Source organism: Achromobacter sp., from assembly GCF_057314935.1.
The window spans coordinates 1-57,671 of the sequence record NZ_DBHKZA010000025.1; the positions used below are offsets into that span (position 1 = coordinate 1).

47 protein-coding genes and 1 other RNA gene are annotated in these 57,671 nt (G+C 66.0%); 23 read left to right on the forward strand and 25 right to left on the reverse strand.

Features of this window, described 5'->3' with window-relative positions; all coding sequences use genetic code 11:
* The first annotated feature begins 212 nt into the window (after positions 1-212).
* The 6 genes from ACO6D5_RS11555 (at position 213) to ACO6D5_RS11580 (ending at position 7,255) form a co-directional block, all read left to right on the forward strand.
* Positions 213-2,669 (forward strand): TonB-dependent siderophore receptor, encoded by a 2,457-nt coding sequence (locus tag ACO6D5_RS11555; RefSeq protein ID WP_485825494.1) that lies wholly within the window; start codon positions 213-215, stop codon positions 2,667-2,669.
* Between the two features lie 190 nt (positions 2,670-2,859).
* The gene (locus tag ACO6D5_RS11560; protein WP_035212797.1) at positions 2,860-3,492 is read left to right on the forward strand and encodes a DUF4198 domain-containing protein; all 633 of its coding nucleotides are present in this window, start codon (positions 2,860-2,862) and stop codon (positions 3,490-3,492) included.
* A 23-nt stretch (positions 3,493-3,515) separates the two neighbouring features.
* Positions 3,516-3,797, forward strand: a complete 282-nt coding sequence (locus ACO6D5_RS11565; RefSeq protein WP_315846457.1) for a DUF3649 domain-containing protein — start codon at positions 3,516-3,518, stop codon at positions 3,795-3,797.
* The gene (locus ACO6D5_RS11570; RefSeq protein WP_315846458.1) at positions 3,794-5,485 is read left to right on the forward strand and encodes a PepSY domain-containing protein; all 1,692 of its coding nucleotides are present in this window, start codon (positions 3,794-3,796) and stop codon (positions 5,483-5,485) included. The genes ACO6D5_RS11565 and ACO6D5_RS11570 overlap by 4 nt, the downstream gene beginning before the upstream one ends.
* Complete coding sequence (locus ACO6D5_RS11575; RefSeq protein ID WP_315846459.1) at positions 5,482-5,805, forward strand: DUF3325 family protein; 324 nt, start codon at positions 5,482-5,484, stop codon at positions 5,803-5,805. The genes ACO6D5_RS11570 and ACO6D5_RS11575 overlap by 4 nt, the downstream gene beginning before the upstream one ends.
* A gap of 97 nt (positions 5,806-5,902) precedes the next feature.
* Positions 5,903-7,255, forward strand: a complete 1,353-nt coding sequence (locus ACO6D5_RS11580; protein ID WP_315846460.1) for a tryptophan--tRNA ligase — start codon at positions 5,903-5,905, stop codon at positions 7,253-7,255.
* A gap of 72 nt (positions 7,256-7,327) precedes the next feature.
* Here the strand turns inward: ACO6D5_RS11580 and ACO6D5_RS11585 are convergent, their stop codons facing one another.
* Both ACO6D5_RS11585 and tex read right to left on the reverse strand, forming a co-directional pair.
* Positions 7,328-7,834, reverse strand: a complete 507-nt coding sequence (locus tag ACO6D5_RS11585; protein ID WP_315846461.1) for a hypothetical protein — start codon at positions 7,832-7,834, stop codon at positions 7,328-7,330.
* 288 nt (positions 7,835-8,122) lie between these two features.
* A complete protein-coding gene (gene tex / locus ACO6D5_RS11590) occupies positions 8,123-10,495 on the reverse strand; it encodes an RNA-binding transcriptional accessory protein Tex (protein WP_485825468.1) in 2,373 nt (790 codons plus the stop codon).
* A 213-nt stretch (positions 10,496-10,708) separates the two neighbouring features.
* On the opposite strand from tex, the gene yoaA reads away from it, so the two are divergent.
* Positions 10,709-12,814: a DNA repair helicase YoaA gene (gene yoaA / locus ACO6D5_RS11595; RefSeq protein WP_485825469.1), complete on the forward strand. Its 2,106-nt coding sequence runs from the start codon at positions 10,709-10,711 to the stop codon at positions 12,812-12,814.
* A 102-nt stretch (positions 12,815-12,916) separates the two neighbouring features.
* Here yoaA and ACO6D5_RS11600 read toward each other — a convergent pair whose 3' ends face one another.
* A complete protein-coding gene (locus ACO6D5_RS11600) occupies positions 12,917-13,705 on the reverse strand; it encodes an outer membrane protein assembly factor BamD (RefSeq protein ID WP_315846473.1) in 789 nt (262 codons plus the stop codon).
* 107 nt (positions 13,706-13,812) lie between these two features.
* On the opposite strand from ACO6D5_RS11600, the gene ACO6D5_RS11605 reads away from it, so the two are divergent.
* The 10 genes from ACO6D5_RS11605 (at position 13,813) to ACO6D5_RS11650 (ending at position 23,267) form a co-directional block, all read left to right on the forward strand.
* Positions 13,813-14,844, forward strand: coding sequence for an RluA family pseudouridine synthase (locus tag ACO6D5_RS11605; RefSeq protein ID WP_315846464.1), 1,032 nt, complete (start codon positions 13,813-13,815; stop codon positions 14,842-14,844).
* Positions 14,832-15,596: a peptidoglycan editing factor PgeF gene (gene pgeF, locus ACO6D5_RS11610; RefSeq protein ID WP_485825470.1), complete on the forward strand. Its 765-nt coding sequence runs from the start codon at positions 14,832-14,834 to the stop codon at positions 15,594-15,596. The genes ACO6D5_RS11605 and pgeF overlap by 13 nt, the downstream gene beginning before the upstream one ends.
* A 123-nt stretch (positions 15,597-15,719) precedes the next feature.
* Positions 15,720-17,357 (forward strand): class I poly(R)-hydroxyalkanoic acid synthase, encoded by a 1,638-nt coding sequence (locus ACO6D5_RS11615; RefSeq protein ID WP_315846466.1) that lies wholly within the window; start codon positions 15,720-15,722, stop codon positions 17,355-17,357.
* A gap of 76 nt (positions 17,358-17,433) precedes the next feature.
* A complete protein-coding gene (phbB, locus tag ACO6D5_RS11620) occupies positions 17,434-18,171 on the forward strand; it encodes an acetoacetyl-CoA reductase (protein ID WP_006222901.1) in 738 nt (245 codons plus the stop codon).
* Positions 18,172-18,292: 121 nt separating this feature from the next.
* Positions 18,293-18,862, forward strand: a complete 570-nt coding sequence (gene phaR, locus ACO6D5_RS11625; protein WP_006222902.1) for a polyhydroxyalkanoate synthesis repressor PhaR — start codon at positions 18,293-18,295, stop codon at positions 18,860-18,862.
* A 250-nt stretch (positions 18,863-19,112) separates the two neighbouring features.
* Positions 19,113-19,649, forward strand: a complete 537-nt coding sequence (locus tag ACO6D5_RS11630; RefSeq protein WP_006222903.1) for an iron transporter — start codon at positions 19,113-19,115, stop codon at positions 19,647-19,649.
* Between the two features lie 2 nt (positions 19,650-19,651).
* The gene (locus ACO6D5_RS11635; protein ID WP_315846467.1) at positions 19,652-20,005 is read left to right on the forward strand and encodes a cupredoxin domain-containing protein; all 354 of its coding nucleotides are present in this window, start codon (positions 19,652-19,654) and stop codon (positions 20,003-20,005) included.
* A 13-nt stretch (positions 20,006-20,018) separates the two neighbouring features.
* A complete protein-coding gene (locus ACO6D5_RS11640) occupies positions 20,019-20,870 on the forward strand; it encodes an FTR1 family iron permease (protein ID WP_315846468.1) in 852 nt (283 codons plus the stop codon).
* 39 nt (positions 20,871-20,909) lie between these two features.
* Complete coding sequence (locus ACO6D5_RS11645; RefSeq protein ID WP_315846469.1) at positions 20,910-22,307, forward strand: 4Fe-4S binding protein; 1,398 nt, start codon at positions 20,910-20,912, stop codon at positions 22,305-22,307.
* A gap of 87 nt (positions 22,308-22,394) precedes the next feature.
* Positions 22,395-23,267 (forward strand): PhzF family phenazine biosynthesis protein, encoded by an 873-nt coding sequence (locus ACO6D5_RS11650; protein WP_485825471.1) that lies wholly within the window; start codon positions 22,395-22,397, stop codon positions 23,265-23,267.
* A 160-nt stretch (positions 23,268-23,427) separates the two neighbouring features.
* Here the strand turns inward: ACO6D5_RS11650 and ACO6D5_RS11655 are convergent, their stop codons facing one another.
* From ACO6D5_RS11655 to cphA (ACO6D5_RS11675), 5 genes are all read right to left on the reverse strand, one after another.
* The gene (locus tag ACO6D5_RS11655) at positions 23,428-23,766 is read right to left on the reverse strand and encodes a BON domain-containing protein (protein WP_006222908.1); all 339 of its coding nucleotides are present in this window, start codon (positions 23,764-23,766) and stop codon (positions 23,428-23,430) included.
* Positions 23,767-23,859: 93 nt separating this feature from the next.
* Positions 23,860-24,024, reverse strand: coding sequence for a DUF1328 domain-containing protein (locus tag ACO6D5_RS11660; protein ID WP_006222909.1), 165 nt, complete (start codon positions 24,022-24,024; stop codon positions 23,860-23,862).
* A 45-nt stretch (positions 24,025-24,069) separates the two neighbouring features.
* On the reverse strand, positions 24,070-24,270 hold the full coding sequence (locus ACO6D5_RS11665; protein ID WP_006218180.1) for a CsbD family protein: 201 nt from the start codon (positions 24,268-24,270) through the stop codon (positions 24,070-24,072).
* 577 nt (positions 24,271-24,847) lie between these two features.
* A complete protein-coding gene (gene cphA, locus ACO6D5_RS11670; RefSeq protein WP_485825472.1) occupies positions 24,848-27,418 on the reverse strand; it encodes a cyanophycin synthetase in 2,571 nt (856 codons plus the stop codon).
* 14 nt (positions 27,419-27,432) lie between these two features.
* Positions 27,433-30,048, reverse strand: coding sequence for a cyanophycin synthetase (gene cphA, locus ACO6D5_RS11675; protein ID WP_485825473.1), 2,616 nt, complete (start codon positions 30,046-30,048; stop codon positions 27,433-27,435).
* A gap of 270 nt (positions 30,049-30,318) precedes the next feature.
* Here cphA (ACO6D5_RS11675) and ACO6D5_RS11680 point away from each other — a divergent pair, with 270 nt between their 5' ends.
* Both ACO6D5_RS11680 and ACO6D5_RS11685 read left to right on the forward strand, forming a co-directional pair.
* Positions 30,319-32,604 (forward strand): cyanophycin metabolism-associated ABC transporter, encoded by a 2,286-nt coding sequence (locus tag ACO6D5_RS11680; protein WP_315845707.1) that lies wholly within the window; start codon positions 30,319-30,321, stop codon positions 32,602-32,604.
* 21 nt (positions 32,605-32,625) lie between these two features.
* Positions 32,626-33,096 (forward strand): cyanophycin metabolism-associated DUF1854 family protein, encoded by a 471-nt coding sequence (locus ACO6D5_RS11685; protein WP_315845708.1) that lies wholly within the window; start codon positions 32,626-32,628, stop codon positions 33,094-33,096.
* 9 nt (positions 33,097-33,105) lie between these two features.
* On the opposite strand, the gene ACO6D5_RS11690 is transcribed toward ACO6D5_RS11685, so the two are convergent.
* Positions 33,106-34,236, reverse strand: a complete 1,131-nt coding sequence (locus ACO6D5_RS11690; protein WP_485825474.1) for a GNAT family N-acetyltransferase — start codon at positions 34,234-34,236, stop codon at positions 33,106-33,108.
* 97 nt (positions 34,237-34,333) lie between these two features.
* Between ACO6D5_RS11690 and ACO6D5_RS11695 the strand changes: the two genes are divergently transcribed.
* The 4 genes from ACO6D5_RS11695 (at position 34,334) to ACO6D5_RS11710 (ending at position 37,972) form a co-directional block, all read left to right on the forward strand.
* The gene (locus ACO6D5_RS11695; RefSeq protein ID WP_485825475.1) at positions 34,334-35,158 is read left to right on the forward strand and encodes a ferritin-like domain-containing protein; all 825 of its coding nucleotides are present in this window, start codon (positions 34,334-34,336) and stop codon (positions 35,156-35,158) included.
* Positions 35,159-35,213: 55 nt separating this feature from the next.
* Positions 35,214-36,437 (forward strand): lytic murein transglycosylase, encoded by a 1,224-nt coding sequence (locus ACO6D5_RS11700; RefSeq protein ID WP_485825476.1) that lies wholly within the window; start codon positions 35,214-35,216, stop codon positions 36,435-36,437.
* Positions 36,438-36,548: 111 nt separating this feature from the next.
* On the forward strand, positions 36,549-36,962 hold the full coding sequence (locus tag ACO6D5_RS11705) for a YidB family protein (protein ID WP_315845712.1): 414 nt from the start codon (positions 36,549-36,551) through the stop codon (positions 36,960-36,962).
* 62 nt (positions 36,963-37,024) lie between these two features.
* A complete protein-coding gene (locus ACO6D5_RS11710; protein ID WP_485825495.1) occupies positions 37,025-37,972 on the forward strand; it encodes a DUF4434 domain-containing protein in 948 nt (315 codons plus the stop codon).
* A gap of 7 nt (positions 37,973-37,979) precedes the next feature.
* Here ACO6D5_RS11710 and ACO6D5_RS11715 read toward each other — a convergent pair whose 3' ends face one another.
* From ACO6D5_RS11715 to ompA, 16 genes are all read right to left on the reverse strand, one after another.
* A complete protein-coding gene (locus ACO6D5_RS11715) occupies positions 37,980-39,110 on the reverse strand; it encodes an acyl-CoA dehydrogenase family protein (protein WP_485825477.1) in 1,131 nt (376 codons plus the stop codon).
* Between the two features lie 9 nt (positions 39,111-39,119).
* Positions 39,120-39,794, reverse strand: coding sequence for an alginate O-acetyltransferase AlgF (locus tag ACO6D5_RS11720; protein WP_485825478.1), 675 nt, complete (start codon positions 39,792-39,794; stop codon positions 39,120-39,122).
* Between the two features lie 3 nt (positions 39,795-39,797).
* Positions 39,798-41,267 (reverse strand): AMP-binding protein, encoded by a 1,470-nt coding sequence (locus ACO6D5_RS11725; RefSeq protein ID WP_485825479.1) that lies wholly within the window; start codon positions 41,265-41,267, stop codon positions 39,798-39,800.
* A 31-nt stretch (positions 41,268-41,298) separates the two neighbouring features.
* A complete protein-coding gene (locus ACO6D5_RS11730) occupies positions 41,299-41,538 on the reverse strand; it encodes an acyl carrier protein (protein ID WP_169271048.1) in 240 nt (79 codons plus the stop codon).
* A 25-nt stretch (positions 41,539-41,563) separates the two neighbouring features.
* Positions 41,564-43,144: an MBOAT family O-acyltransferase gene (locus tag ACO6D5_RS11735; protein WP_485825480.1), complete on the reverse strand. Its 1,581-nt coding sequence runs from the start codon at positions 43,142-43,144 to the stop codon at positions 41,564-41,566.
* Positions 43,145-43,153: 9 nt separating this feature from the next.
* The gene (locus tag ACO6D5_RS11740) at positions 43,154-44,248 is read right to left on the reverse strand and encodes an alginate O-acetyltransferase AlgX-related protein (RefSeq protein ID WP_485825481.1); all 1,095 of its coding nucleotides are present in this window, start codon (positions 44,246-44,248) and stop codon (positions 43,154-43,156) included.
* Positions 44,249-44,252: 4 nt separating this feature from the next.
* Positions 44,253-45,233, reverse strand: a complete 981-nt coding sequence (locus ACO6D5_RS11745; protein WP_485825482.1) for an alginate O-acetyltransferase AlgX-related protein — start codon at positions 45,231-45,233, stop codon at positions 44,253-44,255.
* Positions 45,234-45,270: 37 nt separating this feature from the next.
* Positions 45,271-48,006 (reverse strand): NfrA family protein, encoded by a 2,736-nt coding sequence (locus ACO6D5_RS11750; protein ID WP_485825483.1) that lies wholly within the window; start codon positions 48,004-48,006, stop codon positions 45,271-45,273.
* Positions 48,003-49,700: a glycosyl transferase family protein gene (locus ACO6D5_RS11755; protein WP_485825484.1), complete on the reverse strand. Its 1,698-nt coding sequence runs from the start codon at positions 49,698-49,700 to the stop codon at positions 48,003-48,005. Before ACO6D5_RS11755 ends, ACO6D5_RS11750 begins: the two co-directional genes overlap by 4 nt.
* A 12-nt stretch (positions 49,701-49,712) precedes the next feature.
* Complete coding sequence (locus ACO6D5_RS11760) at positions 49,713-51,929, reverse strand: cellulose biosynthesis cyclic di-GMP-binding regulatory protein BcsB (protein ID WP_485825485.1); 2,217 nt, start codon at positions 51,927-51,929, stop codon at positions 49,713-49,715.
* A gap of 34 nt (positions 51,930-51,963) precedes the next feature.
* A complete protein-coding gene (wecB, locus tag ACO6D5_RS11765; protein WP_485825486.1) occupies positions 51,964-53,124 on the reverse strand; it encodes a non-hydrolyzing UDP-N-acetylglucosamine 2-epimerase in 1,161 nt (386 codons plus the stop codon).
* A 365-nt stretch (positions 53,125-53,489) separates the two neighbouring features.
* Positions 53,490-53,879: a transfer-messenger RNA gene (ssrA, locus tag ACO6D5_RS11770) on the reverse strand.
* Between the two features lie 90 nt (positions 53,880-53,969).
* Entirely contained in the window at positions 53,970-55,145 is a 1,176-nt protein-coding gene (locus tag ACO6D5_RS11775) for an MFS transporter (RefSeq protein ID WP_485825487.1), read from the reverse strand.
* A 347-nt stretch (positions 55,146-55,492) separates the two neighbouring features.
* Positions 55,493-56,167, reverse strand: coding sequence for an HAD-IA family hydrolase (locus ACO6D5_RS11780; RefSeq protein ID WP_315845726.1), 675 nt, complete (start codon positions 56,165-56,167; stop codon positions 55,493-55,495).
* Positions 56,164-56,892, reverse strand: coding sequence for a bifunctional 2-polyprenyl-6-hydroxyphenol methylase/3-demethylubiquinol 3-O-methyltransferase UbiG (gene ubiG / locus ACO6D5_RS11785; protein WP_315845727.1), 729 nt, complete (start codon positions 56,890-56,892; stop codon positions 56,164-56,166). The genes ACO6D5_RS11780 and ubiG overlap by 4 nt, the downstream gene beginning before the upstream one ends.
* A gap of 150 nt (positions 56,893-57,042) precedes the next feature.
* Positions 57,043-57,624: an outer membrane protein OmpA gene (gene ompA, locus ACO6D5_RS11790; RefSeq protein ID WP_006225153.1), complete on the reverse strand. Its 582-nt coding sequence runs from the start codon at positions 57,622-57,624 to the stop codon at positions 57,043-57,045.
* Between the last annotated feature and the right edge of the window lie 47 nt (positions 57,625-57,671).

Sequence of the window (57,671 nt, forward strand, 5' to 3'; positions counted from 1 at the left end):
CAGAAAAATAGCCGCCCCGCCGCCGGGCCGCCCCAAGGCGGGGCAGCCCCCTCGGGGGGCAGCAAGCGAGCGAAGCGAGTGCAGCGTGGGGGCCTTCTTTTGCAGGTTTTCGATTCCCGTACGGAAAGGTAGGGATAGACCACCGTACAGGGAGAGTTTTTGTGTCTGCTTCATCTCATGCGCGCCTGCGCACCACGCTGACCGCCGGCCGCATGGCCGTGCTGGCCGCCACTTGCGCGGGGGCGCTTGCCGCCGGCATGCCCGCCGCCTGGGCGCAATCCGCGCCTGCCGCAAGCGCCCAGGTCAGTTACCAGATTCCTGCGGGGCAGTTGGCCGATGCGCTGACGCAGTTCGCCCGCAGTGCCGGCGTGATCCTGTCGTTCGACCCCGCGCTGGTGCGGGGCCAGCGCTCGGACGGGCTGAATGGCGCGTATTCGGTGGGCGCTGGCTTTGCCCGTATCCTGTCGGGCAGCGGCCTGCAGGCGCGCGCGCAATCGGGCAACACCTGGACGCTGGTGCCGGCTCCCGTGTCGTCGTCGGGCGACACGCACGTGCTGGCGCCGGTGACGGTATCCGGCATGTCGGACAGCGCGCTGGCACCCACGGTGGGCTATGTCGCCCGCGCCAGCGTCAGCGCGACCAAGACGGATACGCCGCTGATCGAGACCCCGCAATCGGTGTCCGTCGTGACGCGCGAGCAGATCACGGAGCAGGGCGCGCAGACCTTGAACCAGGTGCTGCGCTATACGGCTGGCGTGGCCACCGAATCGCGCGGCGCCACCGCCACGCGCCTGGACCAGTTCACCGTGCGCGGCTTCTCGGCTTCGACTTACCTGGACGGCCTGCGGGTCTTCGGCGGACGCGACGCCTTGCCGCAAGTGGACGCCTATCGCCTGGAACGCGTGGACGTGCTGAAGGGGCCTGCATCGGTCATGTACGGTCAGGGCGGCCCCGGCGGCGTGGTGAACCAGGTCAGCAAGCGCCCGCTGGAGGAGACGCTGCGCGAAGTGGAAGTGCAAGTCGGCAACTATGACTACCGGCGCGCCAATTTCGATTTCGGCGGCCCCGTGGACGAAGAGGGCAAATACCTCTATCGCCTGGTGGGCTCGGGCTACCTGTCCGACGGCCAGGTGAAGGACACCAAGGAACGCCGCTACTTCGTCGCGCCGGCCTTCACGTGGAAGCCCAACGGCGATACCTCGTTGACCGTGCTGACGAATTTCCAGCGGGATCCCGACATGGGCTCGTACGGCAGCGTGTCGTCGATGCGCACGTTGCTGTCCGCGCCCGACGGTATCCGCCTGCCGTCGGACTACTACGACGGCGACGCGAATTTCGAAAAGAGCGACCGCAAGAGCTACTCGCTGGGCTATGTGCTGGACCATCGGTTCAACGACACCTTCAAGGCGACACAAAGTCTGCGCTGGACGCGTTCCGAGGCCAAGTACCGCAGCATCTACGGCGCGTCCAATCCGAACTTCGGCTATCTGGATCCGAATTACCTCTATCAGCAGCGCGCCTCGATCGCGACCGACGTGGATGTCGGCGCGTTGACCATCGACAACAACCTGCAGGCGCGCTTCAACACCGGCGCCTTCGGCCACACGGTGCTGCTGGGCTTTGATTACCAGCACGTCAAGACCGACACGCTGTCCGGTTTCGGCAGCGCGCCGCCGCTGTACGTGCTGAATCCGGATAACCACCAGAACATCCCGGTGCCGGCCTTCTCGACCGACGCGACGTCGCGGCAGTATCAGACGGGCCTGTATTTCCAGGACCAGATCAAGATCGACCGCCTGTCGGTGTTGCTGGGCGGGCGCTACGACTGGTCGCGCACGGTGGGCGAGACCACCACCATCGCGACCGGCCGCGTCGCGCCGTCCGCGCTGAACGCCGAGGCGTTCACGGGCCGTCTGGGCGTGATCTACAACTTCGACAATGGCGTGGCGCCGTACTTCAGCTATTCGGAGTCGTTCGAGCCGCAATCGGGAACGGGCTGGCAGAACGTGCCCTTCAAGCCCATCGAAGGCAACCAGTACGAGGTGGGCATCAAGTACCAGCCGCCGGGCAGCGCGACGATGCTGTCGTTCGCGGCGTTTGATATCCGCCGCGAGAACATGACGACGACCGATCCGGATCCGACGCACATCTGCGGCACGGCAGGCGGCCGATGCTCGATCCAGGCGGGCGAACTGCGCACGCAAGGGATCGAACTGGAAGCCAAGACCGAGCCGCTGCGCGGTCTGACGCTGGTGGCGGCGTATTCGTTGATGGACAACGAATACTCCAAGGCCAACCCCAGCCTGACCGGATTGAACCTGAAGGGCAAAACGCCGGTGGGCGTGCCGTCGCAACAGGCCTCCGCATGGGCGCGCTACCAGTTGCAGGACGGCCCCCTCGCCGGCATGGGCGTGGGCGGCGGCGTGCGCTACATCGGGTCTTCGTACGTGAACGACACCAACACCATGAAGGTGCCGTCCGTCACGTTGTTCGACCTGATGCTGGACTACGACCTGGGCCGCGTGTCGCCGACGTTAAAGGGCATGCAGGTGGCGCTGAACGTGCAGAACCTGTTCGACAAGGAATACATCGCATCGTGCTCGGGTGATTCCTGGTGCTGGTACGGCTATCAGCGTTCCATCAAGGCCAGCCTGCGGTATCGCTGGTAAGCGGGGCAAGGGAAGCGGTCCGCAAGGGCCGTTTTCCTTCGCGGCCGAGGCGCAAGGCATCGATCCCCAATTATTTGGCGTCTTCGGTAGTGAGAATGGTTATAATTCAAACTCGCCTGACAGGTATTGGCCGCGGGGCTTGCCTGCTTGGGTCATCGGACCAGTCTTCGGACTAAAGGAAAAAACCAAAATGAAATTCGCTAGGACTTTGGCCGCGATCGCCCTGTTGGGCAGCGCGGGCGCCGCGCAGGCGCACTTTGTTTGGCTGGAACGCAGCGCCGAAGGTCCGGCCAAGGCGTACTTTGGTGAATGGGCGGACGATCTGCGTGAAAAGCGCGACGGCCTGCTGGGCAAGGTCCTGGTGGCGCCGGTTGTGACCGGCGCGGATGGCAAGGCGCTGAAAGCGTCGGCCGAAGGCGCCGATTTCGTGGAATTCGGCGCAACGGGCAAGGGCGACGTCCGCCTGGCGGCCCCCATCCAGTTCAAGGAAACGCTCGTCAAGTACAACGCCAAGGCGGGCCGCGCGGACACGCAAGGCAAGCTGGACCTGGAACTGGTGCCGACGGCCGCGGACGCCAACACGTTCGTCCTGCAATTCCAGGGAAAGCCGCTCGCCAAGACCGAAGTCACCGTGTTCGGTCCGCCCAAGTGGGAAAAGCGTTTCCACAGCGACGAGAACGGCCGCATTGAAATCACGACGCCGTGGCCCGGCCAGTATGTGCTGGAAGCCGCGCACGTCGAAGAGAAGGCGGGCGAGGCCGACGGCAAGTCCTACGCCAAGATCCGCTACGTATCCACCCTGACCTTCAACGTGTCCAAGTGAAAGCTCCCGCAGCCGGCGCAGGCATGATGCGCTACCGAATGGCCGTATTTTCCAGGATGGCTGCGGCCATCCTGGGCGGCTATGTCCTTGCCTCGGCGGCTGCGGCGTGCCTGGCCGTCTGGCTGCCCATGGGGCGGGCGGACGCCGTCACCGCGGCGCAGATGTTGTCCTTCGTGTTCTACGCCTGTGGCGTGATCTGGGTCTTTGCCACGCGCAACGCCTGGCGCGCATGGGCCGGGATATTGCTGCCGGCCGCGGTGCTGGGGGGGCTCTTCCTGGCGGGGCGGATGATGGGGGCGGCATGAAGGCGGGGAAAGCAAAGGCGCAGGGTGAAGAAGGCCTGCGCCAGTCGATGTCCTGGCTGCACACCTGGTCCGGGCTGATCTTCGGCTGGGTGCTGTTCGCGATGTTCCTGACGGGGTCGCTGGCGTTTTTCCGGCCCGAGATCACGCGGTGGATGCAGCCCGAGATCGAGGTTCGGCCTGTACCTGCCGTGCAGGCCATTGAAATAGGACAACGTTACCTGAGCGAACATGCGCCGGATGCCAAACGCTGGTTCATCACACCGCCGTCGAATCGCGAGCCGTTGATTCTGCTGCTGTATCAGCTGCCCAAGCCTAAGCCTGGCGAACGCGGATTCGTGCGCGTGAAGCTGGATCCTGCAACAGGGCAGGCCGTGACCGGCCGCGAGACGCGCGGCGGAGATTTCTTCTACCGCTTCCATTTCGAACTGGAGACCGCGTTCCCGTGGGGGCGGTGGCTGGCGAGCATCGCGGGCATGTTCATGCTGGTGGCCATCATCAGCGGCATCATCACGCATAAAAAGATATTCACCGATTTCTTTACCTTCCGCCCCAGGAAAGGCGGGCAACGCGCCTGGATGGACGGGCATAACGTATTGTCCGTGCTGGGGTTGCCGTTTCACCTGATGATCACATTCAGCGGTCTGGTGCTCTTCATGGTTATGCTGATGCCCGCGGGTATCCATGCCGTGTACGAGAACCCGCGCCAGTACTCGGACGACGTCTTCAAATCGTTCAAGGTCACGCCGCCGTTGAATCAGCCCGGGACGCTGATCCCGATCGCGCCGCTGGTGGAGCAAACCCAGCAGCATTGGCATGGCCGGGTCGGCCGTGTCACCGTCAACAATCCGGGCGATGCCGGGGCGACCGTCACGCTCACGCGGGACGCCGCCGATGGTGTCTCGTACGGCCGCTTGGCACCCTACATGCGCTTTAACGGCGTGACGGGTGAATTCCAGGAAGGCGAGGACGACCTGAGCGCCACGGTGAAGACCGCGGGCGTCATCACGGGCCTGCACCTGGGGCTGTTCGCGGAACCGCTGCTGCGCTGGTTTTATTTCCTTGTCAGTTTGGCGGGCACCGCCATGGTCGGCACCGGCCTGGTGCTGTGGATTGCCAAGCGCCGTCAAAAGGCGCGGCCAGGCGATGCCCGCGAAGCGTTTTCCTTGCGTCTGGTCGATGGCCTGAACGCCGGCACCATTGCGGGCGTGGTCTTTGGCGTGGCAGCCTTCTTCCTGGCCAATCGCCTGCTGCCGGCCGACATGCCGGGGCGTCAGGTCTGGGAAGTTCGCGCCTTCTTTTCGGCCTGGGCGCTGTCGCTGATCTACGCCTTCATTTTCCAGCGGCGCAAATGGCAGGATTTGCTGGCGGTGGCCGCAGCGTCGCTGGCCCTGGTGCCGGTGGTCAATGCGTTCACCACGTCGCGCCATCTGGGCGTGTCTCTGCCGCAAGGCGATTGGGTCATGGCCGGGTTCGACCTGACCTGCCTGGCCAGCGCGTTGCTGTTTGCTTGGATGGCGACGAAGGCGGCGAGGGCCCGCAAGGCGCCAGCGAAGGTCCCTGCGAAAGCTGGGGCCAAGCCCCGCGCCAGCCAGCCGGCCGCCAAGACGGTTTCTCCCCAGGTCGCTGACCCCGAGGCGCCGCGCGCCCCGAACCCCGTCGTCTATGAACCGCGAGGTGACACGCCATGACGCTTGCCGCTTTCTGCCTGGCCTATGCGGGGTTTTCCGCCCTGTGCCTGGGCATGGACCGCCACTACGAAGACCTGTTCGATCGCGCCATGCCGCGGCGCCACCGGGTGCCGTTGCGGGCCTTCGGCTGGATCGCGCTGGCGCTGTCCTTGTGCGCCTCGGCGGCGGTCTGGGGATGGAGCTACGGCACGGTCGAATGGATCGGCATCCTCAGCATCGCCGGCCTGCTGCTGATCTGGTTCCTGACGTTCCGTCCGCGCGCCGCGCTGACCGCGGGCGGGCTCTGCGCGCTGGCGGCGCCGGTGCTGGCCGTCCTGTAGCCCGGCGAATTCGCGCGGGTGGGGCGGCAGCCCCGGCGGCGGCGTGCGCCGGCACGTTACACTGCTTGTTTCCCCTAGCAAACGCCTCTTCGCCTCTATGAATACCCGCGTCCTTACCGGCATTACCACCACTGGAACCCCCCACCTCGGCAACTACGCGGGCGCGATCCGTCCCGCGGTCCAGGCCAGTACGCAGCCCGGCGTGGACGCATTCTTCTTCCTGGCGGATTATCACGCGCTGATCAAGTGCGACGATCCGGCCCGTGTCGCCCGTTCCCGCCTGGAAATCGCGGCAACCTGGCTGGCCGTGGGGCTGGACCACGAGCGCGTGACGTTCTACCGCCAGTCCGATATCCCCGAGATCCCCGAACTCAGCTGGTTGCTGACCTGCGTCACGGCCAAGGGCCTGATGAACCGCGCGCACGCCTACAAGGCATCGGTGGACCAGAACGTGGCCAAGGGCGTGGAGCCCGACGACGGCGTCACCATGGGGCTGTTCTCGTACCCGGTCCTGATGGCAGCCGACATCCTGATGTTCAACGCGAACAAGGTGCCGGTGGGCCGCGACCAGATCCAGCATCTGGAGATGGCGCGCGATATCGCCCAGCGTTTCAATCACCTGTATGGCCGCGATTACTTCACGCTGCCCGAAGTGACGATCGAGGAAGACGTGGCGACCTTGCCGGGCCTGGACGGCCGCAAGATGTCCAAGAGCTACAACAACACGATCCCGCTGTTCGAAGGCGGCGCCAATGCGCTGCGCGCGTCGGTGATGCGCATCGTGACCGATTCGCGTGCGCCGGGCGAAGCCAAGGACGCCGAAAGCTCGCACCTGTACACGCTGTACCGCGCATTTGCGACGCAGGCCGAATCGGCCGCGTTCCGCAAGCAGCTGGAAGAGGGAATGGGGTGGGGCGACGCCAAGCAAGCGCTGTATGAACACCTGGAGGCGCTGCTGGCGCCGATGCGCGAGAAATATTTCGACCTGATCGCCAACCCGGGCCGCATCGAAGACATCCTGCAGGCCGGCGCTGCCCGCGCCCGCAAGCTGGCGGTGCCCATGATGCAGGAGCTGCGCGAAGCCGTGGGCTTGCGCAATCTGAACGCCGGCGCCGCGGCCGGCAAGGCGCAAGGCAAGAAGGAAAAGGGCAAGGGCGCACGCTTTGTCAGCTTCCGCGACGAAGACGGCGGCTTCCGTTTCCGCCTGCTGGCGGCCGATGGCGAAGAGTTGCTGCTGTCGCAGCGTTTTGCCGACCCGAAGGAGGCCGGGGCCTTGATGCGCCGCCTGCAATCGGAACCCGCAGACAGCGTGCTGCAGGCTAGTGCCGAGGGCTATGCGGCGATGATCGACGGCGTGGCGGTTGCCACGGCGCCGGCGGGCGCGCAGGCCGAGTCCGACGCGCAGTTGGCGCGTGCGCGCGAAGCCTTGGCGTCGCTGTCGCAGGAATAAAGGGCAAGCCGGCGGCGCGTGGCGCCGCTGGCGGGCATGACGTTGCGGCGGCGCTGCCGCAACCGGCGGGCGTCAGGCCAGCCGCGCGCTTGCCACGATGCGGCCGTCGCGCACCTGGAAGCGCTGCGCGCTGCCCTGGCCGGCGATTTCAAGCATGTCGCCTTCCGAATAGCCCGTGACGTTCGGGCAGTCCAGCCATTCCGGATTGATGAACGGAAAGTACTTCAGCGTGCCGCTGCCTTGGCTGGCGAAGTCGAAGGTGGTGTTGGCGACCACTTCCGGATCCCATTGGCTGGCGTCGAAGACCAGCGCGCAGCCCGTGCCGATCCGGTAGACGATGCTGGCGCCCATGCTGGCGAATCCCAGCGCGCCGACATGCAACTGCGCGCCATTGCGCAGCTCGATGATGCGGGTGCCCAGACGTTCCAGCGTGATGTGCTTGAAGGTCACTTCCGCGCCGTCGACGATCAGATGCGCGTACTGGCCTAGCGTGACTTCGTTGTAAGCGCCGCTGTTGGCGGCTTCTTTTTCGGTAATGGTTGCCGCTTCATTGGCGGCAAGCGTAATGGTATTGCGCATGACGGATGGCTCTCCGGGGGGCTCTCGGGGTAGGGCGCTGTTGTTGTTGTGCTGCGTGCCTGATAGACGGTTCGCGCCGCGGTTCGCCTGATCATGGAATCTGTGCCTGCCGAGTTCCCCTACGCCACCGGCTTTTATTATTTGGACACAATTCGATATTTTCCCTTATTTTTCTGGTTTGAGGATTGAGGCAGCGCAAGGAAACGACCCGTTTAAGGGAAAGTCCTAGGCTAAAGAAAAAAGCCCGGCGCAGTGGGCGCCGGGCTTTTCATGGGTGATCCCGGGGGATCAGCGCTTGAGCTTGGCGAACGCGTCCGCCATGGCGCTGTTCGTCGCGCCGCCGCCCGCGTTGCCACGTCCGCCGTCACCCTGGGGGCGACGGGGCCGGTCGCCGCCCTTGGGCGCATCGCCGCTGCGGCGCGCCGGGGCGGCGGTGTCGTTCAGGCGCATGGTCAGGGCAACGCGCTTGCGCGCCGCGTCCACTTCCAGCACCTTCACGCTGACCGTCTGGCCGACGCGCACCACGTCGCGGGGATCCTTCACGAACTTCTCGGCCAGTGCCGAGATATGGACCAGGCCGTCCTGGTGCACGCCGATGTCGACAAACGCGCCGAAGTTGGCCACGTTGGTCACGACACCTTCCAGCACCATGCCCGGGTACAGGTCGTTCAGCGTCTCCACGCCTTCCTTGAACTGCGCCGTCTTGAATTCCGGGCGCGGGTCGCGGCCGGGCTTTTCCAGTTCGGCGAAGATGTCGCGCACCGTCGGCAGGCCGAAACGCTCGTCGGTGAAGTCGGACGGCGAGACACCCTTCAGGGCTTCGCGCTGGCCGATGATCTGCTTCACCTCGGCCTTGATCTTGGCGACGATGCGTTCGACCACCGGATAGGCTTCCGGGTGGACCGAGGACGCATCCAGCGGATTGTCGCCGTTGGGAATGCGCAGGAAGCCCGCGGCCTGCTCGAAGGCCTTCTCGCCAAAGCGCGGCACTTTGCGCAGGATTTCACGGGTGGGGAACGCACCGTTCTCGTCGCGCCAGGCCACGATGTTCTTGGCCAGCAGCGAGTTCAGGCCCGACACGCGGGCCAGCAGGGCGGCCGAGGCCGTATTCACATCCACGCCGACGGCGTTCACGCAATCCTCGACCACGGCGTCCAGTGAACGCGCCAGCTCGCGCTGGTTGACGTCGTGCTGGTACTGGCCCACGCCGATCGCCTTGGGATCGATCTTGACCAGTTCGGCCAACGGGTCCTGCAGGCGGCGCGCGATGGATACGGCGCCGCGCAGGGTCACGTCCAGATCCGGGAATTCCAGCGCCGCGGTTTCGGATGCGGAATACACGGACGCGCCGGCCTCGGAGACCACCACGCGGGTGACCTTCAGGTCGGGGAAGCGCTCCATCATGTCGCCCACCAGCTTTTCGCTTTCGCGCGAGGCGGTGCCGTTGCCGATGGCGATCAGGTCCACCTTGTGGCGCGCGACCAGCGCGGCCAGCGTGTTGATCGTGCCGTCGCGGTCGCGGCGCGGCTCGAACGGGTAGACGGTCGTGGTGTCGACGACCTTGCCGGTCTGGTCGATCACGGCGATCTTGCAGCCCGTGCGGATGCCCGGATCCAGGCCCAGCACGGCCTTGGGGCCGGCAGGCGCGGCCAGCAGCAAGTCTTTCAGGTTGGCGGCGAACACGCGGATGGCTTCGGCTTCGCCGCTTTCGCGCAGGCGGCCGATCAGCTCGCTTTCAAATGCCGTCAGCAGCTTCACGCGCCAGGTCCAGCGGCACACCTCGCCCAACCAGCGGGCGCGCGGCGTGGCGTCCAGCGCGAACAGGCCGTTGCCCAGCTTCAGGAAGCTGGCGATGCGCGCCACGCAGGGGTGCGGCAATTGCGCTTCCAGTTCGGCTTCCAGCCCCAGGCGCAGTTCCAGCACACCTTGCTGGCGTCCGCGCAGCAGGGCCAGGATGCGGTGCGAGGGCAGCGTGCGCAGCGGCTCGTTGAAATCGAACCAGTCGCGGAAGTTCGCGCCTTCGGTTTCCTTGCCGTCGACCATCTTGGAGTAGATCAGGCCGGTGGACCAAAGGTGCTCGCGCATGTCGGCCAGCAGGTCCGCGTTTTCGGCATAGCGTTCGGCCAGGATGTCGCGCGCGCCATCCAGCGCGGCCTTGGCGTCGTTGATGGACGCCTCGGGGTTCAGGTACTGCGCGGCCAGCGTGGCGGGATCGCAGGCCGGATCGGCCAGGATGGCGTCCGCCAGCGGCTCCAGGCCCGCTTCGCGGGCGATCTGGGCGCGGGTGCGGCGCTTGGGCTTGTACGGCGCGTACAAGTCTTCCAGGCGCTGCTTGGTATCGGCCGTTGCGATTTCCTGCTGCAGCTCGGGCGTGAGCTTGCCCTGCTGCGAGATGGATTCAAGGATCGAGCCGCGGCGTTCTTCGAGTTCGCGCAGATAACCCAGGCGCACTTCCAGGTTGCGCAGCACGGTATCGTCCAGGCCGCCGGTGGCTTCCTTGCGATAGCGCGAGATGAAGGGCACGGTGGCGCCGTCATCCAGCAGTTCCACCGCCGAAGCGATCTGGGAGGCGCGCGCGCCGAGCTCGGTAGCGAGCTGCGCGACGATGCGGGCGTTGTCGACGCCGGCGGCGACGTTCGTGATAGCGGAAGTTTCAGACATCTCTATACGACGACAAAAAGGAAAAACAAGGGGCGGATTGTGCCATAAGCCACTGTTACAGAACGTGCCAGAGTGGACCGATCCGTCCCTGCGCGAGCCGAAGGCCAGCCCGGCACCGGGTATCATTTGATCCTTTCCCACATCAGTGTCTGGCGCCCGAACCGTAACCGGTACCGGTTCACCATAGACTCCGACCGACACTAGGCTGCCGTAATGCTGGACCTGGATATTTCCGAATTTTTTGACGAGGACGGGCCCCTGGCCACGGCCATGCCCGGCTACAAGCCACGCCCTTCGCAGGTGGAGCTGTCGCAGGCCATCGGCGACGCCATCCAGGACCGCGCCACGCTCGTGGCCGAAGCGGGCACCGGCATCGGCAAGACCTGGGCCTATCTTGTACCCGCCTTCATCCAGGGCGGCAAGGTGCTCATTTCCACCGGCACCCGCACGCTGCAAGACCAGCTCTTCGCGCGCGATCTGCCGCGCGTGCGCGCCGCGCTGGCCGCGCCGGTGACGGCCGCGTTGCTCAAGGGCCGCGGCAACTATGTCTGCCACTACCACCTGGAACGTCTGCAGGGCGACGAGCGCGCGCTGAAGTCGCGGTCCGAGATCCAGCAACTGCGCCAGATCCAGGTCTTCGCGGGCATCACCAAGACGGGCGACCGCAGCGATCTTGCGCAGGTGCCCGAAGACGCCGACATCTGGCAACGCGTGACGTCCACGCGCGAGAACTGCCTGGGCCAGGAGTGCCCGCGCATCCGCGACTGTTTCGTCGTCAAGGCGCGCCGCCAGGCCCAGGAGGCCGACGTGGTGGTGGTCAACCACGCGCTGTTCATGGCCGACCTGGTGCTGCGCGAAGAGGGCGTGACCGACCTGCTGCCCGAAGCCGACACCGTCATCTTCGATGAAGCGCACCAGTTGCCCGACACCGCCACGCGGTTCCTGGGCAGCAGCGTGTCCACGCACCAGCTGATGGATTTCGGCCGCGCGCTGGAGGTGGCCGGCCTGGCGTATGCGCGCGAGGCCGCCAAATGGAGCGACGTCAGCCGCCATCTTGAAACCGCGGCGCGCGAACTGCGGCTGACCTGTGCGCCGCTGGACCGGATGCCGGGCCGCAAGGCGACCTTCGACGCGATCCCCAACCCCGAGGAATTCGACGAGGCGCTGGCCGCCTTGCGCGAGGCCGTGGACACGGCCACCAAGGCCTTGGGCGTGGTGGCTGAAAAACACCCCGACCTGATGGCTGCCGCACGCAGCGGCGCCGAAATCTCCGTGCGCCTCAAGCGTTGGGCCACGCCGGGCCGCGCCGATGCCGGCTTTGCTGACGAAGGCTGGGGCCGCGACGACCAGTCGCCCGAACCCGCAGCGGCCGACCTGGGCGACGGCCCGTCCACCCCCGCCGCCATCCTGGAAGGCGTGGCCGCGGCCGCCGAGCAATGGACGGGCCCTGCCGTGCGCTGGGTCGAGCATGGCCAGCATCACGTGCGCCTGCATTCGGCGCCGCTGTCGGTGGCGCAGGCGTTCTCCAAGTACCGCAAGCCGGGCCAGGCCTGGATCATGACCTCGGCCACGCTGTCGGTGAACGGCGAGTTCACCCACTTCACCAGCCAGCTGGGGCTGTCGAGCGCCCGCACGGGCAAGTGGGAATCGCCGTTCAACTATCCCGAACAGGCGCTGCTCTTCGTGCCGCGCGGCATGCCCGAACCGCAGTCCCCGCAGTTCCTGGACCGTTTCGTCGAAACGCTGATGCCCCTGCTCGAAGCCAGCCCCGGCGGCACGCTGGTGCTGTGCACGACACTGCGCGCGGTCGACAAGGTCGCGACCTTGCTGGCCGACGCCTTTGACGACGCCGGACACGAATGGCCGTTGCTGAAACAGGGCGAGGGCACGCGCCGTGATTTGCTGGACCGCTTCTGCAAGCTCAAGCATCCGGTGCTGGTGGGCAGCGCGAGCTTCTGGGAAGGCATCGACCTGCCGGGCGACGTGCTCACTTTGGTCGCCATCGACAAGCTGCCGTTCGCGCCGCCCGACGACCCCGTCATCGAAGCGCGCCTGCGCGCCTGCCGGGCCCAGGGCGGCAATCCCTTTTCGGAATACCAGTTGCCCGAAGCCGCGATATCGCTCAAGCAGGGCGCGGGCCGCCTGATCCGTACGGAGTCCGACTGGGGCGTGCTGATGGTGGGCGACGCGCGCCTGGTTGAAAAGCCTTACGGCAAGCGCCTGTGGCGCGGCCTGCCGCCTTTCGCGCGGACGCGCGAGCTGGAAGAGGTGCTGGCGTTCTACCGCCGCAAGCAGGAAGGCGAGGGCGGGGACGCGTAGCGCCAGGCGCGCCCGCCGGTGCTGCGCCTTGCGGCAGCCAAAAAGAAAGCCCCTCTTTCGAGGGGCTTCGCTTTTCCCATGCGGAGAGAATCCGCAGACCGATCAGTCAAACGGGTTCCACCAGCTGCGATCGGCCTTCAGGCCCTTGGTCTTGAAGTCGCTGTTGGGGAAGTTCTTGTCGTAGACGCGTTGCGCGTCGTTCTTCAGTTCCGTCATGCCCAGCTTGTCGTAGGACTCGACCATCAGGTAGAGCGCCTCTTCGGTGGCGGGGGCGCCTTCAAAGTCGGTGATGACGGTCTGCGCGCGGTTGGCGGCGGCCACGTAGGCGCCGCGCTCGTAGTAGTAGCGGGCGACGTGGACTTCGTTCATGGCGATGGTGTTGACCAGCCACGCGACGCGCTTCTCGGCATCCACCGTGTACTTGCTGTCCGGGTAGCGCTTGATGAGCTCGTTGAACGCGTCATAGGACGCCCGCAGGCCCTTGGGATCGCGTTCAGCCGGATCCTGGCCGGTGATGTTGCTCATGAAGGCGCTGGCCGGCGTGAAGTTGATCAGGCCCTTCAGGTACAGGGCGTAGTCGGTGCCGGGGTGGTTGGGATACAGCTGCTGGAAGCGGTCGATCGCGGCCAGGGCCTGTTCGTTCTCGCCGTCCTTCCAGTTGACGTAGGCCAGTTCAAGCAGGGCTTGCTGGGCGTAGACGCCGAAGGGGTAGCGGCTTTCGATGGCGGTCAGACGTTCGCGTGCTTCCTTCCAGCCTCCGGAGGACATTTCGGCCTTGGCGTCGGCGTAGAGCTGTTCGGCGCTCCAGTTGGTGGTCTTGTCGTACTTGCTGTTTGTCGAGCCGCACCCGGCGATGACAATGACGGCAAATAGCGCGATAACCACGCGCAAAACCGGCCCGCTTCGGGATGCGGGGTTCGAGGGAGCTGCGGAGTGGTGAATCACGAGAATCGTATCCTTGGTGTTAGCATGGCAGGCTGATTATATGATTTGTCTCCATGTCTGATACAGCCGCCGGCACAGATCTCGTTTCCGACGATGAACTTCTGGGCCTTTCCGACGAAACCGGCGACGAAAACGCCGACGAAAACCCCAGTGAAAACCGGGGTGAACCGCAACTTGTAACGGTGCCTTCCAGCACCAAGGCCGACCGGCTGGACAAGGTGCTGGCCGGCTTGTTGCCCGACCATTCCCGCAGCCGCCTGCAAGGCTGGATCGAAGCCGGCAATGTGCACGTCAACGGCGCGCCCGGCAAAGTCCGCCAGACGGTCGGCCCCGGCGACGAGCTGCAGGTGTGGGCCCAGCCAGCGCCCGATGCGCGCGCCTTCACGCCCGAGCCCGTCGAATTCCTCGTCGTGGACGAAAGCCCCGAGTGGATCGTCGTGAACAAGCCCGCCGGGCTGGTCACCCATCCTGGCGCAGGCAACTGGAGCGGCACGCTGCTCAATGGCTTGCTGTATCGCTATCCGGAACTGGCGTCCGTGGCGCGTGCCGGCATCGTTCACAGGCTGGACAAGGACACCTCGGGACTGATGGTGGTGGCCCGCAACGAGCGCGCCCAGACGCATCTGGTGCGCCAGTTGCAGGCGCGCAGCATGGGACGCGAATATGTGGCGCTGGCCCATGGCTGGATCGCCAACGGCGGCCGGGTCGAACGCGCGATCGGACGCGATTCCCGCGTGCCGATCCGCATGAGCGTCGAGCGTCCGGTGGCGCCCAAGCCCGCCATTACCAATTACGCGCCCGCGCGCCGCGGCCAGGTGGATCCTGGCGGCCGCGTCACCGAAGTGGTGTGCCGCCTGGAAACGGGCCGCACCCACCAGATCCGCGTCCACATGGCCAGCCTGGGCCATCCGCTGCTGGCCGACACGATCTATGGCGGCAAGAACATCGCGGGGGCGCAGCGCCAGATGCTGCATGCCCGCGCCCTGCATTTTGACGACCCGGGCGGCCGTGGCGAGGTCCAGTTCGCCGCCGCCGTGCCCGAGGACATGACCCTGGTCCAGGAAAGCATTGCATGGAACGCGTGATCGCCAGCCTGCCTGTCGTGACCGGCCCGGAATGGGCCGGCGTGAACTATTTCTGCACGACCCGCGCCGGCGGCGCGGGCGTGGCGCCGCATGACACCCTGAACCTGGGGCGCCGCGCGGGCGACGATCCGGACACGGTGGCCGAGAACCGGCGCCGCGTGCGCGACGCCGTGCCTGCCGATCCGTTGTGGTTGCGCCAGGTGCACGGCAGCGACGTCGTGGATGCCGATGCGCAGGACGTGCCGGACGAACCCGCGGTGGACGCCAGCGTCACGTCGCGACCGGGCCGCGTGCTGGCCGTCATGGTGGCGGACTGCCTGCCGGTCGTCATCGCGGATGCCGGCGGCCAGGTGCTGGGCGCGGCGCATGCCGGCTGGCGCGGGCTGTCGGGCGGCGTGCTGGAACATACGCTGGCGGCCATGCGCGCCAAGGCCCCCGCGGCCACCGGCTGGCGCGCCTGGGTCGGCCCCGGCATCGGCCCGCAGGTGTTCGAGGTGGGGCAGGACGTGCTTGACGCCTTCACGCAAGACGATCCCGCCACCGCGCGCTACTTCACGCCGCGCGCCGGTCTATCGGGAAAGTGGTTGGCGGACCTCGCCGGATTGGCGGATTTCCGCCTGCGCCGCGCCGGGGTACAAGAGGTGTCCTTGTCAGGGATGTGCACGGTGTCCGAATCGGAACGGTTCTTTTCGTACCGGCGCGACGGCGAAACCGGACGCATGGCGCTGTTGGCCTGGCTCGACCCGGTTTGATCTTGCGCAAGGCCGGCCGCCGGGCTTGAGATCTACCCTGGCGGTCTCCTTGTATACCCGCATTGACAGTCCTGGACCCGGAATGCAACATCAATCGAGCAGTCTCGATAACAAGGTGTCGAAGTGAACGCCAATCTCTCCGCCGCAGGGCCCATACCGGTGAGCGTGGCACCGGAAATCCTGGCCGATATTCAGGCCGAGTTCTCTCGCGAGTGGCAGCGCCTGTGTGACGACGCCCGCCGCGGTGCGCTTGCGCCTCTGGCCGACCGCCGCTTCGCCGGCGATGCCTGGGCCTCCAACGGTTCGCATCTGCTGCTGGCGCATACGTATCTGCTGTCGGCCCGCGCCATGCAACGCATGGTCGATGCGGCCCAGGTCAGCGAACCGATGCGAGAGCGCCTGCGTTTTTCCATCATGCAATGGGTCGACGCGCTGTCGCCGTCGAACTTCCTGGCGCTGAATCCGGATGCCCAGCAATCCATCGTGGAAAGCGCGGGCCGCGCCTTGAACGAAGGGCTGGCCAACCTGTTGGGCGACGTCAAGAAAGGCCGCATCACCCAGACAGACGAATCGCAGTTCGAGATCGGCCGCAACGTGGCGGTGACGCCTGGCGAAGTGGTGTTCGAGAACACCTTGTTCCAGCTGATCCAGTACGCGCCGTCGACCGCCACCGTGCACGAGCTGCCGCTGGTGATCGTGCCGCCGAACATCAACAAGTTCTACATCCTGGACCTGCAGCCCGAGAATTCCTTCGTGCGCCATGCGGTGGAACAGGGCTACACCGTGTTCCTGGTCTCCTGGCGCAATCCGGTGGCCAGCGATACCGACGGGGTGGACCGCGCCACCTGGTCCGACTATCTGGATGACGCCGTCCTGCAGGCGCTGCGCGTGGCCAGCGACATCACCAAGCAGCCCAAGGTCAATGCCCTGGGGTTCTGCGTGGGCGGCACGATGCTGGCGTCAGCGCTGGCGCTGGCCGAGGCCCGCGGCGAACAGCCCGTGGCGTCCCTGACGCTGTTGACCTCGCTGCTGGACTTCCACGACACCGGCATCCTGAACGTCTTCGTCGACGAGGCGCATGCGCTGCTGCGCGACCATCAACTGGGCAACGGCGGGCTGATGCCCGGCCGCGACCTGGCCACCACGTTCTCGTTCCTGCGGCCCAATGAGCTGGTCTGGAACTATGTGGTGGGCAACTACCTGAAGGGCCAGAAGCCGCCCCCGTTCGACCTGCTGTTCTGGAATGGCGACAGCACCAATCTGCCGGGGCCGTTCTTCTCGTGGTACTTCCGCAATACCTACCTTGAGAACAATCTGAAAGTGCCGGGCCGCGCGCAAGCCGCCGGCATGCCGCTGGACCTGACGCGCCTGACGATGCCGGCGTATATATTCGGATCCCGCGAAGACCATATCGTGCCTTGGGTGTCGGCCTATGCCTCCACGCAACTGCTGCGCGGACCGCAACGCTTCGTGCTGGGGGCCTCGGGCCACATCGCCGGCGTCGTGAATCCGCCGGCCAAGAAGCGCCGCAACTATTGGGTGGCGGACAAGCTGGGCAACAAGGGCCACGACATGCCCGGCGATCCCAAGGCCTGGTTCGCGCAGGCCACTGAAGTCGCGGGCAGTTGGTGGCCCGACTGGACCCAATGGCTGTCGCGGCATTCGGGCAAACAGGTCAAGGCGCGCACGAAATTAGGCAATGCCAAGTACCGGCCGATCGAGCCGGCGCCTGGCAGGTATGTGAAGGTCCGGGCTGCCTGACGCCGCCATGCGCGGTTGGCCCAGGCCAATAAGAAGTTAATCAACGAGGCGTCCGTCGCACACAGGAGGAAGTCCAATGAGCGGAAAACTGGCTTACGTAACAGGCGGGATGGGCGGTATCGGCACCTCTATTTGCCAGCGCTTGGCCAAGGATGGCTTTCGCGTGGTGGCAGGTTGCGGCCCAAGCCGCAACTACCAGCAATGGCTGGATGAGCAGGCAGCGCAGGGCTACACGTTCTATGCATCGGTCGGCAACGTGTCGGACTGGGATTCCACGGTAGCGGCCTTTGAACGGGTCACCGCCGACCTGGGCCCGGTCGATGTGCTGGTCAACAACGCGGGCATCACGCGTGATGGCCTGTTCCGCAAAATGAGCGCGGACGATTGGCGCGCGGTCATCGACACCAACCTGAACAGCCTGTTCAACGTGACCAAGCAGGTCATCGAGGGCATGGTCGAGCGTCAGTGGGGCCGCATCATCAACATCAGCTCGGTGAACGGGCAGAAGGGCCAATTCGGCCAGACGAACTATTCCACGGCGAAGGCGGGCATCCACGGCTTCACCATGGCGCTGGCCCAGGAAGTCGCCAGCAAGGGCGTCACGGTCAACACGATTTCGCCGGGCTACATCGGTACGGACATGGTTCGCGCCATCCGCCCCGAAGTGCTGGAGAAGATCGTTGCCACGATTCCGGTGCGCCGTCTGGGCACGCCTGAGGAAATCGCCTCCATGACCTCGTGGCTGGCTTCGGATGAGTCCGGCTTTTCGACTGGCGCGGATTTCTCGCTCAACGGCGGCCTGCACATGGGCTAATGTTGGTCAGCGGGCCGCCATCGGGCGGCCCCAGGCGCTGGAAGGCCTCGGGGAGAGGGCCTTCCGGCATTACACTCCACCTTATCCGAAGTCTTAGAGATCGCCCGATCCGGGGACACACATGACGCAAGCACAAACCGGCGCCAGCCTGCGCCTGATTAAAAAATACCCCAACCGTCGCCTATACGACACCCGGACCAGCACCTACATCACTCTGGCAGATGTCAAGCAACTGGTCCTGGCCAACGAAGAATTCCAGGTGGTCGACGCCAAGAGCGGCGAAGACCTGACGCGCAGCATCCTTTTGCAGATCATCCTGGAAGAGGAAAGCGGCGGCATGCCCATGTTCTCGTCGAACATGCTGTCGCAGATCATCCGTTTCTACGGCCACGCCATGCAGGGCATCATGGGTTCTTACCTCGAGAAGAACATCCAGGCCTTCATGGAAATCCAGACACGCATGGCTGAGCAGTCCAAGGGGCTGTACGGCAGCCAGTTCGGACCTGAAGCCTGGACCCAGTTCATGAACGTGCAGACGCCCATGCTGCAAAACATGATGAACAACTACATCGACCAGAGCAAGAACCTGTTCGTGCAGATGCAGGACCAGATGCAGGACCAGACGCGCGCGATGTTCTCGACGTTCCCGTTCACGCCCGGCAGCACGCCGCCGGGGTCGGGTCGCAAGTAATCGCAGCAAAGCGGGGCGGGCACGCCCTCCCGTTGATCCAGAAGCCGGCAGGGCCATCGCCTGACCGGCTTTTTTGTGGGCGCTCGCTGGCGCGACGCGACAGGCCGGCGCGTTGACTGAACGCAATAATCCGCCCCTTTTTGGGCTCGCGGGTTCAGGGATATGTCAGTTTTTTTCGTTACATTAATGAAAACGGTTCTTGTTTAGCTTATCGGAACCGCCATTCATTTGTGTCTCAAGGATTATGCACATGATCAAGAAAGCCTTGGCGCTGGCCATCGTCGCTCTGAGCGTGTCTGCCGCGCAAGCGGCCGAATACCCCATCGGCAAGCCGGTTGAGAAGGGCGGCATGGAAATTGGCGCGGTCTATCTGCAGCCGATCGAAATGGATCCGCCCGGGATGATGCGTCCCGCCAAGGATTCCGACGTGCACCTTGAGGCCGATATCCACGCCACCGCCGGCAACAAGACGGGCTTCCCGGAAGGCGAGTGGGTGCCTTATCTGGTCGTGAATTTCGAGATCCAGAAGGTCGGCAGCCAGAACGTGCAGAAGGGCACCTTCATGCCCATGGTCGCCAACGACGGCCCGCACTACGGCGACAACATCAAGCTGGAAGGCCCGGGCAAGTACAAGCTGAAGTACACGATCCTGCCGCCGTCCGAAAACAAGATGGCCCACTTCGGCCGCCACGTCGACAAGGAAACCGGCGTGGGCCCGTGGTTCGAGCCGTTCGAACTGGAATACGAATTCGTCTACGCCGGCACCGGCAAGAAGGGCGGATACTGATCGTGCGCCGCCTGCATCGCGTTGTTGCCGCCGCGCTGATCGGCCTGGCCGCTTTTGCCGGCATGGCACCCGCGCAGGCGGATGAATTGCCGACGTTCACCTTGAGGTTCAAGCCGGACGGCACGTTCGAGCCGGCGACCCTTGAAGTGCCCGCCGGCCGTTTCAAGATCGAACTCATCAACGAGAGCAACGAGCCGGTGGAATTCGAGAGCATTCCGCTGCGCAAGGAAAAAGTGCTGGGCCCGGGGGTGAAGTCCTTCGTGGTGATCACCATTTCCCGTCCCGGCGAGTATCCCTTCTTTGATGACTTTCACCAGAGCGTGAAAGGCACCCTGGTCGTCAAGCCCAAGGAATAAGCGGTAGCAATACATGGAACAGGTCCTCTTTATCGTCTGGCGTGAAAGCGTCGAAGCCATGCTGGTGGTGGGCATCTTGTACACCTGGCTGCGCTCCACGCCGGAAGGCAAGCGCGGGCTGAAATACCTGTGGGGCGGCGTGGGGGCCGGGCTGGCCCTGGCCGTGGCGCTGGCGCTGGTGCTGCTGGGCGTGTCGTCCTGGCTCAGCGACGAAGGCCAGGAATGGTTCCAGGCCATCATGTCGCTGGCGGCGTGCGCGCTGGTCGTGCAGATGGTGGTGTGGATGAAGAAGCACGGCCGCACGCTCAAAGGCGAATTGGAAAGCGGAGCGCGCAGTTCCGTGGCCAGCGACAACTGGTGGGGCCTGTTCGTGCTGGTGGCCATCGCCGTGGCGCGCGAAGGCAGCGAAACCGTGGTGTTCCTGTACGGCACGGTGTCGGCGGGTGAAGGCGGCAGCGACATGCTGATGCTGGCGCTGGCCGGCGTCGCGGGTTTCGCCGTGGCCTTGCTGACATTCTGGCTGCTGCAGCTGGGCGGCAAATTGATTACCTGGCGCCGTTTCTTCCGCGTGACCGAAATCCTGCTGCTGTTGCTGGCCGGTTCGCTGCTGGTCGGCGGCCTGGACCACCTGATTTCGCTGGACGTGCTGCCCACGATCATCGACCCCGTCTGGGACAGCTCGTGGCTCTTGAGCGACAGCACCGGCGTTGGCAAGATCCTGGCGGACTTCGCCGGCTACCGCGCCCTGCCGGCACTGATCTCGGTCTTGTTGTGGGTGGCTTACTGGATCGTGGTCTGGGCGCTGCTGCGCTGGGTGGGCAGCAAGTCCGCCCGTGCGCCGGCGGCCGCCCGGAGCGCATCCTGATTCCGACGTGATGCCGGACTGAACAATGAAGGTTTGACCATGGCAGCTGTACTCGGGAGGGTGACTTCCCGGATCGCCGATTTCCTCCGTGACCATGCCCCGCTGTTGCGCAAGCTGCAGTGGGGCATTGTCGCGTTGTACGCGTTCCTTTTGATCGTGCCCGTGATGCTTCCTTTGCCGGACAACACGGCATCGGTCTTCAACAACCTGACGATCGTGGCGCAGTTCGCCTTCTGGGGCGTCTGGTGGCCGTTCGTGCTGATTTCCATGCCGATCCTGGGGCGCGCCTGGTGTGGCTGGTTCTGCCCCGAAGGGATGCTGACCGAGTGGGCCAGCGAACGGGGGCAGGGCCGCGCCATCCCGAAATGGATGCGCTGGGGCGGCTGGCCTTTCGTGGCCTTTGCGCTGACGACGGTCTACGGCCAGTTGGTCAGCGTGTACCAGTATCCGCTGGCGGTGCTGGCCGTGCTGGGCGGTTCCACCGTGGCGGCCATGATCGTCGGCTGGCGCTATGGGCGCAGCAAGCGCGTGTGGTGCAAGTACCTGTGCCCGGTCAACGGCGTGTTCAACCTGCTGGCCAAGCTGGCGCCGTGGCACTTCAAGGTCGATGAAGAGAAATGGCGCCATCCGGTCATCCGGATCGAACCCATCAACTGTGCGCCGCTGGTGCCCCTTCGCCATATGAAGGGCGCCGGCGATTGCCACATGTGCGGCCGCTGCAGCGGCTATCGCGGCGCGATTGAATTGACGCCGCGTTCGCCGGAAGAGGAAATCGTGCACGTCGCCGACGGCGACGCGTGGCAAACCGCGCTGCTGTGCTTCGGACTGATGGGCATCGCGATCGGCGCCTTCCTCTGGAGCGCCAGCCCCTGGTATGTGACGGCCAAGCAATGGGCCGCGACCTGGCTGGTCGAACACGACATCATGTGGCCGCTGATGGACAACGCGCCCTGGTTCATCCTGACCCACTATCCGGACGTGAACGACAGCTTCTCGTGGCTGGACGGCGCGGGCATCCTGCTGTTCGTCGTCGGCGCGACGGTCATCGTCGGGGGCGCAAGCTTCCTGTCGCTGTGGATCGCCGACCGGCTGGCGCCCGCCGCGCCCCAGGCGGATGCGCCCGCCGTGCGGTGGATCCGCCCCGGCGTGCACAAGCTGGCGCAGGCGCTGATTCCGTCGGCCGGCATCGGCGTGTTCCTGGGCTTGTCCGCCACGACGGTCAACCTGCTCAAGCATGAAGGCGTGCAAGCTGCCTGGGCCGGTCCCGTGCGTTTCACGTTGCTGACCCTTGCCGTGCTGTGGACCTTGCGTCTCTTCGCGCGCCTGCTGGCGCCGCGTCAGGTCAGCGGATGGCGCAAAGCCGCCGCCTGGCTCGTGCTGGTGGCGGGCCTGGCGCCGTTCTGTATGGCCTGGGTGCTTTTCTTTGCAATCTGGTAAGCACTGCTTGATGGTCTGAAACCGGGCGCTGCGATACATTGGGAGGCTTAGCCGGACTGGCCGGCGGTCTTCCTCTATACGCTTTCGATGACTTCCTACGCGTTTCGCCTGCTCAACGTTTTTGCCTCCACCACCTTCAGCGGCAACCAGCTTTGCGTGTTCGAAGACGCGCGCGGCATGGACGACGCCACCATGCTGAACCTGGCGGCGCAATTCAATCTTTCCGAAACCACCTTCATCCTGCCGTCCGACTGCGCGGATGCGCGCGTGCGCATCTTCACGCCCGGCTACGAAATGAAGTTCGCCGGCCATCCCACCATCGGCACCTCGCAAGTGGTGCGCGACCTGCGCCAGACCGGCGACGCGTTGACGCTCGAGTTCAAGGCGGGCGTGGTGCCGGTCGTGGCCAGCGGCGATGCCTGGACCTTCACTGCGCCGTGCCCCGATGGCGTGCGCACGGCGCCCCCGGAGCTGGACCGCGCCGAGATCGCGGGCCTGGTCGGGCTGGATGCCGATGACCTGCTGGGCGACCCGATCTGGGTGGATACCGGCGCGGACCAATTGCTGGTGCCGTTGGCCAGCGTCGAGGCCGTGCGCCGCGCGGCGCCGGATGCCTCCCAGCTCCACCGCTGGCAGACCAGCAGCCTGGGCCGCAAAACGCTGTACGTGTTCGCCTTCGACGAAGGCAATGTGCAGGACGCGCGCCAGGTGGTGGTGGCCCGCTACTTCTTCGCCAAGGCGGGCGGCGGCGTCGACGAGGATGCGGGCACCGGGTCGGCATGCGCGAACCTGGGCGGCTGGCTGATCCACAACAAGCATGCGTTGCCTGCCAGCATCCTGGTCCAGCAGGGAGATCAGATGGGCCGGCCATGCCGTCTGTTTTTGGACGTGCAGGCCGACGGCCGCATCCAGGTGGGCGGCCGCGCGCTGGAGATCGGCAGGGGCTCGATCAGCCTCTAAGGTATTGCGGGGCGTGCCGCATCGGCGCGCCGGTGCGGCGGCAACCGATCCGATTCTCCGATGCGGCACGCCCGGAAAACCGCGCGCCCAAACGAAAGCGGCGCCTGTGAGTCACAGGCGCCGCGGGCTCTCTAGGCCTCAGTCGGAAACGGTATCGGCGTTACTTCTTGTTCTTGGCCGGGTCGACCTTGATGTTGTTCATGACCTGCTTGACGCCTTCCACGCCGCGGGCCACGGTGGCAGCGTGATCGGCTTCGGCGGCAGTGCCCACCGAACCCGTCAGCGTGGCCACGCCGTTGTTGGTTTCCACGGCGATATCCAGGGCGCTCAGTTGCTTGTCGGCGACGATGGCGGCCTTGACCTTGGTGGTCACGGTCGCATCCGATGCGTATTCACCCACGGATTGCTTGGGCTTGCCGTCATCGGCCGCAAAAGCCATGGAAGTGAAGACGGCGCCAGTTCCCAGTGCAGCAGCGGCGATCAGCTTACGAAGTTCCATAGTTGTGCTCCTTTAATATCTAGTGTTCGGCGCGTCGTCCTGGACGACGCGGACTTGCAAAACTCTTGGGGGTACGCGTTTTATCAACGTGTCCTATTTTTTCCGAAGGGCGCCGCTCAGGATGGACAAGAGCGCCAGCACCAGGAAGACGAAGAACAGGACCTTGGCGATACCCGCAGCCCCGGCGGCAATGCCGCCGAAGCCGAGAACCGCCGCGATGATCGCGATGACGAAGAAAACAACGGCGTAGTGCAACATGTCAGCTTCTCCAGTGGTTTCGACCGATCAAGGCGGGTTGGGAATTCAGGGATTGCGGTCGAAGAAATCCCGGACTTCCTTCTGGGCTTCATCCTTCGTCTTGCCGTAGCGCTCCTGGATCAAGCCAGCCAGGCGTTCGGCGTTGCCTTCGGTACGGGTCAACTCGTCGTCGGTGAGTTCACCCCAGGCCGCTTTGGCCTTGCCGGTCAGTTGCTTCCACTTGCCGGCGATGATGTCGTTATTCATGGTGACCTCTCTCTGTCTGCTTGCGACACAAGGCTTATGGCCTATAAGTCCTGCAATCGCGGTTGAGTTGGACACTGATCAGCTAGCCCCTACCGTACGAGCCCGGCGGCAGCCCTGTCAAACCTTGCTGTGGGTAAATGTAACGGCGCAAAGCGCGATATCCGCGACGTTTTCAGACGGGGCGGGCCGGCAGGTTCACCCTGCGCAGGAGTTACATTTCCGCAATGTTTTGTCCCCTTTTGATCGGGGCTGGTAACGGGAGTTGCTGGGGTTTCGGCGCGTGGCCGTGCTGGCTGTCGCGCATGCGCCCCGGTATAGTCGTGACGGAACCCGCCTTGCGGTTCACCAACAGGGAAGGGAGAGGGGCAGGTATGACGCAACGACTTTGCAGCGCTATCTTGTTGACGCTGGCCGCCATGGCGGCCGTGGGGTGCACCCACGTGACGGACCGGTATCAGGCGTCGGCGCCTGTGGAGGCCTCCCGCGGCTGATGCGGGGCAGGGCATGGCGGTAAAAAAAACGGGGCGCCAGAGCGCCCCGTTTTGCATTGCCGCGGCAGCGGCGGACAGCGGTTGGCTCAGCCCTCGGCGATGCGGCGGGCGATGTGGTCCAGCGCCTCTTCCACCTGGTCGACCAGGATCAGGCACAGGTCGCCGGGCGCCAGGCGCGCGAGCGCCGTGTCGATGGCCAGGAACTCGCCGTGGATCTCTTCGATGTGCGTCGTGCGCGGCGCGCCGACCAGGCCTTCCTGCAACAGCGCCAGCACTTCGCCGTCGGCGCGCCCGCGTTGGCATTGGTCCTGATACAGCAGCACATCGTCGAACGCGGCGCCGAGGATCTCGGTCTGCATGCGGATGTCTTCATCGCGGCGGTCGCCCGCCCCGCTGATGACGACCGAACGCCGCTTGGCGGGCATGGCGTCCACCGCGCGCACCAGGGCCAGGATCGCGTCGGGATTGTGGCCGTAGTCCGCGATCACCGTGGCGCCGCGATGCTCGAACACATTGAAGCGGCCGGGTGCCGTCTGGGCATCGTTCACGAACGTGGCCAGGCCGCGGCGGATGATGTCCCAGTCCAGGTCCAGCGCCCAGGCCGCGGCGATCGAGGCCATGGCGTTCTCTACCTGGAACGTGATCGTGCCGTTGCGCGTGAGCGGAATGTCGGCCAGCGGGAAGCGGACCTCTTCCGCGCCTTGCGCGGCAACGATCGCATCGCCGTCGCGGTACACCGAGCGCAGGCCTTGCGCGCGGTGCGTGGCCAACACGGGATGGTTGCGGTCTTCGGCGAAGTACGTGATCGTGCCCGGGCAGCTCGCGGCCATTTCGGCCACGATGGGGTCGGCGGCGTTCAGCACGGCGGTGCCCGTGGGATGCACGTGCTGCACGATGACGCGCTTGACCACGGCCAGGTCTTCCACCGTGCTGATGTAGCCCAGCCCCAGGTGGTCGCCCATGCCGATGTTGGTGACGATGGCCACGTTGCAGCGGTCGAAGGCCAGGCCTTCACGCAGGATGCCGCCACGCGCCGTCTCGAACACCGCGGCGTCCACGTCGGGGTGCATGAGCACGCTGCGCGCGCTGCGCGGGCCGCTGCAGTCGCCGGTATCGATACGCAGGTTGTCGACGTAGACGCCGTCGGAATTCGTCATGCCGACGCGGTTGCCGGCCGCGCCCAGCAGGTGGGCGGTCAGGCGCACCGTGGTGGTCTTGCCGTTGGTGCCGGCAACCGCCACGACCGGAATGCGGCCGTCGTCGCCGTCGGCATACATGTTGGCGATGATGGCCTCGCCCACCGCGCGGCCCTTGCCGAACGACGGGTTCAGGTGCATGCGCAGGCCGGGCGCGGCGTTGACTTCCACCACGCCGCCGTGCTGGTCTTCCAGCGGGTAATGCACGCTTTCCGCGACGACGTCCACGCCGCAGATGTCCAGGCCGATCATGCGGGCCGCCGACACGGCGCGCGCCGCCATTTCAGGATGCACTTCGTCGGTCACGTCGGTGGCCGAGCCGCCGGTGCTGAGGTTGGCGTTGTTGCGCAGGAAGATCAGCGTGCCCAGGGGCGGCACCGAATCCGCGTCGAAGCCCTGCTTTTTCAGGGTGGCGAGCGCGATGTCGTCAAAGCGGATCTTGGTCAGCGAGGTGGCGTGCCCGTCGCCGCGCAGGGGGTCCGCATTGACCTGGTCCACCAGCTGGCGGATGGTCTGCTGCCCGTCGCCCGTGACTTGGGGCGGATCGCGGCGCGATGCCGCGACGAGCGCGCCGCCCACCACCAGCAGGCGGAAATCGTGGCCCGGGATGTAGCGTTCGACGATGACTTCCGAGCTGACTTCCTCGGCCACTTCAAAGGCCTGGATGACGCGCTCGCGCGTTTCGATGTTCACCGCCACGCCGCGCCCCTGGCTGCCGTCGCGCGGCTTGACCACGACGGGGCCGCCCAGCTCCTGCGCCGCTTCCCAGGCTTCTTCCGCCGTGGTCACGGAACGGCCCATGGGCACCGGCACGCCGGCGGCGTCCAGCAGCATCTTGGTCAGGTCCTTGTCCTGCGCGATCGACTCCGAGATCGCGCTGGTCAGGTCGGTTTCGGCGGCCTGGATGCGGCGTTGCTTGCTGCCCCAGCCGAACTGCACCATGCTGCCCTGGGTCAGGCGGCGAAAGGGGATGTTGCGGGCGACGGCCGCATTCACGATGGCGCCCGTGCTGGGCCCCAGGCGCACGTCTTCGTCCAGTTCGCGCAGGCGCTTGAGCGCATCGGCAAATTCGAACGGGGTGTCGTCCAGCGCGGCGCGCACCAGCGCTTGCGCCAGCTCCATCGCCAGCTTGCCGACTTCCTCTTCGCTGTACTCCACCACCACCTGGAACACGCCGGGTTCGATGGTGGACGAGGTGCGGCCGAAGGTCACGGGGCAGCCGGCATGCGCCTGCATCGTCAGCGCCACGATCTGCAAGACGTGGGCGATCGACACGGCGCCTTGGTGGCCTTCCGGGCGCATCAGGCCGATCTGCGGCAACCGTGCGCGCAGCCGGGCTTCGAACTCGGGCAGATTGTCGATGGAGCACTCGGCGTCGGCGCAGGACACGATGGCCTCGATCGCGGTGTTCTTGCTCCACAGATTGGGGCCGCGCAGGGCTCGGATACGGGAAACTTCCATGGCAGGTATTCCTGTCAGTATTGTTGAATCCAGCGGCGGACCAGATCGATGGTCGGGCCGGAGAATGCTTCGTCGGATTGCAGCAGGGCGAAGTCGCCGGCCGCGATGCCGTTCAGCACGCTCTCGATGGCCTTGCCATGGTCGGGCTCGTCCTGGATGTCTTTCACGCGGCTGCCTTGCGACAGGCCCTGGCGCAGCAGCGCGCGCGCCTGCCCCTCGGGGCGCTTGCTGTTGACCGTCTTGTCGTCATAGAGCACGACGCGGTCGAAGGCGTCGCCCAGCAGGCGGCCTTGCTCGATCAGGTCCGCGTCGCGGCGGTCGGCGCCGGCGGAATAGACCGCGGCGCGGGTCGACGACGGGAACTGGTCGATGGCGGCGATCAGGGGGCGCAGCGCCGACGCGTTGTGCACGTCGTCCACCACCACCGTGCTGCCGTTGCGTTCGAACAGCGTGAATTGCCACGGCGCGTCGGCCTGGTCGATATCGAAGGTCTCGATGCCGGCGCGGATCAGTTCCACCGGAATGTCCAGCGCCCAGGCGGTGCCCACGGCGGCCAGCACGTTTTCAACCTGGAAGGCCACGCGGCCGCCATGCGTCAACGGGATCGCGGCCACGTCGGCCAGGCGTTCTTCGCGGGCGCCTTGCGCCAGGATGATGCTGCCGTCGCGCACGAACACGGCGCGGCCATCCTGCTGCAGGTGCGCGGCGATGGCGGGCAGGGCGGGGTCGATGCCGAAGAAGATCACGGCGCCGTCGCAGAGCTCGGCCATTTCCACCACGCGCGGATCGCGCGCGTTGAGCACGGCCGCGCCGGTGGGCAGGACCACGTCGACCTGCGTGCGGAACACATTGAACATGCGCTCCGTTTCGTTGATGTCGAAGTCGCCCAGGTGATCGGCGTCGTCGATGTTGGTGACCACGCCTACCTGGCAGCGGTCATAGGCCAGGCCCTGGCCCAGGATGACGCCGCTGTCGTTTTCGATGACGGCGGCATCCACGTTGCGGTTCATCAAGAGGCGGGTGCCCGACGCGAAGTCGGCGCGATCGCCCTTTTGCACCAGGCGGCGGTCCAGGTAGAGCCCTTCGCTGCAGGCCAGGCCGGTGCGCTTGCCGGACAGGTGCAGCAGGCGGGCCACCAGGCGCGCGACCACGGTCTTGCCGTTGGTGCCCGTGACGCCCACGATGGGGATGCGGCCCGCGTCCCCTTCGGGGAACAGGTGGTCGACGATGGCGCGGCCCACCGGGCGCGGCGTGCCGTCGGCCGGCTTCAGGTGCATCAGCAGGCCCGGGCCCGCGTTGACTTCCACGATGGCGCCGCGCTGTTCGTCCAGCGGGCGCGAGATGTCTTCGGCCACCAGGTCCACGCCGGCGATGTCCAGGCCCACCACGCGGGCGGCCAGCGTGACGGTGGCGGCGATGCTGGGGTGAACGCGGTCGGTCACGTCGAAGGCGACGTTGCCGCTGCGTTGCACCAGCACGCGTTGGCCGTCGTCCGGCACGCTGTCTTCGGACAGCCCCTGGCGCGCGATTTCCAGCCGGGCGGCGGAATCCAGGCGCACCGGATTCAGCGGATGGTTCTCCGTGCGGCCGCGGCGAGGGTCGGTGTTGATCTGGCTGTCGATCAGTTCGGTGATGGTCGACTTGCCGTCGCCCGTCACCCAGGCCAATTCGCCGGCGGCAGCCGCCACCATGCGGTTGCCGACCACCAGCAGGCGGTGTTCGTTGCCCAGCACGAAGCGCTCGACGATCACGCCGCTGCCTTCGTCGACCGCCACGCGGTAGGCGGAAACGACTTCGTCGCGGGTCGTCAGGTTGGTGAACACGCCCCGGCCATGGTTGCCGTCATAGGGCTTGACCACGACGGGCAGGCCGATGTCTTCGGCCGCTTCCCAAGCGTCGTCTTCGCTGCGCACCAGGCGGCCTTCCGGCACCGGCACGCCGCAGGTCGACAGCAGTTCCTTGGTCAGGTCCTTGTCGCGCGAGATGCCTTCGGCGATGGCGCTGGTGCGGTCGGTCTCGGCCGTCCAGATCCGGCGCTGGGCCGAGCCGTAGCCGAACTGCACGAGGTTGCCTTCGAACAGGCGAATGTAGGGGATGTCGCGGTCGTCGGCGGCATCCACGATGCAGGCCGTGCTGGGACCCAGGCAATGCTTGTCGACCAGGCTGCGCAGCCGGGCGATGGTGGCGGGCACGTCGAACGGTCGGTCTTCGATGGCGGCCATGACCAAGTCGCGCGCTTCGTTCAGGGCGGTGCGGGTGACTTGCTCCTGCCACGCGCGCACGACGACCTTGTACACGCCGCGGGTCGAGGTTTCCCGGGCTTTGCCGAAACCGCCGCGCAAGCCGGCCAGGTTCTGCAATTCCAGGGTGACATGTTCAAGAATGTGGCCAGGCCAGGTGCCTTCTTTCAAGCGGGCCAGGAAGCCGCCGCGGACACCGGGGCTGCAACGGTGCTCGATCAGGGTGGGCAGCCATTCTGAAAGGCGCTCGTAGAACCCGGGAATGGTGTTGGACGGAAAGTCCTCCAATTCACCAATATCCACCCATGCTTCAAGGACCGGGCGATACGTCCAAATGTTCGGGCCGCGCAAAGCCACGACATCGAGAAATTCAATGTCTTTCTTTTTCATGTTTTAATTTACTTGAGAAGCAGGTTGGCACGCGCGGACGCCCCTATGCAAGACCGCGAATTTATTGGCGAATTTATGGGGATGCGCCTTAAGAATAATGCCAACGAGTGGGGGATCCCAGATATTCCTAATTAGAAAAATCGGCTGATACTATACGACGCCTTCAAGGCGTGAACTCGTTGTGTTGTAAGGAAGGGACACGTTTGCCGCCGTGGGTGGCAAACCGGTTGCCGCCTAGTAGGGCAGAGTCCTGGCCCGGTATGCGTTCCAATGAAAAAACCACACCTGCTTTCCGGCCTTGCCGATGCCTTTCCTGCCCGCTGGCGGGACGAAATCCGCGCTGAATTAGCGGAAGACGAAAGCCTGCTCGCCTGGGTTGAAATAGACCTGGATCAGCGGCTGAAGTTCCATCCCGGGCTGGTCGCCGCGACCGACCGGCGCCTCTTGGCCCGCAATGCCGACGATACCGGTTGGGAATCGTGGGTCTATGGCCCCCAATTAACGCTGAACCTGAGCGACCACGCCGGCGCCGCCGTGCTGGAACTGCACGACGACACGGCCCGCCTGGCGGTCTGGCGTTTCACGCTGGCCCGCAATCCCGCCGCCTTGCGCCTCTTGGCCCAGTTTGAAGGGCAGCAGGCGATCCGCCTGTCCGGCCATCAGGAAGAAGCGCGCGCTGAACGCACCTGCACCAACTGTAATAACGTTATTCCCGCGGACGAGGAAGAATGCCCTGCCTGCCACCAGGAGCAGGCGGCGCCGTCCACCACCTGGGCGCTCCTGCGCCTGTGGCGCTTCGCCCGCCCGTACCGTGGTCCGCTGCTGGCCGGCTTCATCCTGACGCTGCTGGGCACGGCCGCCACCCTGGTGCCGCCGTACCTGACCATGCCGCTGATGGACGATGTGCTGATCCCGTTCCAGAACGGCGCGCCCATCGACTACAGCCTGGTCCGGCTTTACCTGGGCGGCCTGCTGGCGTCCGCTTTCCTGGCCTGGGGGCTGGGGTGGGCCCGCACCTATATCCTGGCTTGGGTCAGCGAACGCATCGGCGCCGACTTGCGCACGACCACCTATGAGCATTTGCAGCAGCTGTCGCTGGAGTATTTCGGCGGCAAGCGCACGGGCGACCTGATTTCGCGCATCGGCAGCGAAACCGACCGCATCTGCGTGTTCCTGTCGCTGCACCTGCTGGATTTCGCCAACGACATCCTGATGATCGTCATGACGGCGGTGATCCTGGTGTCCATCAACCCGTGGCTGGCATTGGTTACGCTGGTGCCGCTGCCGTTCATCATCTGGATGATCCACGCGGTGCGCGACCGCCTGCGCCATGGTTTTGAAAAGGTCGACCGCATCTGGTCCGAGATCACCAACGTGCTGGCCGACACCATCCCGGGCATCCGCGTGGTGAAGGCGTTCGCCCAGGAAAAGCGCGAAGTGGCGCGTTTCCGCGAAGCCAACAACCGCAACCTGGAAGTCAACGACCGCGTGAACACGACCTGGTCGCTGTTTTCGCCCACCGTCACGCTGCTGACCGAGGTGGGCCTGCTGGTCGTGTGGATCTTCGGCATCTGGCAGGTCTCGCAAAAGCAGATCACGGTGGGCGTGCTGGCCGCGTTCCTGGCGTATATCGGGCGCTTCTACATGCGCCTGGATTCGATGAGCCGCATCGTCTCGGTCACGCAGAAGGCGGCGGCCGGCGCCAAGCGCATCTTCGACATTCTGGATCACGTGTCCAGCGTGCCGGAACCCCAGAATCCGGCCAAGCTGCCGCATATCAACGGCCGCATCGAATTGCGCGACGTGGGCTTTCGCTACGGCAACCGCCAAGTCATCCGCGGGTTGGACCTGACCATCGCCCCGGGCGAAATGATCGGCCTGGTGGGGCACAGCGGTTCCGGCAAGAGCACGCTGATCAACCTGATCTGCCGTTTCTACGACGTGTCCGAAGGCGCGGTGCTGGTGGACGGCGCGGATATCCGTTCGGTGCGCGTGGCGGATTACCGCCGCAACATCGGGCTGGTGCTGCAGGAGCCGTTCCTGTTCTTTGGCACCATTGCCGAGAACATCGCCTACGGCAAGCCCGAAGCCACCCGCGACGAGATCGTGGCGGCGGCCCGGGCGGCGCATGCGCACGAGTTCATCCTGCGCCTGCCCCACGGTTATGACTCGCTGGTGGGCGAACGCGGGCAGGCGCTGTCTGGCGGCGAACGCCAGCGCATTTCCATCGCACGCGCCTTGCTGATCGATCCGCGCATCCTGATCCTGGACGAAGCCACGTCGTCGGTGGACACCACCACGGAAAAGGAAATCCAGAAGGCGTTGGATAATCTGGTGCGCGGCCGCACCACGATCGCCATCGCCCACCGCCTGAGCACGCTGCGCAAGGCCGACCGCCTGGTCGTGCTGGACCGCGGCCAGATCGTCGAGCAGGGGCCGCACGAAGAGTTGATGGCCCGCGAGGGCGCCTACTATCGCCTCTACCAGGCGCAGGCGCGCCAGGCGGAAGCCGACGCGCAGGCGTCGGGCAGCGAAGACATGGCCGCCGTGGCCTGACGCGGAACCGGGATTATCGTCATGACGTTGCCGTCTTTTCAGCTGCGCCGCAACGCCTTCGGGCGCCTTGAATACCAATCCGCCGACGGCGAAACGCACGAAGGGGTCATCCCTGTGCGCGCGTTTCCGATCAGCGAAGCAGGCCGAGGCCTGTCGCTGGTGACCAGCGACGGCCACGAACTGGTGTGGATCGAACACCTGTCCGACGTGCCCGACGGGCCCCGTGCGCTGATCGAAGAAGAACTGGCGGGCCGCGAGTTCATGCCCGAGATCCGCAAGCTGGCCAGCGTGTCGACCTACGCCACGCCCAGCACCTGGAAGGTGGAGACGGATCGCGGCCCCACGTCCTTCGTGCTGCGCGGCGAAGAAGACATCCGGCGGCTCAGCCCGCAGACGCTGCTGATCGCCGACAGCCACGGCATTTTCTATCTGGTGCGGGACATCCTGTCGCTGGACAAGCACAGCCGCAAGCTGCTCGACCGCTTCCTGTAAGCCGCCAGGCTAGTTACTGCGCTTGAACGGCGTGTGGCCTTCCAGTTCGCCCAGGTAGTCCGTCACGGCCGAGGTCTCTTCATCCAGGAAGTTCTGGATCGCCTCGGCGAATCCGGGGTGGGCGACCCAATGCGCCGACCATGTCGGCGTGGGCAGCAGCCCGCGCGCCATCTTGTGTTCGCCCTGCGCGCCGCCTTCGAAGCGGGCGATGCCATGCGCGATGCAGTACGCGATGGACTGCATGTAGCAGGTCTCGAAATGCAGTCCCGGCACGTATTCCGTCGCGCCCCAATAGCGGCCATAGAGCGCGTCGCCGCCCGCCAGGTTCAACGCCGCGGCTACCGGTTCGCCGTGGCGTTCGGCCAGGATCAGCACGAAGGCCTCGGGTTGCTCGCGGTGCGCGCGCACGAAGAAATCGCGATTCAGATAGGGCGGGTTGCCGTGCTGGAAATAGGTGCGGCAATAGCAGTCATAGAAAAACCCCAGCTCGGCGTCGCCGATCTCGCCGCCGCGCAGCCAGCGGTACGACAGGCCGGCTGCCGCGACCTTTTTCCGGTCTTGCCGGATCTTCTTGCGCTTGTCGTGGCTCATCAGCGCCAGGAACGCGTCGAAGTCCGCATAGCCGGAATTGGTCCAATGGAACTGCACGCTTTCGCGGATCATGAAGCCCGCGTCGCGCAGCACCCGCATGTCGGCATCGGACGGGAACAGCAGATGCAGCGACGATACCTTGATCTCTTCGGCGAAGGCGACCAGGCCGCGCACCAGCGTGGCCCGATCTTCGTCGTTGGCCGCCAGCAGGCGCGGCCCTGTCACCGGGGTGTAGGGAATGGCCGACAGCAGCTTGGGGTAGTAGCGCATGCCATGGCGCTGGAAGGCGTCGGCCCAGGCGTAGTCGAACACGTATTCGCCGCGCGAATGCGATTTCAGGTAGAGCGGCGTCGCTGCCGCCAGCGCGTCGCCGCGCCAGAACGCCAGGTAATGGGGGGCCCAACCGGTGCCGGGGGACGCGCAGCCGGTCTCGTGCAGCGCGCGCAGGAAGGCGTGTCGCAGAAAGGGCTGGTCGCCGGCCAGCGCGTCCCATTGCTGGGCGTCGATGCGGGACAGGTCGGTCTCAATGGTCAGGCGCAGGGAATCCATCCGTGAATGATAAAGTCATCGCCAACGCACGGTATTGAAACCGTGGGTTTTTTCAGGGTTTGACGCGGCGCTTCGGCGCTTGGGGTTTGCAATCATCATGGACAGCAACACGATCCTTTCCGCACAGGTGAAAGCAGGTACGGGCTGCCTGCGCGGGCAGGCGCTGGCGGCCCTGGCCGCCGCGGCGTGGCCCGAGAAAATGGCGGCGGTGCGCGCCATCGCCGATAGCGCGACGCTCGACCGCGCGCGGGAGTTCGCGGCGCCTGCCGGTTTACCCGGGCGTCCGCCGCGCCCGGAACTGGTGGCGCCCGCGCAGGTCAAGCACCGTTCCATGGCCACCCAGGAAGGACGCGCGGCGCTCCTGCACGCCCTTGCCCACATCGAATTCAATGCGGTCAACCTGGCGCTGGACATTCTCTGGCGCTTTGCCGGCATGCCCGAAGCCTTCTACCGGGATTGGCTGCGCGTCGCCCGGGAAGAGGCCTACCACTTCGACCTGCTGCGACAGCGGCTGGCCGCGCTGGGCGTCGCGTACGGCGATTTTCCCGCGCACAACGGCCTGTGGGACATGGCCGAGCGGACGCGTAGCGACCTGCTGGCGCGGCTGGCGCTGGTGCCGCGCACGCTGGAGGCGCGCGGCCTGGACGCCTCGCCCATGATCCGCAACAAGCTGGCCGGGGCGGGGGACGCGGAAAGCGCGGCCATCGTCGACATCATCTTGCGCGACGAGATCGGCCACGTCGCCATCGGCAACCACTGGTTCAAGCTGCTGTGCGCGCAAGCGGGCCAGGAACCGGTGGCCTGCTATGCCGAATTGGCGCAGCGATACGATGCGCCTCGCTTGCGCGGCCCCTTCAACCTGGAGGCGCGCCGCGCCGCAGGCTTCGATGACGACGAACTTGCCGCGCTGATGGCGGGCTGACGGGACCGGTCCCCTCTTGCGTGACTCGCGCCGCTTACCCCAAGGAACCCCAAGCATGAAGACCCTATTGGCCACCGCGCTCTCCGGCGCCGCCCTGACCCTGCTGGCAGGCACCGCGCCGACGGCGCAGGCCGCGGAACCCTTTGCCGCCTGCCTGTCGCAATTGCGCGGCCCAGCGCTCAAGGCGGGCGTGTCGGGCACCACTTTCGACACGCATACGGCCGGACTCGCGCCCGACATGGCCGTGATCGACCTGCTGGACGCGCAACCGGAATTCAAGACGCCGATCTGGGACTACATGGCAGGACTGGTCGACGACGAGCGCGTGGCGGACGGGCAGGCCGGCATGGCCCGCTGGCAGTCCGAGCTGGACCGCGCCGCGTCGCGCTATGGCGTGGACCCGGCGACCATCGCAGCCGTGTGGGGCGTGGAAAGCAATTTCGGCCGCACGCTGGGCGGCCGGCCGTTGCTGACGTCGTTGTCCACGCTGTCCTGCTTCGGCCGCCGGCAGGCTTATTTCCGCGGCGAATTCTTCGCCACCCTGAAGATCATCCAGGACGAGCACATCGCCCCCGACCGGCTGGTGGGTTCGTGGGCCGGCGCGTTCGGCCAGACCCAGTTCATGCCGTCCACGTATCTGCGGCTGGCCGTGGATTTCGATGGCGACGGCCGCCGCGACCTGGTCGACAGCGTGCCTGACGCGCTGGCGTCCACCGCCAATTTCCTCAAGCGCGCGGGCTGGAATCCCGCGCTGGCGTGGGGCTACGAGGTCAAGCTTCCCGCCGGCATCGACACGGCGGGGGCGGGGCGCAAGAACAAGCGCCCGATGTCGTCCTGGGCCCGGCAAGGCGTGAGTCGGGTGGACGGGCAGGCTCTGCCGGCCGGCGACGTGCCGGCCGGCCTGCTGCTTCCGGCGGGGCGCAATGGCCCGGCCTTCCTGGTGACGCGCAATTTCGACGCGCTGTATTCCTACAACGCGGCGGAAAGCTACGCGCTGGCCATTGCCCATTTGTCCGACCGGCTGCGCGGCGGCGGTCCGCTGGTGCAAGCCTGGCCGACCGATGACCCGGGTCTGTCGCGGGCGGAGCGGCGCGAGCTGCAACGCCTGTTGATTGCCAAAGGCTATGACGTGGGCGAACCCGATGGCATGATCGGCGCCCGCACGCGCCAGGCCTTGCAGGCGGCGCAGCGGGAATTGGGCCTGCCGGCTGACGGCCGCGCGGGGCAGAAGGCGCTGAAGGCGTTGAAGGCGTCGGCGGCAGCCAAGACGTCGGGCTGACCTGCCGCGATTTACAAGTTTTGCAAAGATCCGGCCCCAGGTAACGGGGCTGACATGCGTTGCGCCCGCAGCGGCCCTATACTGGTTTTCCGACTTTTCAGGAGCATTGCGATGAGTCTGTTGGATACCTTGGCCTCGATGGCCGGCGGCGGTCAGCAAGGGGGCTCGGCGTCGCTGCTGCCCGCGCTGATCGAGCAATTGAACAAATATCCGGGCGGCCTGAGCGGCCTGATCGCGAGCTTCCAGCAGGGCGGCTTGAGCGAGATCGTCGCATCATGGGTGGGCACGGGGCAGAACCTGCCCGTCAGCGCCGACCAGCTCGGTTCCGTGCTGGACCCCGGCGTCGTCAATGAGCTGGCCGCCAAGACCGGCCAGGACACCGACTCCGTGCTGGGTTCGCTGTCTTCGCTGCTGCCGCAGCTGGTGGACAAGGCCACGCCGGAAGGCGCGGTGCAACCGGGGCAGCAATTCAACCCGACCGATCTGCTGGCGTCGCTGTCCGGCCTGTTCGGCAACCGCGGCTGAAGGCGGCACGGGATTTTCGCCTGACACGCCGTCTGCTTGCATCCCCCTCCCGCCGGCGCCTCCTGCAGGCGCTGGCGCTTGGCGCGTTGGCGCCGTTGGCCGCTTGCGCCCCGCCGTTGTCGTTGAACGCCACGTTCCTGCAGCTGTGGCGTAGCCACCTGGACCTGAGCGCCGACGATTGGCGCGTGCGCCTGTCGGCCTACCGGCGGCTGGGGTGCCGCGAGATATTCCTGCAATGGGTCGGGCTGGAAGGCGGGCGGCCGGACGACTGGATGGTGCCCGACGCGGTGCTGCGCCTTATCTTCGATGAAGCCGAGCATCAGGGGCTGGGCGTGCACGTGGGCCTGCCCTACGACCAGCGCTGGTGGGACGTGCTGGCCGGCAAGGACAAGGCCGCCTTCACCGGCTATCTGGATCAGACGCGCTCGCGTGGCGTGGCCTACATGGAGTCGGCGCCGTGGCCCAAGCGCCGCGCATTCCGAGGCTGGTACCTGCCGTATGAGCTTGAGCAATACAACTGGGCGTCGGCCGAGCGCCAGGCGCAGTTGATTCCGTGGCTGGACGCGTTCTCGCGCACGGCGCAGGCCACCAGCCGGGGCGTGCCCTGCATATCCACCTATCACAGCCGCCTGCCCGGCGACGGCTCGCTGATGAAGCTGTGGCAAGGCATTCTCGACCAGGTGCGCATCCATCCGATGATCCAGGATGGCGTGGGCGTGGCCGGCCTGGCGAATTATCAGGCGCTGGCGCCGCTGCACGACATGCTGCTGGCGCGCCGCGCCTCGTTCGATCTGATCCTGGAATTGTTCGAGGAATTGCCGTCGGGCAGCACCGATGGGTCCACCTTCAAAGCGCGCTCGGCCGAGTTCAGCCGCGTGAAGGAACAATGGGAGGTGGCCCGCGGCTATGGCGCCAAGCGCGTCGTGGCGTTTGCGATCGACCCGTGGGTCATCGACGATACGCCCGAGGCGCGTGCGCTGATGCGCGCCTGGCTGGACGCGCGCGTCTGATTGCCCGTCAGTTGAAGCTGCGTCCGATGATCTCCAGCATCACTTCGCTGGTGCCTCCGAAAATGCGCAGCGCGCGCGCGTCGACCCAGGCGCGGCCGATGCCGTATTCCGCCATATAGCCGTAGCCGCCATACATTTGCAGCAGGTCGTCCAGCACGCGGCCCTGGATTTCGGTGGCGTTCAATTTGGCGATGGCGGCCGTCGTGGCATCCAGTTCGCCTTCCATCTGGCGCGCCAGGCAGTCGTCCAGGAACACGCGCAGCATGGTGGTTTGCGCGCGGGCATTGGCCAGCTTGAAGCGCGTGTTCTGATAGTCGATCACGCGGCGGCTGAATACTTTGCGGTCGCGGGTGTACTGCGCCGCTTCGTCCAGCATGCCTTCGACCGAGGCGGCGGCGCGCAAGGCGATCGCCAGCCGTTCGCGCGCCAGTTCGCGCGTCATGTATTCGAAGGCGGCGTTTTCCTGGCCCAGCAGGCAATCCGCCGGAACACGGACCTCGTCGAAGTACAGCTCGCAGGTGTCCTGGCTGTGCTGGCCGATCTTGTCCAGCGCCGCGCCTTTGGTATAGCCGGGCAGGTTCTCCTCGACGCAGAACAGCGACAGGCCGCGCGCGCCCTGGTCCGGATCGGTGCTGGCCAGCACGATGGCCAGGCCCGCGTTGACGCCATTGGTGATGAAGGTCTTCTGGCCGCTGAGCACATAGGCGTCGCCGTCGCGGCGCGCCCGCGTGCGGATGGCCTTCAGGTCGCTGCCGGCGCCGGGTTCCGTCAACGCGATGGCGCCGATCACTTCGCCGCGCGTCATCGGGGGCAGCCAGCGTTCCTTCTGGGCGTCGGTGCCGAAGTTCAGCAGATAGGGCGACACCATGTCGGAATGGATCGAAAAACCGATGCCCAGGAAGTTGGCATGGGCCAGTTCTTCGATGACGACGGTGGCGTGGCCGAAATCGCCGCCCAGGCCGTAGGGCTCGGGCAGGGCGCAGTTCAGCAGGCCTTCTTCGCCCGCGCGCCGCCACAGCGTGCGCGGAGTGATGCCGGCCTTTTCCCATTCGGCATAGTGGGGCGCGATCTCGTTGGCGACAAAGCGCCGGACCTGATCGCGGAACAGTTCATGGTCATCCCGGAAAACGCGGCGCATGACATCTCCTTAGCGGCTGTAGGGGTCCGTGGCGCTGACCTGGCCGCGCAACACCGGCGCGGCTGCGGTCCCGGTCAGGAACAGGCTGTAGTGGTCGCCCGGTTGCAAGGCTGGCAGGGACAGCGGGGGCGACGCGGCAGCGCCGCAGCCCGCCGCCAGCGTGGCGCTGACCGGGTTGATGGCGCGCGCGGCGGACGCGCCCGGCTTGACGTCCTGGAACAGCGCCGGGCCGGACGGGCTCACGCCCAATTGGCCGGCAGGGCAGTCGGCCGCCAGGTTGTAGAAGCGCAGTTCCGCCTTCAGCGCATCCTGCGTGCCGTTGCTGTCGTCGATGACCGCGAAGGTCAGCTTGCCGCCGCTGCGCTGGGGGATCAACGTGCTGAACGTATCGGGGGGCACTTGCAGGCTGGCTGCGGGCTTGCCGTCCACCAGCACGTTGAAGGACTGGTTTCCGCGGACGATGGCGTAGGTCGTGGCGGGCTTGGCCGCGCCGGATTCCTGCGCCGGTCCGTTGGCGATCTGCACGCGCAACGGGACGGCATCCGGATTCACGATGCGCACGAATGAGGATCCCGCGGGCGGACGGGCGGCGTAGAGCTGCGCGAAGGCGCCTTCGGCCGCCGCGTTGCCGGACAGCATGGCCAGCGCAAGGGCAAGCGCCGCATTTCGGTAAAGGAGGGGCATGGTTCAGGACTCCGGTTTTTTGCTGAGGCGGGCGTCCAGGTACAGGCGCTGGAGCTGCTTGCGGTCCGCCTTGTCCGTGCTGGTCGTGGGGAAGCGGTGGCAGGCGACCAGCTCGGACGGGATCATGTAGGGCGGCAGGCGGCGCGCCAGCAGCGCCTTCCAATCCCGTAGTTCCGGCGGCAGCGGTTGCAGGCCGTCGGGGCCCGCCACCGCCGGCTCGACAAAACCGATCAGGCGCACGATCGCGCCGTCCGGGCGGCGCAGGGCGACGGTGGCGCCGGCGCGCGCGCCGGGCAGGGTGGCCAGGGCGGCATCGATCTCGGCGAGCTCGATGCGGTAGCCGTGCAGTTTGATCTGATCGTCGGCCCGGCCGCGGAAGGTGACCAGGCCGTGCGCATCGATCTCGCCCAGGTCGCCGCTGCGGTAGCCGCGCTTGCCGTCGCGCGTGAACATGCGCGAGGCGTTCAGGTCCGGGCGGTTCAGGTAGCCGCGCATGACGTGGTCGCCCGCGATGCTGATTTCGCCGTTTTCGATGAAGACGTCCGCATAGGGTTTGGCGCGGCCGATGGGAAAGGGGTTGGGCGCGGCAGCACGCAAGGCCGGATCGATCTCGACCCAGGTCGTGGAGCAGGTGGCTTCCGTCGGGCCGTATGAATTGATGATGCGGACCTGGGGAAAGCGCATCCAGAGCGCTTCGGCCATCGGGGGCGTCAGGGATTCCGCACCGAACACGAAGACGCGCAGATCGGGAAGATGGGCATGGTCGAAGTCCGGATTGAACAATTGCTGACGCACGAAGGACGGCGTCGAGGCCCAGACATTGATGCGGGTGTCGGCCAGGTACTGGATGAAGGCGTCGCGCAGGGCGATGGTCTCGCGCGGGCACAGCACGCAGGTGCCGCCCAACTCCAGCGCGCCCACCCAGTTGAACAGTGAAAAGTCGAAGCTGAACAGCATCTGGTCCATGAAGGCGGGCGCCGCCCCCAGGTTCAGGCAGTCCCGGATCCAGCCGGCAAAGAGCGTGACGCTTTCGCGTCCGATCTGCACACCCTTCGGATCCCCCGTGCTGCCCGATGTGAACATGATGTAGGCCAAGCCCGCTTCGGCCAATGGCGCGGGGGCGTCGCAGCCGGGCAGGAAGACCTTGGCCTGGGCGTCGTAGCGCAGGCCGGCGCGCACCAGTTCGCCGATGCGCGCGATGCGCTCCGGCGGGTTGATGACGTCTATCGGCACGAAAGGCACGCCCAACCGCAGGCAGCCCAGGATGGCCACGAGGAAGGCGGTTTCCTTGTGGCCCGAAATCGTAAGCGGTACGCCCGCCGTGACGCCCGCCTGGCGAGCGGCTGCTTGCCAGGCTTGGGTGGCGGCTTTCAGCTCGCCCCAGGTCGTGGCGCCTTGCGCGTCGACCACCGCGATGGCGTCGGCGCCCGACTCTGTGTCGGCGAAGTCGTAGGCGTTGAAATCGAAACGCATGGTCCAGTCCTCCGGGCTGCTCGCTTGTGGGTCAAGCGCGGGCGTTCTCCGCGATAAATGCGGCAAGCGTGTGCACCGATTCCAGATGCACGTCGATCTCGGTCGGCGGGATCTTGCAGCCGAACTCGCGTTCCACGGCCAGCGCGAGGTCCACGGCTGCCAAGGAATCCACGAGGCCCGAGTCGATCAGCAGCGTGTCGGGATCGACCTTGGTGAGGATGATGCCTTCGATGATGTCCGAGACCTTGGCCTCGATCGTCTTGATGTCCATATGATGCTCCTGGACCGCGTCGCGGTCAGAATTGGAAATAGAGGAACCGGGTTTCCTTGTGCAGGTTTACCAGGCAAAGGAACAGCAGCGCGAGCATCGCGACCAGCCAGGCCGCGTTGGGGCGCCACCGCATGAAGGCGCGCGGCGCCTCCTGCGTCTTGAAGAGGGCCGGCGAATAACGGCCCAGGATCTGGTGCGCGTTGGGCGTGAACCAGGCGATGCCCAGCAACACGATCGCGTAGATCAACTGCAGGTGATGGCCCACGACGACGCGCCAGGCGTCGCCCCACGCCAGGCCGGCCACATGCGCGGACAGGTCCAGCGCTTCCATGCCGCGCAAGCCGACCATGCCCTGCATCAGCAGCATCGCGTCGCCCACGCCATGGGCGCGGAAGAACGCCTGCGCCACCAGCACCGCCACGAAGGTCAGCAGGATGCACAAGGCGCGCTGGATCCCGCCCACCTTGCGCGCGGCGGCCGGCTTGCGGCCGACGACGAAAATCCGCCAGGCGTGGTTCACCGACAGGTACATGGCGTGCAGCAGCCCGAAGACGATGAACTGCAGGCCGGCGCCGTGCCACACGCCCGCCAGCGTCATCGTGAAGAGCGTGGGGAACACGATGCTGCTGAGGAATCCGCCCGGGGTGCTGATGCCCGCGGAGCCGACCGGCAGGTTGCGGTCCGTGCGCCACTTCGAAACCGCCATCGCCACGGGGTAGTACAGGTACGCCGTGATGTAGCGGGTCAGCGTCATGTGCCAGCGCGCCCAGAAATCGATAATGCTGCTGGCCTTGTAGGGCGAATTGAAGTTCAGCGGGAAGCGGATGCCGAACATCTTGGCCAGGCCCAGCGCCATGTCCGAGTAGCCCGAAAAGTCGAAATACAGCTGCAGCGCGTAGCAGATGCTGGCGCCCCAGGAGCCCCAGAACATCAGCTCGCCCGGCGCGGCGAAGCCGGCGTCCGCATAGGGCGCGATGCCATCGGCCAGCAGCACCTTCTTGGCCAGCCCGATCACGAACAGCATGGCGCCGACCGACAGGTTTTCGGCCTTGAAGCGGTAGTTCTCGGGCTGCGCGAACTGCGGCATCATCTCTTTGTGATGCAGGATCGGGCCGGCGATCAGGTGCGGAAAGAACGTGACGAACAGCACATAGCTGAGCAGGCTGCGCTCCTTCACCACGCCTGCCTTGCAATCCAGCAGGTAGCCGATCTGCGTGAACGTGAAGAACGAAATCCCCAGCGGCAGGATGATGTCGTCCATCGTGGCGCTGGTCACGCCCAGGTCGGTCAGGAAGTTCAGCAGCGTCGCGAAGTACTTGTAGTGAAACAGCAGCACCAGGTCGGCGCCCACGCCCAGCCCGACGATCAGCCCTTGCAGCCTGGGGCGTCCGGCGTAGTGCAGGATCAACTGGCTGACCACGTAGTTGAACGCGATGGACCCCGCCAAGAGCGCCACGAACTGCGGGTTCCACCAGCCGTAGAAGACCAGCGAGGTCAGGCACAGCCACAACGCCGCCAGGCGCACGTTAAGCGGCCCCAGCGCGTAATAGACGGCCAACGTGACCGGCAGGAAGATCAGCAGGAACAGGTAGGAGTTAAATAGCATGTGGGTTCGCTACGGCAGGCGGGCCAGCACGGCCTTTTCGTCCGGGGTCAGCGGCAAGGACAAGGCGTTTTCCGAGAACTCCCAGATCAGCACCTTCAGGCTCTTGGGCCATTGATCGCGCTGCTTCAGCGCGATCAGCAAGGCGCCCGAGAACTGTCCGCCGTCCAGGCTCATGTTCCAGATCTCGCGGCCCAGGCCCATGCCCAGCCGCTCCGCGAACTGGCTGCGGCGGCCGTTGGAGGTGCCCGCCAGCAGGACTTCCACCGCCGGCGCCTCGTCCAGCAGCCCGCCGGTGCGCACCGGTTCGATCTTCTGTTCCGACACGACTTCCAGTTCGGGCCGCCAGCCCGGCCGCGCCTGTTCCAGGCCGGACAGCACGATCAGATCGCCCATCCGCGGCGCCGGCGGCGCCGGCGCGTCTGTCTTGAAGGCTTGCGTGCCGGGGCCTTGCAGCAGGGGCAAGGCCGCCTCGGCCACCCGTTGGGCCGCGGCTTGCGCGCCCTGCGCGTTCATGTGCACATCGGTACGGAAGAAGCGGGGGGCGGGGGCGGCCTGCAGCGCGTCGCGCAGGTCCACGAAAGGCACCCCTTGCGCCCGCAGGGCGTCCTGCCATGCATCCAGCGCCTGGCGCATTGGCAGTGAGACCGGCAGGCCGCAAAGCCGGTCGGCCTCGACGCGGGATTTGTCGGGCACGGCCACGACCAGCACCTGCACCTGCTTTTCACGCAGTTCGTCTACCCAGTGCCGCATGAGGCGCAGGCGGTCGTTGAAGACATGGACGCCCGGCGGCGGGCGCAAGCCGTCGCGATAGAACAGCCACTGCGGGCAGCCCATCGCCACCTGCTCGCCCAGGTCGCCCAGCAAGCGGTAGCGCACGGAAGCGTTCCAGGTGTCCACATCCGCCTGCCTGGGCATATGCAGGGCCTTGTTCAGCACGCTGCCCGCCGAGCCGTCGGCCCAGGCGGAAGGCGACACCTGAGCCGGGCTGATCTTGGCCTGGACCAGGCACCAGGCGCCCCAGCCCAGCCCGATCGCCAGCAGCAGGGCGACGACGCAGGCGCTTGCCCGGTGGCTGGGCGCGGCGGATTTGTCGGAGGGCTCCACGGGGCTACTTGCCAATGGCGGCCTTCATGCGGCTGCGCCAGGTGTCGGCGCCCATGATGGACGCGTTGTCCCACAAGCCCTTGGCGTCCGGCCCTTGCGCGTAGGTCGGCTCGAACATCTGCCAGACCAGCACCTGCGGCTTGTTCTGCTTGAAGGCGGGCGATTCCAGGTATTCCAGCAACATGATCCAATGTCCGACATTGCCGGGTTTCCAATTGACGGACACCGGGCGGTCCAGCACGTTGGACAGCTTTTGCGGAAAGCCGAAATACGGCTGCACCATGCTGTGGCCGGTGACGTGCACGGGGGCGGGCGCATCGTCCAGCAGGCTCTGATTCTCCGCCTGGCGACGTACCGTGAAGGTCTCGCGGCCGGCCTGCTTGCGCTGGTCCGGCGTCAGGAACAGTTCAGCCAGATCGCCATAGCGGCGTTCATTGACCACGCTGCCCAGCGGCATGCCGGTGCCGGGCTTGCCCGCCAGTGTCTTCACGTCCTGCTTGATGCGTTGCGCCAGGGCTTCGGCCGTGGCGTCGGCGGCGGCCTGCGTCCAGTGCTGGTCGGTACGGTAGAAGACGTCCTGGCCGCCGTCCTTTACGCGTTGGAGCACGGCCTCGTCGTCGAAGGTCGCCACGCCGGCCTGCTTGAGCTTGTCCTGGATGGTCTGATAGCGCTTCTTCACGTCGGCGCTGAGCGATTTGCCGTCGGGCAGCTTGTCTTGATAGAACAGCGTCTTGTCCGGCAGCACCAGGACTTCCAGTTGAATGCCTTTGGCCGCCAGCGCATCGCGGGTTTCGCGCACCAGCTGGGTCGAGGCATCGATGCCTCGCGTATCGACCTGCGTCAGGCTGCCCCAGCCAGGGAACAGCCAATTGTCCTTGCCCTGGATCACGATGGACGAGCCCTCTTGCGCGTGCGCGGCAACGGCGAGCAGCGCGGCGGACAGGCCAAGCGCCAGGCGAGTGGAGAAGGGAGGTGCGGTTTGCATGGGTGAGGCTCCTTGTCCGGTACGGGTCGGCGTGTCGTCAGTACGACAGGGTCAGGTTGATGAACAGGCCCCGGGCCCGGTCCGCGGCCCCGCCGCCGATGTTGAAACGGTATTGCGTCGTCCAGTCCAGATAGGACCGCGGCGCGTTGTAATGGTCTTCGCGGAACCAGTAGCGCACGTTGAATCCCGGGCCGGCGCCCATGGACCACGACGAGCCGTTGCCCAGCAGGTTGTAGGAATCGGTGCCGCCGATGTCCAGGCCCGATACGCGGTTCCGGTTCGACAGCCAGTCGGCGCCGAACACGGCATACGGGAAAAACACGAGGCGGTCGCTGATGGCGTCCATGCGGTAGCTGCGGCCCACGCGCAGCTCGCCGGCGCCGAACGCCTGGTCGCGCTTGAGCCTGCCCGATGATTTTTCGCCGTCCACGCCCGTCGCGTTGTCACGCAGCCAGAATTTCGCAGGCATGTCCTGCCAGGAGTAGCCCGCCTGCACATAACCTTCCATCGTGAACCAATCGGGCCGGTCGATGCGCAGCGTCGTGCCCTCGTACAGCCCGTAGGTCACATAGGCCAGCCAGCCGCCGCTGCCGGCGTTGGTTTCGTAATGGGCGGTCTGGTTGTCCTGGTTGAGCGTGCAGCGCAACCGCGACGGATCCGGGCTGAAAGTGCCGCGCCGGGTGGCCGTGCCCAGGTTGAACTGGCGTTCCAGGCCGAACGTCAGCCCGACCTCGGTGGAGGGCGTGAAGCGCATCCCCAATGAGCCGACGGTGGTGGGGATGCCTGCCAGCCCCTGGTTGCTGGTTTCATTGATGTCGATGCTGCCGCCGCAAGGATCGGAGACCGTCTGGCTCGTTGTCTTGCCGCCCTTGTCGTACAGGGTGTTGGACAAGCGGCCGTACAGTTCGAAGACTTGCGTCGACGAATTGAGGAAGTCGGACGGCCGCCAGAAGATCTCGGCCGTGCTGAACACGGCATCGCCCGGGACGGTGACCGCCGCGCCGCCCAGCCCGGCCGAGGCAGGCCGCGCGCCGCGGTAGCCGGCGGAAAAATAGCCGCCCCATTCGCGGTCCAGCCCCGCGATGCCGTTGCGGGTGTCGAAGCGCTGCTGCGGCGTCAGTTCCAGCCGGCCGGCGTCCGCTTCGTCGATGGCTTCCTTCAGCTTGTCGACCGCGCCGCGCTTGTCGCCGACGCCCGACAGCGCATAGCCTTCGTCCAGGATGACCGTGGGGGGCGCCTTGCCCGTCGCGCGCGCCGCCTGGAAATCCTGAAGGGCCAGCTTGGGCTGCTTCATGCGCTGGTGCAGGTAGCCGCGCTGCATCAGCAGCGCCGGGTCGTCAGGCTGCGCCGCCAGCGCCTCGCTCATGCGCTGGTTGGCTTCTGCCAACTGCGCGCGGTTGCCTGCGGCCAGCGTGGTGGTCAGCAGGCGCTGGAGCTCTTTGTTGGCGGGGTCCTGTTCCACTGCCTTGCGGGCCTGCGCGATGGCTTCCTGGTAGTCCTCGCGCGCATAGGCGGCGTAGGCCAGCGAGGCGGGGCCGCCGCTGCCGGCGGCGTCCGAAGGCAGCAGTTCGCACGAGGTGCCGTAAGGCGTGTCGCGGCAGTCCTGCACCGGGGCGGGGTAGTTGGCCAAGGTCAGCGTGGCGGGCACGGCCGGCCGCGACCGCGCGCGCTTGATGCGGGCATCCGCCGCGTCATCCTTGGCGCCCAGCGGTTGCAGCAGGGCCAGCGCGCGCGCGTTTTCGCCGGCCGCCAGCGAGGCGTCGGCGGCGATCAGGCGGATGTTGCGGCGCTGGTCGTCATCCAGCCAGTCCTGCTTGAGGGCCGCGTCGAAATCGGCATTGGCCAGGTCGGTCTTGCCCTGGCGCTGGCGCAGATAGGCGCGCATGACCAGCGCCACGGTGTTCTCGTCGTCCTGCTTCATCGCGTCGGTCGCGGCGTCTTCGGCGGCCTGCAACTGGTTGTCGAGCATCAGCGCGCTGATGAGCAGCAGGCGATGGCTGGCGGTATCCGGCGCCAGCGCGACGGCTTGGCGCGCCAGCGGCACCGCATCGCCCGGACGGTTGGCGATCAGGGCCTGGTAGCCGGCTTCGGCCGGCTTGATCGCCATGCGCCGCTTCATCGTCTGTTGCCGTGCGGTCAGGTCATTCTTGTTGGGCGCACCAAGCGCGATTGCCTTGGAGGCTGCGGAATCGGCTTCTTCATACTTGCCCTGCGCTTCCAGGGCGTCCAGCCACAGCATGGCCCAGGCGCCTTGCTTCGGATCGATGCGAAACGCCTGTTCGCCGCCGCGCGCAGCCGCCGGATAGTCGCCGCGGTTGTAGTCGGCATAGGCGCGCGTGGCGATGGGAAAGCCGCGGCGGTAGGCGGACGTCGTGGCCGGGCCGCCGGATGCGCCGCCGGTCGGCCGGGCCGCGGCTTGCGGGCGCAAGTTGGCGCGTGCCTGCCGCAGGGCGGGCGTATCCAGGCCGCTCTTAATGGCGTCGGCGGCGGCCTGGTCGGCCTCTTTAAGCTTGCCCTGCTTTTGCAGCGAATAGACCAGCAAGAGGCGCAGCCGCTCCACGTCCGGACGCAGCGCGATCGCGGATTCCGCTTGCTGCTGGGCCAGCGCGTACTTGCCGGCGTCGTAGTTCTTGTAGCCTTCATCGGCAAACTGCCAGGCGGCCCCCTCCAGCGGCGCTTCCGCCTTGGCCGGGGTTTGGGCGGTGGCGGGCGCTGCGGCCCACGCGCATGCCAGCGCGGCGGACAGGATGAGCGAACGGGTCAGCGGAGTCATGTCGTCGCGGGTTTGTCTTTTGCGTGCGGGGGCGGCGGCGCCTCCTGTCCCGCTTGTTGAAAATCGATGGCCTCGTTGAGCGTGCCTTCATCCAGCCAGCCTTGCTCCATCAGGATCTTGCCCAGTGGCTTCTTCTCGCGCGCCTGGATTTCCAGCGCGCGCGACAACGTTGCCTGGTCGATCGCCTGCCAGGACAGCAGCAGCTCGCCCAGCCGCTTGCGCTGCTGCGACAGCTGGTCGGTGCTGGGGAAGTCGTGCATGGTCTTGTCCCATGCCAGACGCTTGCCGGTGACCAGATGGATGATGAACAGGCGCCAGGCCCGCGCCGCCGCCATGGCATTGATGAAGTTGCCCACGATCATCCGGGGAATCGACAGCAGGGCGTGTTCCCACCCGTACATGTGGCCGACGAAATACGCCCGCTGCACCACCCGCAGCAGCAAGGCCACCGCGTTGATCCACATCAGCGTCACGAGCCAGCCGCCAGGCCGGAAGTAAGACGGGTAATACACCGTCCACCAGCCGAACTTGTCCGCCAGGAAAAACAGGAAGAAGTTGGCCAGCAGCACGTACGCCAGGATGGCGATGAACGAGGTGACCAGCCCCTTGCGGTCCCGGAACAGCAGGTACTTGGTGGCCAGCGACCCCGTCCAGCCCACCTGTTGCCAGCCTTGCAGGCCGATCCCCAAGGTCCAGCGCGCCTTCTGGCGATAGGCGGTCCGGAACGTGTTGGGGAAGTACTCGCGCACGCCCAGCGGCATCCTGATGGTCGATATCTTCTCAGGCCCCAGTCCGAACCACGACCGGCGCCGCGTGACGTACTCCACCCGGAATTTGCCGAAAATCTGCTTCATGCCGCGCTGGGCCAGCCGCGCGCCGATGTCATAGTCTTCGGTCAGCGTGTCGGTGTTGAAGGGCTGGTTGTTGGTTTCCGCGGCCAACTCCACCAGCGCATGGCGCGAGAAGCAGGTGCCCACGCCGGCGGACGGCACCATCTTGGACAGGCTTTCGCGCACCACCAGGTCCTTGGTGTGCCATTCCGCGAATTCGTCCATGTAGGTGCCTGCCACCAGTTCGTACCAGTGGCGTTCCAGCGACGTCACCGGCAGCTGGATGAAGTCGATGCGCGGCAGCAGATAGTTGTAGTACTTGAGCTCCAGCGGGTGCAGCACGTCTTCGCTGTCATGCAGGATGACGCCGGCGAACGGCACCGGCTGCTTCTCGTCCTGCGCGAAGATGGCTTGCACGATCCAGTTCAGGCAGTCCGCCTTGCAGGTGGGCCCGTCATGGGGAACCTCCACGCGGACCAGTTGCCGATAGCGCCTGCGCATCCGTTCCACTTCGTCGATCGTCCGCTGGTCGTTCTGGTACGTGCCGGCGAAGATCATGTAGTTCTTGTATTCCAGCGTCGACACCATCGTTTCCAGCATCGACGAGATCACGTCGTACTCCAGCCACGCGGGCACCATGATCGCCAGCGGCTGTTCCTCCTTGGCGCGCAATTGCTCGGCCGACAGCGGGGTGTAGCGGCGCTTGACCGTCAGGGACCGCTTCAGTTCGCGCAGCCAGAACCAGGCGTCGATGAACAGGTCATCCAGGCTCGAGAGCAGGATGATCACGCCCACGACGGCAGTCACGACTTCCAGCCCGCGGTAGTAGTCCGCGATGAAGTAGGGCCAGTAGAGCGAAGACATGGCGCTTCCGGATTACGCGTGGTCCTTGTTTTTCCTGCGGTTCACGCGCAGGGCGACGATCAGGATCAGGATCAGGACGAGCATGCCGATGCTGATGACGGGCACGCTCCACGAGATATAGCGGCGCCATTCGAAGAAAGCGCTTTCGCCCGCGCCCGGCGGGTGACTGGCGTCGGGGTTGCCGCTGTCGATCCAGGCCACCGGCCCTGCCGCGCCGATGATGGCGACGTTGCCCCGGTTCAGGACGAAGGGGGCGTCAAGCATGCCGGGATGTTGGCCCAGCGTGTGCCACAACAGGCCGTCCTGGCCGCTCCCGCTGACGACTTCCGCAGTGCTCAAGTGGTCCAGGCCCGAGATGTCCAGCCAGGTCGCGTTCTTCCCATCCACCTTCAGTTGCTTGCGGTCGGTCACCTGGACCATGGGCTTGGCCCCGTCCACCGTCACCTCCATCGCCAGGAACGGCCGGCCGGGCTTGACCGCCTGGCCCGCCGGCGCCACCGTCAGTTCCGCCCGCGTCGCGGACACGCCGCTGGCGGACGCGATGCCGATCACGCGTTTGATGTTGTCGGGCGCATCGGCCAGGTAGCTGTCCGGAATGATCAGTTGCGGGTTGCCGGCCAGCAGCGGCAGCAGGCCCACGAATGTGCCGTCGGGCTGCGCCTTGCCCGGCTTGACGTAGCTGGTGGGCAGCACGTTCACGGGGTAGCCCTGGGGAATCTCGTTGCAGTCCACCGATACCGGCTGGCGCTGGAACGTGACCCGCACCGCGTTGGTGACGCCAAGCGCATAGCCGGGCACGCGCGCGGTCAGGCGTTCGGGCTTGCCGTTGGCATCCAGCTGCTTGGCGGTCAGCAGGATGCCGTTCCAGAAGACCGAGGCCACGGGGCGGGTCGACGACGCGCCCGGCGCCGCGGCCAGGTCCATGACCAGTTCGTCCGGCATCAGGCCGTCGGAGGACACGGCCGCCAAGGGGAAGGTCGTGTTCCAGTCCCCACGCGCGACCACGTCGAAGCTGTCCGGCGTGCCGCCCAGCGTCGTCAGGCGCAAGCTGCCGTCCTTGAGGGTCTGCGGCGGCGTCGCCGTCTTCACATTGACCTGGCGGGTGACCAGGATGCGGCGCCATGCCGCGTCGAAGGCGCCGGCGCCCTGGGCGCCGGCGTCGGCGGCCACGGCGATGACGGCCTGGCGGCCCAGCGACAACAGCCGGATGTCTTTCGCGGGCAGGTCCGCGCCGGCCAGCGGCATGCGCTGCTGGCGCCAGGTCTTGAAGGCGTCGGCGGCGTCGGCGTCAGAGGCCAGTTGCGCCTGCAGGGCATCCAGCGCCTCGTTGTAGCGTGCCCGTAGCGCGGCATCGACGATGACCACGTCGCCGCTCACGGCCGGGGCGCCCAGGACCAGCAGCGCGCCGATTTCGGCCGGGCTGGCCAGTTTGTGCGTCGCCTTGTCCCCCAGGGCGGCGAACGCGGGAACCTGTCCCAGGCCGGCGGGGGCTTGCAGGCCCCGCGTGTCGACCTCGTCGCCCACTGCAGGGAACGCCTTGACCGAGACGCGCTTGCCCGTGCGCTCCATCGCCACGCCAATGCGCCAGGCGCTGTCGAAGGCCTGCTGGTCCAGCTTCGCGCCCGGCACCATCAGCACCGGCTTGCCGGGCAAGGTGCCCCACGCGTCGTCAAGGTTGCCGATGGCCGACGCGTCGTAGCGATAGCTCAAACGGGTCTGCGGCGAGATCGTCAGCGCATTGGCCGTGGCGCGGTTGCTTTCGCAATGGCGCAGCGCGATTTCCGATTGCCAGTCCACGCCCAGCCGCAGGAATCCCGTTTCGCGGCGGCGCGGGTCCACCTGCAGGTTGCGGTCCACGGACCCGTCGCCGTCGGCGATCCGCTGCGCGGCCTGCGGCACGCCGTCCACCCACAGCACCATGCTCGTGCGCCCGGGTTCGCCCTTGGTGTATTTCGCGTCGAAGTTCAGGGTCGCGTCCGAAATCGGTACGCCGCGCGGCACCGGCAGATAGAACTCCTGGCGCGCGTCGCTATTGCTCAGGACGACCGGCTCCGTGATGCCCAGGTCTTGCAGCGTGGTGTTGCGTGTTACCCAATCTTCGCTTTGCAGGCGGCGCAAGGCGTCGCCGGCAGGGCTGGCCATCGCGGCCAGCGGCAGCACCAGGCCGGCGGCCATCAGGGCGCGGCAAAGCGTACGGGTCACAGGGGTGGTCAGGGCAGGGTGGTGCATGGAGGCTCCGGGCAGGGAATGCGTCGCGAGGGCGTCAGGCGGAAGGGGAGGCCGTTGTTCCGTAAGGGTCGAACTCCGACACGGCGCGGCCGCACAAGGCGTCCACGATGCGTTGGCTGGCGTGGCCATCGCCATACGGATTGATGCGTCGCGAGAAAGACGCGTGCAGGTCCGGGTTGTCGAGCAGGCGGGCGACTTCGGTAACGATGCGCTGCGGGTCGGTGCCGACCAGCGCCACGGTTCCCGCCCGCACGGCTTCGGGACGCTCGGTCACGTCGCGCATCACCAGTACCGGCTTGCCCAGGTAAGGGGCTTCTTCCTGAACGCCGCCGGAATCGGTCAGGATCAGGTGCGACCGTTGCATGAACCAGACAAAGTCCAGGTAATCGAGGGGATCGATCAGGTGCACATGCGACAGGCCGCCCAGCGCGGCCATCACCACATTGCGCACCTGCGGATTCAGGTGCACGGGGTAGACGATCTGCAAGTCTTCGCGACGGGCCAGTTCGGCCAGCGCCGCGCAAATGTTCTTGAAGCCTTCGCCGAAGCTCTCGCGCCGGTGGCCGGTCACCAGCAGCAGCCGGCGCGTCGGATCCAGCCAGTCGTAGCGGGCTTCCAGCTGGCGGGCCAGCGGGCCCTGCGGGTCCAGTTTGGCGCAGGTCATCGCCAGCGCATCGATCACGGTGTTGCCGGTAACGGTAATGTGGCCCGCCAGGTTCTCGCGCAGCAGGTTGCCGCGCGATTCCGACGTCGGCGCGAACAGCCAGTCGCCCACCGCGTCGACGACACGGCGGTTCATTTCTTCCGGGAACGGCATGGCCAGGTTGCCGGTGCGCAATCCGGCCTCGACGTGGCCGATGCGCACGCGGCGATGGAATGAGGCGAGCGCGCAAGCCGACGCGGTGCTGGTATCGCCATGCACCAGGACGCAGTCGGGTTGTTCCGCTTCCAACACGCCGTCCACCCGGCTGATCAGCCGGGCATACAGCCCATTCAAGGTCTGGTTGGGGACCATGATGTCCAGGTCGTGCTGGGCGCGCAGGTCGAACAGCGCCAGGACCTGGTCCAACATTTCCCGATGCTGGCCGGTGACGCACACCACGCTCTGGATCTGCGGCTCCCGTTCAAGTGCCGTGACGAGGGGAGCCATCTTGATGGCTTCGGGGCGCGTGCCGAATATGGAAAGGACTTTCATCGCAAGAAGGCCTCACAGACGTGGTGGCATTTCCTTGCGTTTATTATGTCTTGAAAGCATTGGTAATATGTGACGGATTATTTCGAACATAAAGACTGTTGGGGACATATTCGGTAAATGTCTCGGCAGTCGGTCGAAAGGCCGTCTGGGCGCGCCTGAGGGAAAACGGGGCCGCATTTGACACGAATCTGACTTCATTCGAATGCCATGGCGGCCGCACTGTTACGTTCGGTGTCGTCAATGTGTCGTCGGCGGGCAACAAGAGGGGGTTGCCGCGCCGTGGCGTACGGGGGGAGGGCGAAAAAAAATGGCCAACTCCGAAGAGTTGGCCATTTTGCTAAGCACTGCGCAATAAAGCGGAATTTTGGTGGAGCCGGGGGGAATTGAACCCCCGTCCGCAAGCCCTCTGCAATCAGTTCTACATGCGTAGTCGATTTATTTAGTTTTAACCTTGGACTTAGCCAACCGACAGGCCGGACCAAAGCGATTCACGTAATTTAAATCTGAGCCGTGTGACCCCAGCGCAGACCGATTCCTTGTGAATGTCGCTGCTGTGGTTCGAGGGTTACCCCCCTAGGAAGTTGCCTTCCTCCACCTGACCCAAGGACAGATCAGTGCAGCGGCTCACCGCTTAAGCGGCGAGAGCGAAACGCTCGTCGTTGGCGTTTGTAGTGTTTCCAGTGGTTTAACGAGCGAACTGGTGCTCGGCATGCCCTGAGTTGTTTCGCGACCCACGTCGAATCCGGATCGGCCCCAAGAACTTCTATTGTACTGGTAAACGCAATAGCCTGCTGCGTTGTCCGCGCCCGCCGACGCAGGCGTGGCGCGGCGGACACAAGTGCGGCTCAGGCGGCGTTGGCGCAGGCGGTTTTGGCCGGGCGCGGACGCGAAGCCGCCATCAGCGCAAAGGCCAGTGCGACCGAAATCGCCACGATGACCGAGGCCGCCCATCCCAACGAAGCCAGGCCGTAGTGGTCGATCACATTGCCGCCGACCACCGCGCCCAGCCCGATGCCGATGTTGGCTCCCGAGATATTGAGCGAGGCGGCGAAGGCCGGCGCTTCGGGCGCAGCTTTCATCAGACGCACGTGGCACACGATGAAGAGCGCGGCCTGCGCAATGCCCCAGATCCCCAATGCCACGGCCAGCAGGCCATGGGATTGCATCACGGGCGCCACGAACGCCAGGCCCGCCGCCATCATCGACGAGAACAGCGCGGTCGCGCCCAGCGGGCTGCGGTCCACCATGCGGCCGCCCAAGGTGTTGCCGATCAGGCCCACGCCGCCGAAGGCCATCATGGTCCAGCCCACGATCTGCCCGTTGAAGCCGGCCAGGCGCTCCAGCATGTCCGCCAGATAGGTGTAGGCCGTGAACATGCCGGTGAACACCAGCAGCGACAGCACCACGTGGCCCAGCACGATCGGGTTGCGCAGGATGCGCAGCTGCGTCACCAGCTTGACGCTGTCGGCGCGGATGCGGGTGCTGGGGAACGCCAGCAGGAGGAGCACGGCCTTGGCGAAGGCGACGCCCGACAATACCCAGAATGCCGCGCGCCAGCCGAAGGCGTCCGAGATCAGCACGCCGATCGGAATGCCGAAGACGGTGGCCGCCACGATGCCGAAGGCCACCATCGAGATGGCGCGGCCGGCGCGCGCCGGGCCGACCAGCTCCACGGCGGTCGCGCTGGCCAACGACCAGAACACGGGCAAGGCCAGGGCGGGCACGAAGCGGGCCACGGCCATGACCCAGATGTTGGGGGCCATGGCCGCCACGGCGTTGGACAGGCCGAACAGCACCAGCACGCCGATGAACAGGCGCTTGCGTTCGACGTTGGCCATCAGCGCGGTCAGCAGCGGACCGGTCGCCGCCACGGTGAAGGCGAACAGCGAGACCAGCAGGCCGGCTTGCGACACGGTGACGTTCAGGTCGCGGGCCAGCCCGGGCAGCAGGCCGACAATCAGGAATTCTGTCGTCAGGATTGTGAAACCAGCGGCGGAAAGTAGCAGGATAGGCAAAAGCATAGGCGTTCCTCTGGCGCGATACCGTCAGGCGGCGCGCGGGGCAGGGCGTTATAGGCGTACTGAAAGGTCTAGGGGGCGCGGCGGCACGGGGCCGGGCGCTGCGCGGCGGCAGAATGCCGTCGGCGCGAGGGTTGTGGTTGCGGATGGGAACTGCCGCAACACCGGCCTTGGCCGGAATGGCAATCGGGAGGCACCCGAATGCCTTGCATGAGCCACACTTTAAGGGAGTTTGGAATCCGGATAAAGACTCCGGTGCCGGATAGATTGTTCGGATGCGTCAACTAATTCGCAGCGAACCATCGTCAGGCGACACGGCGGACCCAGCGCGGCCCGCCGTGCTCCGCGGGTCAGCGCAGGTCGCTGGGCAGCAGCGGCTGGATGGCGGACCAGAGTTCAGCGGGGGTGTTCGCGCAGGTTTCCGCTTCCCAGGTGCTGATGTTGTCTTCTTCGCCCACATAGCCGTAGGCGGCGGCCACTGCGGGCATGCCCGCCGCGTGTGCGGCCTGGATGTCGCGCAGGTCGTCGCCCACATAGACGCAGCGGTCCACGGCGAAACCGGCTTCGCGCGCGGCGTGCTGCAGCGGCAACGGGTGCGGTTTGGCGTGGGCTGTCGTGTCGCCGCAGACAAGCACCGCGCTGTCGCGCGTCAGGTCCAGGAATTCGACGATCGGCAGGGTCAGGTACGTGACCTTGTTGGTGACGATGCCCCAGGACAGGCCGCGGCGGCGGATGTCGGCCAACAGGGTGTCGATGCCGGGGAAGAGCTTGCTGTGCACGGTCGAGCTGGCGGCGTAGTCTTCCAGGAACTGCAGGCGGGTGGGCTCGTAGTCCGGGTCGCCGGGTTTCAAGTCCAGCGCCACGCGCAGCAGGCCGCGCGCGCCTTGCGACGCCACCGGGCGCAAGGCCTCGTAGGGCATGGGCTCCAGGCCGCGGCGGGTGCGCTGCTGGTTGGCGGCGGCGGCCAGGTCGGGGGCGGTGTCGGCCAGGGTGCCGTCGAAGTCGAACAGGATCAGGGCGCTCATTTACGGGTAGCCATCAGGTAGTTGACCGAGGTGTCGGACGACAGCGTGTAGATCTGGGTGATCGGGTTGTATTCCATGCCGCGCATGCTGACCGGTTCCAGGCTGGCGGCGCGCGCCGCCGCGGACAATTCGCTGGGCTTGATGAACTGGTCGTAGCTGTGGGTGCCGCGCGGCAACAGGCGCAGGACGTATTCGGCGCCGACGATGGCGAAAAGAAACGCCTTGGCGTTGCGGTTCAACGTGGAAAAGAACACCCAACCGCCAGGTTTGACCAGCGTGGAGCAGGCGCGCACGATGGACGCCGGATCCGGCACGTGTTCCAGCATTTCCATGCAGGTGACCACGTCGTATTGGCCGGGCTGTTCGGCGGCCAGTTCTTCCACGGGCACCTTGCGGTACTCCACCTTCACGCCCGATTCCAGGCCGTGCAGGCGGGCGACCTTCAGCGACTTGTCGGCCAGATCGATGCCCGTGACGTCCGCGCCGCCGCGGGCCATGGATTCCGACAGGATGCCGCCGCCGCACCCCACATCCAGCACTTTCTTGCCGGCAAGGCTGCCCGCGCACTCCTGAATCCATTCCAGCCGCAGCGGGTTGATGGCGTGCAGGGGCTTGAACTCGCTTTCGGGGTCCCACCAGCGGCTGGCCAGGGCACTGAACTTGTCCAGTTCGGCCTGGTCGGCGTTGACGGCGGGGCGTTCGGAGTCGTGAATTTGCGTGGTCATGGGCGGTCCAGCGAAAAGCGACGCTATATATAGAGAGGGGTCCGTCGCGCAAAGGCGGGGAGGAAACACGCCATTGCACCACGTTGGTGCAAGACGGACGAAAAAAAGGGCCTCGCTATGCGAGGCCCTTTATTGTAGCTAGTCCGGCAATTACTTGCGGCTACCCACGATTTCGATTTCAACGCGACGGTTTTGGGCACGGCCTTCTTTCGTCTTGTTGGAAGCGATCGGGTTCGACTCGCCCTTGCCTTCCGTATAGATACGGTTGGGGTCGATACCCTTGCTGACCAGGTAGGTCTTGACCGAAGCGGCGCGGCGCTCGGACAGCTTCTGGTTGTAGGCGTCAGTACCGATGGAGTCGGTGTGGCCAACAGCAATGATGGTTTCCAGCTCGATACCGCGAGCTTGCTGGGCGACTTGATCCAGCAGCTGACGGCCTTCGGGCTTCAGGGTCGACTTGTCGAAGTCGAAGAACGTGTCAGCATTGAACACGACCTTTGCCGCCATCGGGGCCGGCTTCGCCTTCTGTTGTGCAACCGGGACACCGTCGCAACCGGGGATACCGGTGGCAGGGGTCCAGAAAGCATCGCGCCAGCACAGTTCGTTCGTACCGTTTTTCCAAACGTTACCGAACGGGTTGCGCCAGTTGTCCACGGTTTGCGCGGAAGCTACACCAGAGGCCGTGACGGCGGCGAAGGCGAGCGCCAGAGCGAATTTGGAGGGTTTGTTCATGTTTCTCCTCGTTGAGCTTGAAGCTGGATAAGTGACTCGCAGCGAAC

Coding starts and splice junctions, on each gene's coding strand:
- ACO6D5_RS11555 (WP_485825494.1), top strand. CDS start 213: ATGGCCGTGCTGGCCGCCACTTGCGCGGGGGCGCTTGCCGCCGGCATG.
- ACO6D5_RS11565 (WP_315846457.1), top strand. CDS start 3,516: ATGATGCGCTACCGAATGGCCGTATTTTCCAGGATGGCTGCGGCCATC.
- ACO6D5_RS11725 (WP_485825479.1), bottom strand. CDS start 41,267: ATGCGTTTCGATTTCAACGCCTACGACTTCGCCGACACAGAGTCGGGC.
- ACO6D5_RS11780 (WP_315845726.1), bottom strand. CDS start 56,167: ATGAGCGCCCTGATCCTGTTCGACTTCGACGGCACCCTGGCCGACACC.
- ACO6D5_RS11640 (WP_315846468.1), top strand. CDS start 20,019: ATGGAACAGGTCCTCTTTATCGTCTGGCGTGAAAGCGTCGAAGCCATG.
- ACO6D5_RS11760 (WP_485825485.1), bottom strand. CDS start 51,929: ATGCACCACCCTGCCCTGACCACCCCTGTGACCCGTACGCTTTGCCGC.
- ACO6D5_RS11570 (WP_315846458.1), top strand. CDS start 3,794: ATGAAGGCGGGGAAAGCAAAGGCGCAGGGTGAAGAAGGCCTGCGCCAG.
- ACO6D5_RS11685 (WP_315845708.1), top strand. CDS start 32,626: ATGACGTTGCCGTCTTTTCAGCTGCGCCGCAACGCCTTCGGGCGCCTT.
- ACO6D5_RS11645 (WP_315846469.1), top strand. CDS start 20,910: ATGGCAGCTGTACTCGGGAGGGTGACTTCCCGGATCGCCGATTTCCTC.
- tex (WP_485825468.1), bottom strand. CDS start 10,495: ATGTCTGAAACTTCCGCTATCACGAACGTCGCCGCCGGCGTCGACAAC.
- ACO6D5_RS11650 (WP_485825471.1), top strand. CDS start 22,395: ATGACTTCCTACGCGTTTCGCCTGCTCAACGTTTTTGCCTCCACCACC.
- ACO6D5_RS11655 (WP_006222908.1), bottom strand. CDS start 23,766: ATGGAACTTCGTAAGCTGATCGCCGCTGCTGCACTGGGAACTGGCGCC.
- ACO6D5_RS11665 (WP_006218180.1), bottom strand. CDS start 24,270: ATGAATAACGACATCATCGCCGGCAAGTGGAAGCAACTGACCGGCAAG.
- ACO6D5_RS11630 (WP_006222903.1), top strand. CDS start 19,113: ATGATCAAGAAAGCCTTGGCGCTGGCCATCGTCGCTCTGAGCGTGTCT.
- phaR (WP_006222902.1), top strand. CDS start 18,293: ATGACGCAAGCACAAACCGGCGCCAGCCTGCGCCTGATTAAAAAATAC.
- ACO6D5_RS11605 (WP_315846464.1), top strand. CDS start 13,813: ATGTCTGATACAGCCGCCGGCACAGATCTCGTTTCCGACGATGAACTT.
- ACO6D5_RS11735 (WP_485825480.1), bottom strand. CDS start 43,144: ATGCTATTTAACTCCTACCTGTTCCTGCTGATCTTCCTGCCGGTCACG.
- ACO6D5_RS11715 (WP_485825477.1), bottom strand. CDS start 39,110: ATGCGCCGCGTTTTCCGGGATGACCATGAACTGTTCCGCGATCAGGTC.
- ACO6D5_RS11680 (WP_315845707.1), top strand. CDS start 30,319: ATGAAAAAACCACACCTGCTTTCCGGCCTTGCCGATGCCTTTCCTGCC.
- ACO6D5_RS11580 (WP_315846460.1), top strand. CDS start 5,903: ATGAATACCCGCGTCCTTACCGGCATTACCACCACTGGAACCCCCCAC.
- wecB (WP_485825486.1), bottom strand. CDS start 53,124: ATGAAAGTCCTTTCCATATTCGGCACGCGCCCCGAAGCCATCAAGATG.
- ACO6D5_RS11700 (WP_485825476.1), top strand. CDS start 35,214: ATGAAGACCCTATTGGCCACCGCGCTCTCCGGCGCCGCCCTGACCCTG.
- ACO6D5_RS11720 (WP_485825478.1), bottom strand. CDS start 39,794: ATGCCCCTCCTTTACCGAAATGCGGCGCTTGCCCTTGCGCTGGCCATG.
- yoaA (WP_485825469.1), top strand. CDS start 10,709: ATGCTGGACCTGGATATTTCCGAATTTTTTGACGAGGACGGGCCCCTG.
- ompA (WP_006225153.1), bottom strand. CDS start 57,624: ATGAACAAACCCTCCAAATTCGCTCTGGCGCTCGCCTTCGCCGCCGTC.
- ACO6D5_RS11750 (WP_485825483.1), bottom strand. CDS start 48,006: ATGACTCCGCTGACCCGTTCGCTCATCCTGTCCGCCGCGCTGGCATGC.
- ACO6D5_RS11775 (WP_485825487.1), bottom strand. CDS start 55,145: ATGCTTTTGCCTATCCTGCTACTTTCCGCCGCTGGTTTCACAATCCTG.
- ACO6D5_RS11560 (WP_035212797.1), top strand. CDS start 2,860: ATGAAATTCGCTAGGACTTTGGCCGCGATCGCCCTGTTGGGCAGCGCG.
- ACO6D5_RS11585 (WP_315846461.1), bottom strand. CDS start 7,834: ATGCGCAATACCATTACGCTTGCCGCCAATGAAGCGGCAACCATTACC.
- ACO6D5_RS11705 (WP_315845712.1), top strand. CDS start 36,549: ATGAGTCTGTTGGATACCTTGGCCTCGATGGCCGGCGGCGGTCAGCAA.
- ACO6D5_RS11690 (WP_485825474.1), bottom strand. CDS start 34,236: ATGGATTCCCTGCGCCTGACCATTGAGACCGACCTGTCCCGCATCGAC.
- ubiG (WP_315845727.1), bottom strand. CDS start 56,892: ATGACCACGCAAATTCACGACTCCGAACGCCCCGCCGTCAACGCCGAC.
- cphA (WP_485825473.1), bottom strand. CDS start 30,048: ATGAAAAAGAAAGACATTGAATTTCTCGATGTCGTGGCTTTGCGCGGC.
- ACO6D5_RS11745 (WP_485825482.1), bottom strand. CDS start 45,233: ATGCAAACCGCACCTCCCTTCTCCACTCGCCTGGCGCTTGGCCTGTCC.
- ACO6D5_RS11695 (WP_485825475.1), top strand. CDS start 34,334: ATGGACAGCAACACGATCCTTTCCGCACAGGTGAAAGCAGGTACGGGC.
- pgeF (WP_485825470.1), top strand. CDS start 14,832: ATGGAACGCGTGATCGCCAGCCTGCCTGTCGTGACCGGCCCGGAATGG.
- phbB (WP_006222901.1), top strand. CDS start 17,434: ATGAGCGGAAAACTGGCTTACGTAACAGGCGGGATGGGCGGTATCGGC.
- ACO6D5_RS11575 (WP_315846459.1), top strand. CDS start 5,482: ATGACGCTTGCCGCTTTCTGCCTGGCCTATGCGGGGTTTTCCGCCCTG.
- ACO6D5_RS11755 (WP_485825484.1), bottom strand. CDS start 49,700: ATGTCTTCGCTCTACTGGCCCTACTTCATCGCGGACTACTACCGCGGG.
- ACO6D5_RS11660 (WP_006222909.1), bottom strand. CDS start 24,024: ATGTTGCACTACGCCGTTGTTTTCTTCGTCATCGCGATCATCGCGGCG.
- ACO6D5_RS11730 (WP_169271048.1), bottom strand. CDS start 41,538: ATGGACATCAAGACGATCGAGGCCAAGGTCTCGGACATCATCGAAGGC.
- cphA (WP_485825472.1), bottom strand. CDS start 27,418: ATGGAAGTTTCCCGTATCCGAGCCCTGCGCGGCCCCAATCTGTGGAGC.